60 protein-coding genes and 1 tRNA gene (2 of these 61 running past the window's edge) are annotated in these 54,452 nt (G+C 62.4%); 25 read left to right on the top strand and 36 right to left on the bottom strand.

From position 1 onward, the window contains the following. From hemB to EN824_RS10800, 3 genes are all read left to right on the top strand, one after another. On the top strand, window positions 1-765 hold the 3' portion of the coding sequence (gene hemB / locus EN824_RS10810) for a porphobilinogen synthase (protein WP_127280910.1). Its footprint begins 267 nt before the window's first position; only the last 765 of its 1,032 coding nucleotides appear in the window; its start codon lies off the left edge, out of view; it ends in the stop codon at window positions 763-765. A 262-nt stretch (window positions 766-1,027) separates the two neighbouring features. Continuing rightward, complete coding sequence (locus EN824_RS10805) at window positions 1,028-1,570, top strand: glyoxalase superfamily protein (protein WP_135864016.1); 543 nt, start codon at window positions 1,028-1,030, stop codon at window positions 1,568-1,570. A gap of 189 nt (window positions 1,571-1,759) precedes the next feature. Further along, a complete protein-coding gene (locus EN824_RS10800; protein WP_135864013.1) occupies window positions 1,760-2,407 on the top strand; it encodes a dihydrofolate reductase family protein in 648 nt (215 codons plus the stop codon). Window positions 2,408-2,474: 67 nt separating this feature from the next. Here EN824_RS10800 and ppk2 read toward each other — a convergent pair whose 3' ends face one another. Then, on the bottom strand, window positions 2,475-3,395 hold the full coding sequence (gene ppk2, locus EN824_RS10795; RefSeq protein WP_127280737.1) for a polyphosphate kinase 2: 921 nt from the start codon (window positions 3,393-3,395) through the stop codon (window positions 2,475-2,477). 282 nt (window positions 3,396-3,677) lie between these two features. Between ppk2 and EN824_RS10790 the strand changes: the two genes are divergently transcribed. Continuing rightward, entirely contained in the window at window positions 3,678-4,721 is a 1,044-nt protein-coding gene (locus EN824_RS10790; protein ID WP_135864011.1) for an aldo/keto reductase, read from the top strand. A 24-nt stretch (window positions 4,722-4,745) separates the two neighbouring features. Here EN824_RS10790 and EN824_RS10785 read toward each other — a convergent pair whose 3' ends face one another. Both EN824_RS10785 and EN824_RS10780 read right to left on the bottom strand, forming a co-directional pair. Further along, window positions 4,746-5,717, bottom strand: a complete 972-nt coding sequence (locus EN824_RS10785; protein ID WP_135864009.1) for a glycosyl transferase family 90 — start codon at window positions 5,715-5,717, stop codon at window positions 4,746-4,748. Window positions 5,718-5,854: 137 nt separating this feature from the next. Further along, complete coding sequence (locus tag EN824_RS10780; RefSeq protein ID WP_135864007.1) at window positions 5,855-6,826, bottom strand: glycosyl transferase family 90; 972 nt, start codon at window positions 6,824-6,826, stop codon at window positions 5,855-5,857. A gap of 197 nt (window positions 6,827-7,023) precedes the next feature. On the opposite strand from EN824_RS10780, the gene EN824_RS10775 reads away from it, so the two are divergent. Beyond that, window positions 7,024-7,176 (top strand): hypothetical protein, encoded by a 153-nt coding sequence (locus tag EN824_RS10775; RefSeq protein WP_135864005.1) that lies wholly within the window; start codon window positions 7,024-7,026, stop codon window positions 7,174-7,176. Between the two features lie 60 nt (window positions 7,177-7,236). Here the strand turns inward: EN824_RS10775 and EN824_RS10770 are convergent, their stop codons facing one another. Together EN824_RS10770 and EN824_RS10765 are read right to left on the bottom strand one after the other, a co-directional pair. After that, on the bottom strand, window positions 7,237-7,497 hold the full coding sequence (locus EN824_RS10770) for a DUF982 domain-containing protein (RefSeq protein WP_027146689.1): 261 nt from the start codon (window positions 7,495-7,497) through the stop codon (window positions 7,237-7,239). 101 nt (window positions 7,498-7,598) lie between these two features. Further along, the gene (locus EN824_RS10765; RefSeq protein ID WP_135864003.1) at window positions 7,599-8,264 is read right to left on the bottom strand and encodes a GntR family transcriptional regulator; all 666 of its coding nucleotides are present in this window, start codon (window positions 8,262-8,264) and stop codon (window positions 7,599-7,601) included. 115 nt (window positions 8,265-8,379) lie between these two features. Here EN824_RS10765 and EN824_RS10760 point away from each other — a divergent pair, with 115 nt between their 5' ends. After that, window positions 8,380-9,633, top strand: a complete 1,254-nt coding sequence (locus tag EN824_RS10760; protein WP_135864001.1) for an MFS transporter — start codon at window positions 8,380-8,382, stop codon at window positions 9,631-9,633. A 38-nt stretch (window positions 9,634-9,671) separates the two neighbouring features. Continuing rightward, the gene (locus EN824_RS10755; RefSeq protein ID WP_135863999.1) at window positions 9,672-10,037 is read left to right on the top strand and encodes a DUF423 domain-containing protein; all 366 of its coding nucleotides are present in this window, start codon (window positions 9,672-9,674) and stop codon (window positions 10,035-10,037) included. Between the two features lie 17 nt (window positions 10,038-10,054). Here the strand turns inward: EN824_RS10755 and EN824_RS35180 are convergent, their stop codons facing one another. Beyond that, window positions 10,055-10,201: a hypothetical protein gene (locus tag EN824_RS35180; RefSeq protein ID WP_189343629.1), complete on the bottom strand. Its 147-nt coding sequence runs from the start codon at window positions 10,199-10,201 to the stop codon at window positions 10,055-10,057. 57 nt (window positions 10,202-10,258) lie between these two features. Continuing rightward, window positions 10,259-10,402, bottom strand: a complete 144-nt coding sequence (locus EN824_RS35175; RefSeq protein ID WP_189343628.1) for a hypothetical protein — start codon at window positions 10,400-10,402, stop codon at window positions 10,259-10,261. A 161-nt stretch (window positions 10,403-10,563) separates the two neighbouring features. Here EN824_RS35175 and EN824_RS10750 point away from each other — a divergent pair, with 161 nt between their 5' ends. Continuing rightward, window positions 10,564-11,640, top strand: coding sequence for a substrate-binding domain-containing protein (locus tag EN824_RS10750; RefSeq protein ID WP_135863997.1), 1,077 nt, complete (start codon window positions 10,564-10,566; stop codon window positions 11,638-11,640). Between the two features lie 16 nt (window positions 11,641-11,656). Here EN824_RS10750 and EN824_RS10745 read toward each other — a convergent pair whose 3' ends face one another. Beyond that, the gene (locus EN824_RS10745; protein WP_135863994.1) at window positions 11,657-12,856 is read right to left on the bottom strand and encodes an OpgC family protein; all 1,200 of its coding nucleotides are present in this window, start codon (window positions 12,854-12,856) and stop codon (window positions 11,657-11,659) included. Window positions 12,857-13,056: 200 nt separating this feature from the next. On the opposite strand from EN824_RS10745, the gene EN824_RS10740 reads away from it, so the two are divergent. Then, window positions 13,057-13,728: an alpha/beta hydrolase gene (locus tag EN824_RS10740; protein ID WP_135863992.1), complete on the top strand. Its 672-nt coding sequence runs from the start codon at window positions 13,057-13,059 to the stop codon at window positions 13,726-13,728. Between the two features lie 75 nt (window positions 13,729-13,803). Here EN824_RS10740 and sthA read toward each other — a convergent pair whose 3' ends face one another. Beyond that, window positions 13,804-15,192 carry a Si-specific NAD(P)(+) transhydrogenase gene (gene sthA, locus EN824_RS10735; RefSeq protein WP_127869649.1) on the bottom strand — a complete coding sequence of 463 codons (1,389 nt, stop codon included), beginning with the start codon at window positions 15,190-15,192 and terminating at the stop codon, window positions 13,804-13,806. Window positions 15,193-15,398: 206 nt separating this feature from the next. On the opposite strand from sthA, the gene EN824_RS10730 reads away from it, so the two are divergent. From EN824_RS10730 to EN824_RS10720, 3 genes are all read left to right on the top strand, one after another. After that, window positions 15,399-15,869, top strand: coding sequence for an RDD family protein (locus tag EN824_RS10730; protein WP_127280407.1), 471 nt, complete (start codon window positions 15,399-15,401; stop codon window positions 15,867-15,869). Window positions 15,870-16,009: 140 nt separating this feature from the next. Continuing rightward, complete coding sequence (locus EN824_RS10725; protein ID WP_015318275.1) at window positions 16,010-16,768, top strand: arginyltransferase; 759 nt, start codon at window positions 16,010-16,012, stop codon at window positions 16,766-16,768. A 134-nt stretch (window positions 16,769-16,902) separates the two neighbouring features. Beyond that, window positions 16,903-17,799, top strand: coding sequence for a DMT family transporter (locus EN824_RS10720; protein ID WP_135932231.1), 897 nt, complete (start codon window positions 16,903-16,905; stop codon window positions 17,797-17,799). 9 nt (window positions 17,800-17,808) lie between these two features. On the opposite strand, the gene EN824_RS10715 is transcribed toward EN824_RS10720, so the two are convergent. Both EN824_RS10715 and parC read right to left on the bottom strand, forming a co-directional pair. Then, complete coding sequence (locus EN824_RS10715) at window positions 17,809-19,023, bottom strand: AI-2E family transporter (protein ID WP_127869651.1); 1,215 nt, start codon at window positions 19,021-19,023, stop codon at window positions 17,809-17,811. 118 nt (window positions 19,024-19,141) lie between these two features. Continuing rightward, window positions 19,142-21,394, bottom strand: a complete 2,253-nt coding sequence (gene parC / locus EN824_RS10710) for a DNA topoisomerase IV subunit A (RefSeq protein ID WP_135932230.1) — start codon at window positions 21,392-21,394, stop codon at window positions 19,142-19,144. 331 nt (window positions 21,395-21,725) lie between these two features. On the opposite strand from parC, the gene EN824_RS10705 reads away from it, so the two are divergent. Further along, complete coding sequence (locus EN824_RS10705; RefSeq protein WP_135932229.1) at window positions 21,726-22,916, top strand: hypothetical protein; 1,191 nt, start codon at window positions 21,726-21,728, stop codon at window positions 22,914-22,916. A 234-nt stretch (window positions 22,917-23,150) separates the two neighbouring features. Here the strand turns inward: EN824_RS10705 and aspS are convergent, their stop codons facing one another. Further along, entirely contained in the window at window positions 23,151-24,938 is a 1,788-nt protein-coding gene (gene aspS, locus EN824_RS10700; RefSeq protein WP_189522171.1) for an aspartate--tRNA ligase, read from the bottom strand. A gap of 134 nt (window positions 24,939-25,072) precedes the next feature. After that, window positions 25,073-25,831 carry a DeoR/GlpR family DNA-binding transcription regulator gene (locus EN824_RS10695; protein ID WP_135932227.1) on the bottom strand — a complete coding sequence of 253 codons (759 nt, stop codon included), beginning with the start codon at window positions 25,829-25,831 and terminating at the stop codon, window positions 25,073-25,075. A gap of 118 nt (window positions 25,832-25,949) precedes the next feature. Between EN824_RS10695 and EN824_RS10690 the strand changes: the two genes are divergently transcribed. From EN824_RS10690 to rnd, 3 genes are all read left to right on the top strand, one after another. Continuing rightward, window positions 25,950-27,176 (top strand): MFS transporter, encoded by a 1,227-nt coding sequence (locus EN824_RS10690; protein ID WP_135932226.1) that lies wholly within the window; start codon window positions 25,950-25,952, stop codon window positions 27,174-27,176. A gap of 137 nt (window positions 27,177-27,313) precedes the next feature. Next, the gene (locus EN824_RS10685) at window positions 27,314-28,558 is read left to right on the top strand and encodes an MFS transporter (RefSeq protein ID WP_127279862.1); all 1,245 of its coding nucleotides are present in this window, start codon (window positions 27,314-27,316) and stop codon (window positions 28,556-28,558) included. A 75-nt stretch (window positions 28,559-28,633) separates the two neighbouring features. Next, window positions 28,634-29,785, top strand: a complete 1,152-nt coding sequence (rnd, locus tag EN824_RS10680) for a ribonuclease D (protein WP_127279863.1) — start codon at window positions 28,634-28,636, stop codon at window positions 29,783-29,785. Between the two features lie 53 nt (window positions 29,786-29,838). Here rnd and EN824_RS10675 read toward each other — a convergent pair whose 3' ends face one another. The 3 genes from EN824_RS10675 to guaB are packed head-to-tail and all read right to left on the bottom strand — an operon-like array spanning window position 29,839 to window position 32,360. Further along, window positions 29,839-30,258 carry an MAPEG family protein gene (locus EN824_RS10675; protein WP_127869657.1) on the bottom strand — a complete coding sequence of 140 codons (420 nt, stop codon included), beginning with the start codon at window positions 30,256-30,258 and terminating at the stop codon, window positions 29,839-29,841. 25 nt (window positions 30,259-30,283) lie between these two features. After that, window positions 30,284-30,826, bottom strand: a complete 543-nt coding sequence (locus EN824_RS10670; RefSeq protein WP_167531211.1) for a hypothetical protein — start codon at window positions 30,824-30,826, stop codon at window positions 30,284-30,286. Window positions 30,827-30,857: 31 nt separating this feature from the next. Next, window positions 30,858-32,360, bottom strand: a complete 1,503-nt coding sequence (gene guaB / locus EN824_RS10665) for an IMP dehydrogenase (RefSeq protein ID WP_127279866.1) — start codon at window positions 32,358-32,360, stop codon at window positions 30,858-30,860. Between the two features lie 281 nt (window positions 32,361-32,641). Between guaB and EN824_RS10660 the strand changes: the two genes are divergently transcribed. After that, window positions 32,642-34,063, top strand: coding sequence for an MFS transporter (locus EN824_RS10660; RefSeq protein WP_135883644.1), 1,422 nt, complete (start codon window positions 32,642-32,644; stop codon window positions 34,061-34,063). A 10-nt stretch (window positions 34,064-34,073) separates the two neighbouring features. Here EN824_RS10660 and EN824_RS10655 read toward each other — a convergent pair whose 3' ends face one another. Together EN824_RS10655 and EN824_RS10650 are read right to left on the bottom strand one after the other, a co-directional pair. Beyond that, window positions 34,074-34,871 carry an RlmE family RNA methyltransferase gene (locus EN824_RS10655; protein ID WP_127280524.1) on the bottom strand — a complete coding sequence of 266 codons (798 nt, stop codon included), beginning with the start codon at window positions 34,869-34,871 and terminating at the stop codon, window positions 34,074-34,076. Between the two features lie 25 nt (window positions 34,872-34,896). Continuing rightward, window positions 34,897-36,255: a Ppx/GppA phosphatase family protein gene (locus EN824_RS10650; protein ID WP_127280525.1), complete on the bottom strand. Its 1,359-nt coding sequence runs from the start codon at window positions 36,253-36,255 to the stop codon at window positions 34,897-34,899. Window positions 36,256-36,310: 55 nt separating this feature from the next. On the opposite strand from EN824_RS10650, the gene EN824_RS10645 reads away from it, so the two are divergent. The 3 genes from EN824_RS10645 to EN824_RS10635 all read left to right on the top strand — a co-directional run bounded on the left by EN824_RS10645 (window position 36,311) and on the right by EN824_RS10635 (window position 37,840). Further along, window positions 36,311-36,583: a hypothetical protein gene (locus EN824_RS10645; RefSeq protein ID WP_127280526.1), complete on the top strand. Its 273-nt coding sequence runs from the start codon at window positions 36,311-36,313 to the stop codon at window positions 36,581-36,583. An 88-nt stretch (window positions 36,584-36,671) separates the two neighbouring features. Beyond that, a complete protein-coding gene (locus EN824_RS10640) occupies window positions 36,672-37,604 on the top strand; it encodes a lysylphosphatidylglycerol synthase domain-containing protein (RefSeq protein WP_135915416.1) in 933 nt (310 codons plus the stop codon). Window positions 37,605-37,766: 162 nt separating this feature from the next. Continuing rightward, window positions 37,767-37,840 (top strand) — tRNA-Gln (locus EN824_RS10635). A gap of 244 nt (window positions 37,841-38,084) precedes the next feature. Here the strand turns inward: EN824_RS10635 and EN824_RS10630 are convergent. The 3 genes from EN824_RS10630 to EN824_RS35170 all read right to left on the bottom strand — a co-directional run bounded on the left by EN824_RS10630 (window position 38,085) and on the right by EN824_RS35170 (window position 39,479). Further along, complete coding sequence (locus EN824_RS10630) at window positions 38,085-38,516, bottom strand: hypothetical protein (protein WP_135932225.1); 432 nt, start codon at window positions 38,514-38,516, stop codon at window positions 38,085-38,087. A gap of 89 nt (window positions 38,517-38,605) precedes the next feature. Next, entirely contained in the window at window positions 38,606-39,328 is a 723-nt protein-coding gene (locus tag EN824_RS10625; RefSeq protein WP_135932224.1) for a hypothetical protein, read from the bottom strand. Next, window positions 39,321-39,479, bottom strand: coding sequence for a hypothetical protein (locus tag EN824_RS35170; RefSeq protein ID WP_189522155.1), 159 nt, complete (start codon window positions 39,477-39,479; stop codon window positions 39,321-39,323). Before EN824_RS35170 ends, EN824_RS10625 begins: the two co-directional genes overlap by 8 nt. A gap of 438 nt (window positions 39,480-39,917) precedes the next feature. On the opposite strand from EN824_RS35170, the gene EN824_RS35605 reads away from it, so the two are divergent. Next, window positions 39,918-40,076: a hypothetical protein gene (locus EN824_RS35605; protein ID WP_189603080.1), complete on the top strand. Its 159-nt coding sequence runs from the start codon at window positions 39,918-39,920 to the stop codon at window positions 40,074-40,076. Window positions 40,077-40,123: 47 nt separating this feature from the next. Here the strand turns inward: EN824_RS35605 and EN824_RS10615 are convergent, their stop codons facing one another. From EN824_RS10615 to EN824_RS10550, 14 genes are all read right to left on the bottom strand, one after another. Then, a complete protein-coding gene (locus EN824_RS10615) occupies window positions 40,124-40,489 on the bottom strand; it encodes a hypothetical protein (RefSeq protein ID WP_135932222.1) in 366 nt (121 codons plus the stop codon). Continuing rightward, window positions 40,467-41,393: a hypothetical protein gene (locus tag EN824_RS10610; RefSeq protein ID WP_135932221.1), complete on the bottom strand. Its 927-nt coding sequence runs from the start codon at window positions 41,391-41,393 to the stop codon at window positions 40,467-40,469. The genes EN824_RS10615 and EN824_RS10610 overlap by 23 nt, the downstream gene beginning before the upstream one ends. Window positions 41,394-41,470: 77 nt before the next feature. Beyond that, window positions 41,471-41,821, bottom strand: coding sequence for a hypothetical protein (locus EN824_RS10605; protein ID WP_135932220.1), 351 nt, complete (start codon window positions 41,819-41,821; stop codon window positions 41,471-41,473). After that, a complete protein-coding gene (locus EN824_RS10600) occupies window positions 41,818-44,580 on the bottom strand; it encodes a hypothetical protein (protein ID WP_135932219.1) in 2,763 nt (920 codons plus the stop codon). Before EN824_RS10600 ends, EN824_RS10605 begins: the two co-directional genes overlap by 4 nt. A gap of 2 nt (window positions 44,581-44,582) precedes the next feature. Further along, complete coding sequence (locus EN824_RS10595; protein ID WP_135932218.1) at window positions 44,583-44,933, bottom strand: hypothetical protein; 351 nt, start codon at window positions 44,931-44,933, stop codon at window positions 44,583-44,585. A 103-nt stretch (window positions 44,934-45,036) separates the two neighbouring features. Further along, window positions 45,037-45,651: a hypothetical protein gene (locus EN824_RS10590; RefSeq protein ID WP_135932217.1), complete on the bottom strand. Its 615-nt coding sequence runs from the start codon at window positions 45,649-45,651 to the stop codon at window positions 45,037-45,039. A 407-nt stretch (window positions 45,652-46,058) separates the two neighbouring features. Further along, the gene (locus EN824_RS10585; RefSeq protein ID WP_135932216.1) at window positions 46,059-46,310 is read right to left on the bottom strand and encodes a hypothetical protein; all 252 of its coding nucleotides are present in this window, start codon (window positions 46,308-46,310) and stop codon (window positions 46,059-46,061) included. An 11-nt stretch (window positions 46,311-46,321) separates the two neighbouring features. Beyond that, the gene (locus EN824_RS10580) at window positions 46,322-47,476 is read right to left on the bottom strand and encodes a hypothetical protein (RefSeq protein WP_135932215.1); all 1,155 of its coding nucleotides are present in this window, start codon (window positions 47,474-47,476) and stop codon (window positions 46,322-46,324) included. 88 nt (window positions 47,477-47,564) lie between these two features. Continuing rightward, complete coding sequence (locus EN824_RS10575; RefSeq protein ID WP_135932214.1) at window positions 47,565-48,035, bottom strand: hypothetical protein; 471 nt, start codon at window positions 48,033-48,035, stop codon at window positions 47,565-47,567. A 200-nt stretch (window positions 48,036-48,235) separates the two neighbouring features. Further along, the gene (locus tag EN824_RS10570; protein ID WP_135932213.1) at window positions 48,236-48,742 is read right to left on the bottom strand and encodes a hypothetical protein; all 507 of its coding nucleotides are present in this window, start codon (window positions 48,740-48,742) and stop codon (window positions 48,236-48,238) included. After that, complete coding sequence (locus EN824_RS10565; RefSeq protein WP_135932212.1) at window positions 48,739-49,074, bottom strand: hypothetical protein; 336 nt, start codon at window positions 49,072-49,074, stop codon at window positions 48,739-48,741. The genes EN824_RS10570 and EN824_RS10565 overlap by 4 nt, the downstream gene beginning before the upstream one ends. Then, window positions 49,071-49,250 carry a hypothetical protein gene (locus EN824_RS10560; protein ID WP_135932211.1) on the bottom strand — a complete coding sequence of 60 codons (180 nt, stop codon included), beginning with the start codon at window positions 49,248-49,250 and terminating at the stop codon, window positions 49,071-49,073. The genes EN824_RS10565 and EN824_RS10560 overlap by 4 nt, the downstream gene beginning before the upstream one ends. After that, entirely contained in the window at window positions 49,250-49,435 is a 186-nt protein-coding gene (locus tag EN824_RS10555; protein WP_135932210.1) for a hypothetical protein, read from the bottom strand. Before EN824_RS10555 ends, EN824_RS10560 begins: the two co-directional genes overlap by 1 nt. Further along, entirely contained in the window at window positions 49,435-49,614 is a 180-nt protein-coding gene (locus tag EN824_RS10550) for a helix-turn-helix domain-containing protein (RefSeq protein WP_135932209.1), read from the bottom strand. Before EN824_RS10550 ends, EN824_RS10555 begins: the two co-directional genes overlap by 1 nt. A 156-nt stretch (window positions 49,615-49,770) precedes the next feature. Here EN824_RS10550 and EN824_RS10545 point away from each other — a divergent pair, with 156 nt between their 5' ends. The 4 genes from EN824_RS10545 (at window position 49,771) to EN824_RS10530 (ending at window position 54,062) form a co-directional block, all read left to right on the top strand. After that, window positions 49,771-50,289, top strand: coding sequence for a hypothetical protein (locus EN824_RS10545; RefSeq protein WP_135932208.1), 519 nt, complete (start codon window positions 49,771-49,773; stop codon window positions 50,287-50,289). Beyond that, a complete protein-coding gene (locus tag EN824_RS10540) occupies window positions 50,282-51,421 on the top strand; it encodes a site-specific integrase (RefSeq protein ID WP_135932207.1) in 1,140 nt (379 codons plus the stop codon). Before EN824_RS10545 ends, EN824_RS10540 begins: the two co-directional genes overlap by 8 nt. 204 nt (window positions 51,422-51,625) lie before the next feature. Further along, complete coding sequence (locus tag EN824_RS10535) at window positions 51,626-52,255, top strand: hypothetical protein (RefSeq protein WP_135863970.1); 630 nt, start codon at window positions 51,626-51,628, stop codon at window positions 52,253-52,255. Between the two features lie 121 nt (window positions 52,256-52,376). Continuing rightward, window positions 52,377-54,062 carry a hypothetical protein gene (locus EN824_RS10530; protein WP_135915414.1) on the top strand — a complete coding sequence of 562 codons (1,686 nt, stop codon included), beginning with the start codon at window positions 52,377-52,379 and terminating at the stop codon, window positions 54,060-54,062. A gap of 31 nt (window positions 54,063-54,093) precedes the next feature. On the opposite strand, the gene EN824_RS10525 is transcribed toward EN824_RS10530, so the two are convergent. Then, window positions 54,094-54,452, bottom strand: the 3' portion of a protein-coding gene (locus EN824_RS10525; protein WP_127278656.1) for a hypothetical protein. 43 nt of this gene lie beyond the right edge of the window; the window shows 359 of its 402 coding nt (coding positions 44-402); its start codon lies beyond the right edge, outside the window; the stop codon is at window positions 54,094-54,096.

The raw sequence follows: 54,452 nt of genomic DNA, 5'->3' as shown, positions 1-54,452 counted from the left end.
CCGGCACTAGCCACTTTCCCAAATGTCGATCTCGGCCTGCGCGACCAGACAGGCTCGCACATCCTCGACCCGGAAAACATCATCAACCGCGCCACCCGCGCGATAAAGGACGCGGTGCCCGAGATCGGCATCATCACCGATGCCGCGCTCGACCCGTTCACCAGCCATGGCCATGACGGCATCCTGCGCGACGGCATCATCGTCAATGACGAAACCGTGGAACAGGTCGCGGCGGCTGCCGTCATCCAGGCGGCGGCCGGTGCCGACATCATCGCGCCTTCGGACATGATGGACGGCCGTATCGGCGCCATCCGCGACGCGCTCGACGCCAACGGTTTTCAGGACGTGGCGATCATGTCCTACGCCACCAAATTCGCCTCGGCCTTCTACGGCCCCTATCGCGAGGCGGTCGGCACCGCCGGCCTGCTCAAGGGCGACAAGAAGACCTACTATATCGACCACGCGAATTCGGACGAGGCGGTGCGCGAGGCCGAACAGGACATCGCCGAGGGCGCCGACATGCTGATGGTCAAGCCCGGCCTGCCCTATCTCGACATCATCCGCCGGCTGAAGGACGAATTCCAGATGCCGACCTTCGCCTACCAGGTGTCGGGCGAATATTCGATGATCAAGGCGGCGGGTGCAAATGGCTGGATCGATGGCGAGAAGGCGATGCTGGAATCGCTGCTCGCCTTCAAGCGTGCCGGCTGCGATGGCATCCTGACCTATTTCGCGCCCGAAGTGGCTGTGATGCTGAAGGGCTAGCCCCGACTTCCCGGGCAATGCCTTTCAGTAGGTGTCACCACTCTTTCGATCGGTCGGCGGTTCCTTCGAATTCCCGCTGACAAAAACCGGCAGCTGCAGCTATGATAGTCGCACGGCCGGAGGCGGCCGGCAGCCCGCACCTCGGACAAAGAGGTATGGCGAACGCCTCCAGAGGATGCTCCCTGACCCGTTTCACCGTCGGGCGAAGGCGTCGGCAATGCGGGCACTGACGAAGGCTTCGCCGTGACCCGAGGAAACGGACATGCTTGCCTATCGCGATGCCAAGACCATGGCGAAAGCCATGCGGGAGGCGCTTGCCGCCCGCGACCTGACGATCAGCCACAGTGACGCCCTGGAGATCGTCGCGCGCCAGTTTGGACTGGCGAGCTGGAATATTCTGTCGGCGAAGATCGAAGCGCCGCCTGCCGGCCAAGACAAGATCGTCTTCGAGCGAACCGCGCCGATCGTTCGCATCTTCGACGTCGCCAAGGCGCACGAATTCTACCTAGGCTTCCTCGGCTTCACCGTGGACTGGGAGCACCGCTATGGGGAAAGTTCCCCTCTCTATACCCAAGTCTCGCGTGGCAACCTTGCACTGCACCTGTCCGAACATGCGGGCGACGCGACGCCTGGCGGCAACATGGTCGTTTATATGACAGGCATCCGCGACTTCCACAAAGAGCTTGCCGGCAAGGAGTACCGCTACATGAATCCCGGCCTGGAGCATGAAGACGGCCGGCTGACGGTGGAGGTCATCGACCCGTTCAGCAACCACATCCGCTTCATGGAACTGACGGGCGAATGAGCTGATATCGCGGCGGCCTGGGCGGCCGTCACTGGCCGTCCGGGCCGATCGCTAAAAACAGTCCCGACATCGCCAGGCGGCAAAGGTCCGGATACATACTTTCGATCCGAAAATACCGCTTGCAATTCGCAATCAGTTTGCTAAAAGAAAACCACTTGCAAATTACAACTGGTTATCGAGGAGGTCTTCATGTCAAAACTTCGTGTCAACGCGTTTACCCTCTCGCTCGACGGCTATGGCGCCGGTCCTGATCAGGATCTGCAAAATCCGCTCGGCATCGGCGGAGGATCCTTGCACAAGTGGTTTGTCGACACCCGCACCTTCCGCAAGATGGTGCTCGGACAAGATGGCGGCACCACCGATACCAACGAGGCGTTCGCGGCGCGCAGCTTCGAGAATGTCGGCGCCTGGATCCTGGGCCGCAACATGTTCGGGCCGATCCGCGGAGAATGGCCTGACGACAAGTGGAAGGGCTGGTGGGGCGACAACCCGCCCTACCATGTGCCGGTTTTCGTGCTGACGCACCACAAGCGGGCGTCTATCACCATGGAAGGGGGCACGAATTTCCATTTCGTCACCGACGGCATCCATTCGGCGCTCGAGCAGGCGAGATCGGCGGCTGGCGGCAAGGACGTGCGGGTCGGCGGCGGCGTCGATATGATCCGCCAATATCTCCAGGAGAGGCTGATCGACGAGATGCACCTGGCGATTTCGCCGGTGCTGCTTGGCCGGGGCGAGAACCTTTTTGCCGGCCTCGACATGCCCAAGCTTGGCTACGCGTGCACCGAGCAGGTGGCGACGGCGCTGGCCACGCACGTGGTTATCAATCGGGCTTAAGCTCGGCGCCGCCCCTCATCCGCCTGCCGGCACCTCCCGTATAGTGACGGGGAGAAGGAAGGGTCACTCAATATTTCTCCGGCACGTAAAGCTCGCGCGGCAGGACCTGGCGTTCGTATTCCGGGTTGAAAACGCGCTCCGGCAGCGTGATCTCCTCGTGCGGCACCTCTTCATATGGCAGCTGCTTGAGCAGATGGTCGATGCAGTTCAGGCGTGCCCGCTTCTTGTCGTTGCCCTCGACTATGTACCAGGGCGCTTCGGGAATGTTGGTGCGGGCGAAGGTTTCTTCCTTGGCCTTGGTGTACTGCTCCCAGCGCACCCGCGACTGTAGGTCCATCGGCGACAGTTTCCACTGCTTCATCGGATCGTGGATGCGCATCAGGAAGCGCATCTGCTGTTCCTCATCGGTGATCGAGAACCAGTATTTGACCACCGTGACGCCGGAGCGCACCAGCATGCGCTCGAACTCCGGCACGTCGTGGAAAAACTCCTCGACCTGATCGGGGCTGGCGAAGCCCATCACCCGCTCGACGCCGGAGCGGTTATACCAGGAGCGGTCGAACAGCACGATCTCGCCGCCTGCGGGCAAATGCGGGACATAGCGCTGGAAATACCATTGCGACTTCTCGCGTTCGGTCGGCGCCGGAAGCGCCACGACGCGACAGATACGCGGATTGAGCCGCTGGGTTATGCGCTTGATGACGCCACCCTTGCCGGCGGAATCGCGGCCCTCGAAAATCACCACCAGTTTCTTCTTGTGATAGGCGACCCAGGATTGCAGCTTGATCAATTCGGACTGCAGGGTGATCAAGTCGCGAAAATACTGCATGCGATCGATCGAAGGCGGATGCGAGTTCTTGTAGATCTTGGCGATCTCCATCGACAGCGCCGGTTCCGACAATTCGAGTTCATAATCTTCGTCGAGCGTGTCGGCGAGTTCAGCTTCAAGCCAGTCCTTGGCAGGGGAATTCTGTCTTAGCTCGGTCATATCAACTGCTCCGCTTGCAAGCCTGTCGGTTCCCTGGGGCGTCCCCAAATTGCTGCCAGCGGCCGGGAATGGAAACACCTGAGCCGACTTCAATATAGGCCGGCGGTGACGGTTTTATTGCAGCCCGGGCGCGATTTGCCGCCGGTGCAAATTTCGCGACGCATGATCGATCGGCGTCATCGCATGGCGACAAGCCGACCGAATTGTCCTACAAATCCCCGGTCGCGTTCCAGGCCTGCCCCTTGGCGGCACGCCTCTTCAACAAAATCGTGAGGATCTGACATGGAATACCGCACCCTTGGCCGTTCCGGCCTGAAGGTTTCGACACTGACGCTTGGCACAATGACCTTCGGCGGCGCCGGGCCTTTCGCCGCGGTCGGCAACAGCGATCTCGCCGAAGCAAAGCGGATGATCGACATGTGCATCGACGCCGGCATCAACCTCATCGACACCGCGAATGTCTATTCGAACGGCCTGTCGGAAGAGATCATAGGCGAAGCGCTCGGCGGCAAGCGCAAGAACGACGTGCTGATCGCGTCCAAGGCCCGGATGCGGATCGGCAAGGGCCCGAACGACGAGGGCCTGTCGCGCCATCATCTGATCCGTGAATGCGAGAGAAGCCTGAAGCGATTGAAGACCGATGTCATCGACATCTATTTCGTCCACCAGTGGGACGGCCTCACCCCGCTCGAGGAAACCGTTGCCGCGCTCGACACTTTGGTCAGCCAGGGCAAGGTGCGCTACATCGGCTGCTCCAACTATTCGGGCTGGCAGGTGATGAAGGCGCTTTCCATCAGCGACAGCCGCCACCAGCAACGCTTCGTCACCCAGCAGATCCACTATACGCTGGAAGCGCGCGAGGCCGAGTACGAACTGCTGCCGATCTCGGTCGACCAGGGGCTGGGCGTGCTGGTCTGGAGCCCGCTCGCCGGCGGCCTGCTGTCGGGTAAATACCGCCGCGACAGCCCGACCGCCCGCCAGCTCGCCGGCTGGTCCGAGCCGCCGATCCGCGACGAGGACCGGCTGTGGCGGATCGTCGATGTGCTGGTCGAGATCGGCAGGGATCGTGGTGTTTCGGCGGCACAGGTGGCGCTCGCCTGGCTGCTCGGCCGCCCTGCCGTCTCCTCGCTGGTGATCGGCGCCCGCAATGACGTCCAGCTGAAGGACAATCTCGCGGCCGCCGCCCTGGTGCTAGGCACCGAGGAACGCCAGCGTCTCGACGCCGTAAGCCGGCCGCCCCTGCTCTACCCCTACTGGCATCAGCAACTGACAGCGAAGGATCGCTTCGGCCCCGCCGATCTGGTTCTCGACCGCAGCGATATCTGATCAGCGTCAGGTCGAGAGCGAGGGCTAGCTCTCGATGAACCGCCAGAGTTCGGGATCGGGTTCGATCTGGCCGCCGAGCACGAAATATTTGTAGAGGACGAGCAGGGAGATCGCCTGCTCGTCCCGTTCATTGGAAAATTTGCGGCAGTAGGCATTGGCCGTGGCGATGATGCGCTCCGCCGCGGCCGGATGCCGTTCGAAATAATCTACCTTTTCACGGAGATTGGAGAAGTCCGGGTCGAGCGGCGCATAGTGGACTCCAGCCTCGAGCTGGCTCTCGCCAAACCATGTCTCGTAGGTCGGCGGCGGCATCAGACAGAGCGAGTTGGAGTTCATGATCCATTTGAGGTTGGTCGCCACGTCATTGCCCTCCAACGAGACGATGTAGCGATAGCGCAGGTGCTGGCTGATGCTGAGGAAGGGCTTGCTGTACGCAGCCGGTGCATTGCGCTTGTGCGAACCGACGTCGCAGAACGGCAAGTCGCGCGCGACATCCAGGAACCGTGTCCGGATCGGATTGTTGAGGTCGCCGCGCCAGACCACAGCCGGGCGTTTGTCGGTGAAGACGACGGCGTCGGTGGGCATGTGAAAATGGCGGAACTTATTGAACTTCATGACGACGGCGTTGCCGTTGTCGGCGCGGATCGGCCGGTCCTTGACGAGCGTCGGCAGCTCGGGCACGCCTTTTACGTCGCCGAACTTCAGGTCGATGAGCAGTGACGGATCGAAATAGCGGGCAAATTCCTTCAAGTCGTAATAGTACATGCTCGGTTCAAAAGGCAGCTGGTCGATACGCACGGCATCCGCGCTTGGCGTAAAAGCGTCCTGCAGCTTGTTGTAGTGATTCAGCCGTCGGCGCACGGCCTCATCCGAGAGCCTGGCCTGTTCCAGGCGGCCCGCCAACCGTCGTCGGAAGATCGCCTGGGGTGCGATATCGCGGATCACGTTTCGCGCGTAGTAAAAGACCTTTGCGGTCGTTCGTTTTATGGTGGCCATCGTTCTTTTGATCAGAGATAAACGCGATTAAACAAATGACGGCCGGGACGGTTCCCTCGGCATGATCGCATGATTGGGCCACGCAATCCAGCGCTGCCCGAACACGTGGCAGCCGGCCGAGACGAGGTGCCCGGCAACTAGCCCGTTATGTAGCGCCACACCTCGGCATCAGGTTTGATCTGGCCCGAGAGCACGAAGTATTTGTAGAGCACCAGCAGAGAGATCGCCTGTTCGGTCCGCTCGTCGTCGAATGTCCGGCAATAGGCATTCGCGGCGGCGATGATGCGCTCCGCCTTGGCCGGATTCCGCTCGAAATAGGCCACATGGTCCGCAAGGTTCGAGAAATCCGCCTCGAGCGGCACATAGTGCACATTGGCTTCGAGCTGCCGCTCCGCGAACCATGTCTCATAAGTCGGCGGTGGCATCAGGCAAAGTGACTTCGAGTTCATGATCCATTTGAGGTTGGTCGCTACATCATTGCCTTCGAGCGAGACGATGTAGCGGTAGCGCTGGTGCTGGCTGATGCTGAGAAAAGGCTTGGCGTATTCGGCCGGCGCGTTCGGCTTGTGCGAGCCGGCATCGCAGAACGGCAGGTCGCGCACTGCCTTGAGGAATCTTGTCCTGATCGGGTTGTTGAGATCGCCGCGCCAGACCACGGTCGGCAGCTTGTCGGCGAACGCAATAGCGTCAGCCGGCATCTGGAAGTGACGAAACTTGTCGAGCTTCATGATGACGGCGTTCCGGTCGTCATCGCAGATTGGCCGATCCTTGACGATAGCGGGCACCCTAGGCACGTTCCTGACGTCGCCGAATTCGAGGTCGATGAACAAATCCGGATCGAAATAGCGGGCGAATTCCTTCAGGTCGTAATAGTACATGGTCGGCGTGAACGGCAGCTTGCTGATGCGCTTGGCATTGGCGCTTGGCGCGAAACAATCCTGCAGCTTGTTGTAGTAATTCAGCCTGCGGCGTGCCGCCTCACCGGAAAGCCTCGCCCTTTCGAGCCGGCCGGCCAGCCTTGCGCGAAACAGCGTTTGCGGAGCGACATCGCGCACGACGTTTCTCGCATAATAGAAAACTCTTGCGGCGGTCCGCGAAATTGTGGCCATCGGTCACTTGATCAAAACAAACAGGCAGCTCTCAATTCATTGGCGCCCCGCATTTCCTACATCATTGTGGCGCCCATCTGGCAAGCCCCCGCATCTCTTCCAGCAAGCATCCAGCATTGTCGCTTCAGCTGTTGTGTTTGACGGCTAATGCTCCTAGGCAGGTTCAGGGCCGCAAGGCAGTGATAAAAGGAGCCGATATGGCGCGAGCACCCAACTACGATCAGGAACGCAAGGAGCGTGACCGCCAGAAAGCGGCCAAGAAGGCTGAAAAGCTGGCGGCCAAGGTTGCCGCCCGCGAACGTTCGAAGCCCGAGACCGAGACCGAGACCGAGACCGAAACCGAGGAGTAACGGCATGCGGCCCGCGAATGCGGGCCGTGCCTCAATCCGAATTGTCGGTATCAGCCTATGTCAGGCTGGCGCCTTGTCACTGATGAAAACATCCACCTCCCGCGCCGCGGCGATGAAAGCGCGTCGGGCATTCATCGCCGGCTTGTCGCCGGCGAGTGCGTCGTGGCAGGCCTGCAGCGCCGCACGATGCTTGGCGCTGCGCTTGCCGGGCCAGCTGTTGAGCAGGTAATCGGAAGCTTCCCTTGCCGAACGCAAGAGCTGAGTGCTTCCCGCCGTGACGGACTTGACGGTCACGGGTGTTTCAAACCGATTGTTTTCCATTGCCGCTCTTACGCCATCGGCTTGCTTGAAGCGAGGCCGAAAGTGCGCTTCGCGTCAGATGCGGCCTGTTTTCCGGCGAATGCTGCCCTGCATCGACCGCACTAGGCGGCGACGACGGCAAATCCCCTGGCGCGAAGGCCACGTCGGTCGTTGGCAAGCGACGTCACCAACCGGTTACGGCTGCCGACGATGTGGGCCGACAGCAGCCGCGTGGCTTCATCGGCCTGGCCAAGGCGTGTCGCGGCAAGGATGGCGCGATGTTCGAGCCAGGCACGGCCAAGGGCCGTTTCGTCACGCACTTCCAGCCAGCGGGCGCGCGACAGCCGCGTCATGGCGTCACGAACCGCCCGGAACAGGAATTCGTTGCCGGAGAGCCGCGCCAGCTCGATGTGAAAATCCATGCCGACACGATGCCATTCCTCGCGCGGGGTATTTTCGTCGCAGGAATCGAGCATCGCCTCGATGACATCGATCGCGCTCTTGTCGGCTTGCCCGCACGTCAGCCGCAGCGCGGCGACCTCGACCGCCTCGCGATAGACCGCGATCTGCTCGAGCTCGGCCAGGTTGATGGGCGAGACCGTCCAGCCGCGCCCGTCCCTGCCGACCAGGCCCTCGGTCTCCAGCCGCAGAAGTGCCGCCCTGACCGGCGTGCGCGAGGCGCCGAAACGGCCTTCGATCCAGCGTTCGGTCAGCCGCTCTCCCGGCCCGACCTCGAGAGCCAGGATCATCTCGCGAAGCTGCCGTTCGACATTCTGCATCTGCGACATCGCGCGTCCTTTCCGAAGCCGCATTGACAGCGGCGGGCTTGAAGTTCATGACGGATACCAGATTGGTATCCCAAAATGGTATCCGCAACAAGCGCCGACACCGGGCAGGCAGGACATGACACAGGAAGACACGCGGCAGAGCGGCTACAACATTCACTGGCGGCGCAATCTTGCCGTCTGTTTCGCGGGCTCGTTCAGCACGCTCATCGCCATGACCCTGCTCTTGCCGTTCCTGCCACTCTATGTCGAACAGCTCGGCGCACAGGGTCATGCGGCCATCGTGCAGTGGTCCGGCATCGCCTATGGGGCCACCTTCTTCGCCGCGGCAATGGTCGCGCCGCTGTGGGGACGCCTGGGCGACCGCTACGGCCGCAAGGTGATGCTGGTCCGCGCCTCCTTCGGCATGGCGATCTGCATGTCGCTGACGGGCATGGTCGAGACGGTCTGGCAATTGGTTCTGCTGCGCCTGCTGATCGGCTTCGCCGGCGGCTATTCCTCGGGTTCAACCATATTGGTGGCCATGCAGACGCCGAAGGAGCGCTCCGGCTGGGCGCTTGGCGTCCTGTCGGCGGGTATCACGGCGGGCTCGCTGGTCGGCCCGCTGCTCGGCGGCGTGCTGCCGCCGGTAATCGGCATTCGCGCCACCTTCCTGTTGTCGGGCGGCGTGATCTTCCTCGCCTTCCTGGCGACGACGTTCCTCATCAAGGAGAGCCCGCGCCCAAGGCCGGCCGAGGCCGCGCCGGCGGCAAAGCCGAAAAGCGGCTGGTCTCAGATCCCGGACAAGCGCCCGGTCGTGGCCATGCTGACCACCGGCATGCTGCTCGCCTTCGCCACAATGTCGATCGAGCCGATCATCACCGTCTATGTGCAGCAGCTCATCGAGGACCAGGGCCGGGTGACGCTCGTCGCCGGCGTTGTGATGTCGGCGGCCGCGCTCGGCACCATCCTGTCGGCATCCTGGCTCGGGAAGCTCGCGGACCGGATCGGACACTGGAACGTTGTCGTGGGAGCGCTGGCCGTCTCGGCGCTGCTGCTCATCCCGCAGGCTTTTGTCACCAACAGCTGGCAGCTTATCGGCCTGCGTTTCCTGATGGGCCTGGCGTTGGGCGGTCTCCTGCCCTGCATCACCAGTGTCATCAGGCACAATATCCCCGACGGCGTTGGCGGCAACGTGCTTGGCCTGGCGATCTCGGCGCAGTATGTCGGGCAGGTCGCGGGACCGCTGGCCGGCGGTTTTGTCGGCGGCCATTTCGGCATGCCGTCGGTGTTTCTCGGCACATCGGTGCTGATGGCCCTCGGTGCCGTCTACAACTGGATTGTCCAGTCGCGGCGGACGCGGCATATGGCGCTGGAAGCGGGCAAGCCCTGACGCTTGGCCGACCTGCAAAAAGAAGGAGCACGCCGACCATGAACCTCGCCGATCCAAACGGCAGCCGCCTCCTCGTGCTTGCCGGCGGCCTCGTCGGCGCCGCGGGCGTGGCGCTGTCGGCAGCGGCGGCGCACCGTGGCGGCGCCTTCACCGGCACGGCCGCCTCGTTCCTTCTGATGCATGCGCCGGTGTTTCTCGCCATTGGCCTTGTCGGCGCGAACCGCTGGCTGCGAATGGCCAGCCTGGTCCTGCTCGTCGGTCTCGTGCTTTTCGCGGGCGATCTTCTCGCCCGCGATTTCCTGGGATCGAGACTGTTTCCGATGTCGGCGCCAATCGGCGGCACCTTGCTCATCGTCGGCTGGCTGGCAATAGCAATTTCTGCCCTGGCTCGCCCACGTTCCTGAGATTCAAGCCAGCAGGATCAGCGCCGACGTTCGGGTCGGATCAGCAGATCACGATTGCGCGCGGCCGGCCTCTTCAGACATCTGGACTCTGGCCGCTCGGCGGCGGGCGAGATACCCCAGTAGTTGCGGTAAATGTCTTCGAACAGATGCTGGATGGGGTGCATGTTTTTCTCCTTCCAATTGAATCGATCCAATCGCAAGCACAAAAAGGGCAATGCCGATCAGCTCCGCTTGCGCCCTACGAGGAAGCGCAAGTCGCGAATCCACGGACTGGTTCTGTCGCGGCGCTTCTGGCTGTTTGTCGCCGACCCGATATTCCAGTCGTTGCGGTAGATGTCTTCGAACAGATAGTTGATGGGATGCATCATTCCCTCCGAGGTCAATCAACAGGCTAAATCCGCCAATTTGGATCGATTCAAAGATAGGCCTTTCATTGGCGACGGTCAAGCAAAATTTGAATCGATCCAACGAAAGTGCTAGATGCGGCCCAAGAACGTGCTAAATGCATGTCAGGAGACCCGCGCAAATGGCGTCACTTACCGCAGGCAATCGACGACCCGTCCGGCTGGCCGATATCGCCAAGGCCGCCGGGGTTTCGCACGGCACCGCGTCCAATGTATTCAGCCGGCCCGAGATCGTGCGCGAGGAAGTTCGCGAACGGGTTCGCGCAGCCGCCGAGGCCATGGGGTATGGCGGCCCCGATCCAAAGGGCCGGCTGCTGCGGGCCGGCAAGGTCAACGCCATTGGCGTTGCCACCGCAGAGCCCCTCTCCTACTTCTTCGACGATCCGTTTGCGCGCGTCATGATGGCGGGCATCTCACAGGCTTGCGATGCAACCGGAGCCGGCATCTCACTGGTCTCGGCCGCCAACAACGAACAGCTTGCCTGGAACATCCAGAGCGCGCTGGTCGACGGCTTCATCGTCTTCTGCATCGAGGGCGGTTCGCGCCTGGTGGAACTGGCACGCGAGCGCAAGCTGCCCTTCGTCGCGCTCGACCTCGATTCCGAGGACGGGTCGGTCGCCGCGATCGGTGTCGACAACATCGCCGGCGCCGGCATGGCGGCCCGCCATCTCACCGATCTTGGACATCGCCGCTTCGCCGTCCTTGCGCTGCCCTTCGCCGACGACAGGACGGGCATTGTTTCGGCCGAACAGGTACGGGCCGCTACCTATGCAGGGACGCGCAACCGCCTCACGGGCTATCTCCGGGAGCTTTCGCGGGTTGGCGTCGATATATCCAAAGTGCCCGTCTACGAGACCGCCAACGACGTGGCGAGCACGAAGGCGGGGCTCGAAACCATCTTCGCCTCCGACGCGCCGCCCACCGCCATCCTTGCCATGTCGGACAGAATGGCCCTGGTGGCGCTCGAATGGCTGAGCGCACGCGGGCTCAACGTGCCCGACGATGTTTCCGTCGTCGGGTTCGACGATGTTCCGGAAGCAGCGGTGTCCAAGCCGCCATTGACCACGATCGCCCAGCCGATTGCCGAGATAGGCCGCCTTGCCGTCAGGGCGATCCTGGAGAGCGATGGGCCGGTCAGCAGGCATCAACTGCCGGTCGAACTGATCGTGCGGGGCTCGTCGGGTCCGCCCCGCGCTTGAACCGCCGCCGAACCGCCTATCGGTTGGCTCTTGCCATGGCGGAGAGGCCCAAAGGCGCACGGACCGGCGCGGGATCCTTTTGGGCCGTGCGGGCCTTGGCCGAGCCGCCGATGGTCGACAGCCATTCGAGATAGAAGGCGAGCGCGAACTGCATGGCGATGCCGGCCGATATCAGCAGGCTGTCATAGACGAACCCGCCTGGATTGATCAGCTTCATCACCTGAGCGACCATTGCGATCACCGTGCCGGCGATGAAGACCGGCAGCGATCGTTTGCCCAGTATCGCCAGCGGATGATCAGGGCTGGTGCGGAACAGGCTGGAGAGCGCCGGCAGAGCGACGACGAGGTAGCTGACCGCCAGGATGTGCAGCAGCCGCGGCAGCGACAGGAAGGTCTTGTCGAAGCCGCCGATCACCACCGGCAGGTTGAACCAGGTTATCTGCCCCCAGAGCGGGCTGTGCACCCAGACCAGCGCCGCCAGCACATAGGCGGCGGCCGCGCCGACCAGCCAGCGGTTGACCGGAATGACACCGCCGCGCCTGACATGCAGCATGGCGACAAGGCCGATGTTGAACAGGAACTGCCAGGACAGCGGGTTGAGGAACCAGAAACCGGGCTCGGGATAATTGGGCGGCGCGATCTGCCAGATTCCTGCAACGAGCCACAACGTGCCGGATGCGACAAGGGCCGCGACGGGCCGGTAGCTGACGAACAGGACAAAGGCCGGCGCCATCAAAAGCAGCGCCGCATAGACCGGCAGGATGTTGTTGTAGCCGAGCTGGTGGCCGAGCGTGACGATGCCGACCAGCACTTGCGGCGGGTTCTTCATCAGCGGCTCGATGTTGATCAGCTTCACCAGTTCCGGCCGCTTGGCAAACACCGCCACGGCGCAGAACAGGGCCATCACCACCATCGTCGTGACGATATGGGCGACATAGAGCACGCCCGCCCGCCGCCACATCTTCAAGGTCGCGAGAAGCCGGCCACCCGGGCGGAACTTCGTGCCGTAGGCGAGCGCGACCGAGATGCCGGAAATCAGCACGAATGCCTCGGCCGCGTCCGAGAAACCGAAATTCTTGTAGGTCAGCGCCTCGAAAGCCGTGCCCGGCACATGGTCGATGAAGATCGTGAGCAGGGCCAGCGCGCGCAGTACATCGATACGCGTGTCGCGTTCGGGGATACGCAAATTGCGATCCGGCAAAACAGGGGTAGTCATCGACAAAAGGCCTCAAAGCTGGTTGTTCATGTCCAGCAATGCGACCCCCGACGCACCGCTTCGATTCCTCCCACCGGAGTGTATCGGCGCAGAAACGGGCTGGAATGCGCCTGGTTCGATCAACTTTCGCGGAGCATGAAAATATTGCGTTTTGAAGCCGGCAAATTGAGCGGAACCTCATATAATCAAAGGGATGCGAGATGACCGGCGACAATGTCGACAGCGGCCCGCTAACGCTGGATCTGACCTTTCCGTATCGCCTCCTCCGCCCCGGCGAAAAGAGCCGTGAATGCCTGTTCCTGCTGCATGGATCGGGCGTCGGCGAGACAAGCATGGTGGCGCTGGCGAGACGCTTGGCGCCCGATGCCGTCCTGATCGCGGTGCGTGGCCGTGTCCCCCAGGAGGACGGTTTTCGCTGGTTCGAGCGAATCACGCCGACCACTTTCGACCAGGAAAGCATCCATTTCGAAACCACCGCCTTCGCGGCCTTCGCAAACGAAGCCGTCGCGCGCCATGGGCTTGATCTCGATCACGCGACATTCCTTGGCTATTCGAACGGCGCCAATCTGGTTTCGAGCCTGATGCTGCTCCATCCCGGCATCGTCCGCAGCGCTGCGCTGTTGAGGCCGATGCCCGTGCTCGACGAGGTCCCGGCGACGGACCTTGCGGGAACGCGAACGCTGATCATTGCCGGAGCCGCCGACGAGACCTACGGGTCTTTCGCGCCGGCGCTGGTGACGCTGCTCAGCCGGCACGGCACCGAGATCGACGCCCGGATTGTTCCATCGGGCCACGAAATCGGCGAGCCGGACGCCGCGATCGTCGGGCGATGGCTGCCGGGATCGGCGTGGACGCGCGCGCCATCGCGATAGGCAATCAGGGCAGGCGGTGCTGCCGATGCCATCAGCCGACGTGATGCTGGCTTTGCTCGCCCAGATGGCGGGAGCCTACCCCCTCCCCATCCGGTTCCAGGCATCCAGCCCGGCGATCTTGTAGGCCTCGGCCAGCGTTGGGTAGTTGAAGGTGTTGTTGACGAAGAAGTCGACCGTGCCGCCGAGATTGATCACCGCCTGGCCGATGTGAATGAGTTCGGTGGCGCCCTCGCCGACGATGTGCGCGCCGAGCAGGCGCCGCGTCTCGATCGAGAACAGCAGCTTCAGGAAGCCGGTGTTGACGCCCATGATGTGGCCGCGCGATGTCTCGCGAAAGCGCGCGACGCCGACCTCATAGGCGGCGCCGCTCTCGCGCACTTGCTCCTCGGACTGGCCGACGGTGGAAATCTCCGGCACCGCGTAGATGCCATAGGGGAACGTCTCCGGCGGCGGCGGCAATGACACGCCGAAGGCATGACAGGCAGCCACCCGGCCCTGCTCCATCGAGGTGGAGGCAAGGCTCGGAAAGCCGATGACGTCGCCGGCGGCGTAGATATTGGGCACGCTGGTCTGAAACGTCTGCGGATCGACCTTGATGCGGCCCCTGGAGTCGGCCTCGATGCCGACCACGTCGAGGCCAAGGCTGCCGACATTGCCGGTGCGGCCGGCGGCATAGAGCACGACCTCGGAGCGGATGGTGCGGCCATCGGCCAGCTCCACCTCGGCGGCTTCCGGCTTGGAGCGGATTTCCTTGACCGCGCTGCCCAGCCTTATGGTCATGCCACGGTCGCGCATCTGGTGGATGAAATCGTCGACGATCTCGCGGTCGACAAAATCGAGGATGGAGTTGCGCGGCTCGACCAGCGTCACCGGTACGTCGAGCGCGGAAAAGATCGTGGCGTATTCGACGCCGATGACGCCGGCGCCGATCACCGTCAGCGTGCGCGGCAGCCGGTCGAGTTCGAGCATCTCGTCGCTGTCGAAGACACGGGTCTTGTCGAAGGGCACGTCGCGCGGCCGATGCGGCCTGGTGCCGACGGCGATCAGCGCATTGGCGAAGCCGACTTCGCTATAGTCGCCATTGTCCGATGTCAGGCTGACCTTGTTGGGGCCGAGAAATTTTACCGCCGCGCGCGCACTTTTGACCGTGTTGCGCATGAACTGGTGTTGCAGCACCTCGACCTCGTGGTCGAGCGTCTTGTGCAGGCGCTCGATCAGGTCGCCGACCGAGATGTCCTGCTTGACCCGGTAGCCGCGTCCATAGAAGCCGCGCTCGCGCCAGCCCGAGAGATTGAGCACCGTTTCGCGCAGCGTTTTCGAGGGAATGGTGCCGGTGTGCACCGAGACGCCGCCAAGACGCCGGCCGCGGTCGACCACCAGCACCGATTTGCCGAGTTTGGCCGATTGCACCGCCGCGCGGCGGCCCGAGGGGCCGCTGCCGATGACCAGCATGTCGTAATCCATATGTCCCCGTCCCTCGGCGCCCATTTTGTTGCGCCGCAACAAGCTAACGCCATCCGCGCCGCGAATTCAACCGATTCGGACTGTCGGCCGTCTGGCTCCGCCGTGCGAGCCGGCGAATGGCCCAATCTTGATTCTGCGGCGAGCCTTCACCATTTCATCATCGAGCGGTCCGCACCCTATGTCGGACCCTGTTACGAGGAAATGACATGAACGCTCGCGTTCTCGACGGCGAAATCATCAACACCCGGCTCGACGATGTCAGGGCTTATGAAGGCGTGCGCACAAGGCGCATCCTGGCCTTCGTGCTCGACTATATCATGGTTGCCCTGCTCACCATTCCGTTCGCCATCCTGGTGTTCTTCCTCGGGCTTTTGACCCTCGGTCTTGGCTGGATGCTGTTCGGCGTCCTGGTGCCGGCAGTCGCCATCCTCTACATCTGGAACACGCTGGGCAGCGCCGACCAGGCCACCACGGGCATGAAGATGATGGGCATCCGCCTCGATCGTCTCGACGGCAGGCCGATCGACGGCCTCACCGCGGTCGTCCATTCCGTATTGTTCTGGGCCGGCAACGTCATCCTGTCGCCGCTGGTCCTGCTGGTGACGCTATTCTCGGACCGCAAGCGCACGCTGCACGATCTTTTGCTCGGCACCGTGGTCAGCCGCACCGGCCGCTAAAAACCGGCCCTCAAGAGAAGTCGCAGCCCCTTGAGCGCAAATGTGAAGGTGTTCAGGCAACCACACCTTCACAATCCTGTTGAATTTTTCGCCGCCCGAGCCAAAGGTAGAGCGATTCGAAGGAGTGTTTCCAAGGCTCGATGACGCAGCATCCGACCCAGTCGCCGCAGTTCTTCCTGACCGCGCCGTCGCCGTGCCCCTACCTCGACGGCCAGTTCGAGCGGAAGGTGTTCACACATCTGGTCGGCGACAAGGCCTCGGAAATGAACGACCTGCTTACGCAAGGCGGCTTCCGGCGCTCGCAGAACATCGCCTACAGGCCAGCCTGCGAAACCTGCCGCGCCTGTGTATCCGTGCGCATCCTGGCCCAGGAGTTCACCGCCAGCCGCAACATGAAGCGCGTGCTGCAGCACAATTCCGATCTCGTCGGCGCGATGCACAATGCCGAGCCCTCAACCGAACAATATTCGCTGTTTCGCGGCTATCTCGATGCCCGCCACCGCCGCGGCGGCATGTCCGACATGACAGTGCTCGACTACGCCATGATGGTCGAGGATACGCATGTCGACACCAAGGTGATCGAATACCGGCGGCGCGGGCCCGATACCTTCATCACCGGCAAGGGTCAGGGCGAACTCATCGCGGTGGCGCTCACCGACAAGATGGCCGACGGCCTGTCGATGGTCTATTCCTATTTCAATCCCGATTTCGAAAGCCGCTCACTCGGCACGTTCATGATCCTCGACCATATCGCCCGTGCCAAGGCGATGGGACTGCCCCATGTCTACCTTGGCTACTGGGTCAATGGTTCGCGCAAGATGAACTATAAGATGCGCTTCATGCCGCAGGAGCATCTCGGCCCGAAAGGCTGGGAGCGCTATACAAACGAAGCGGTCTGACGCTGAGTTTTCCCACGATCCACGCTTAAACTGTTTCAAGGCAGGGGATGCTGGTCTTTCAGCCGCTCGGTTGGAGAGAGTGCGCGCTTGCGCCGATCGGCCACCGCCTGCAATTCAATTGCGAAAGTTCCTGCATGTCCTCTCACCACGATCACCAGAAGGGCCTTTTGATAACCGCCATCGGCGGACTGATACTGACTGTCGACATACCGTTGATCCGCCTTGCGGATGGCGGCGCGTGGACGATCCTTTTGCTGCGCACCGGAACCACTTTCATCGCCGCGATGATCATCTGGTCGGTCTGGCGCGCGCTGAGCCGCAATGCACCGCCGCTCATCCCCGGTTGGGACGGGCTGATCGTGGCGATATGCTATGGGCTGACCTCGATCACCTTCGTCACCGCGGTCTACCACACCTCGACCGCCGATCTGGTGTTCATCCTCGCCTTCAACACCGTGTTCGCGGCGCTTCTGTCGTGGATATTCCTGCGGGAAGAACCGCGGACGGTGACCATCGTGGCCATGCTGGTGATGATCCTCGGCGTGCTGGTCATCGTCGGCGGTTCGGTCGGCACCGGCAAGCTGTTCGGCGACTTCATGGCGCTCTGCTCGGCCTTCTTCATCGCGGTCGCCATCACCATCTCGCGCGCCAGCGGCAAGGATATGGGATTCACCTCGCTCATCGGCGTCCTTCTGCCGCTTGGGCTGGCCGCCTTCATGGTGACAGGCGAAGGCTTCCACGTGAACGCGCCATGGTGGATCATCTTCAACGGCGCCGTCATCATGCCGATCTCGTTCTTCTGCCTCGCCGCCGGGCCGAAGTACATTTCAGGACCGGAAGTGGCGATGTTCTACCTGCTCGAAACGGTGCTGGCGCCGATCTGGGTGTGGATGATCTTCGCCGAGACGCCGACCCGCAACAGCCTGATCGGCGGCGGCATACTGATCGTCACGCTGGTCGCCCATTCGCTCTGGCAGCTGCATGATGGACGTAAGCGTCGCGGCGACCTTGCGGTGCATCATCCGGCGTAGGGTTCGAGGTCAGGCGCTGGCTTTCTTCGCGGCGCCTGGTTCGGGCAGGACCTCGATCCGCCGACCGGCCTCGATCTCGGCGGCCGATCCGGCCGCCGTCTCATCGGCCAGTTCCACCTCGCGCAGCCACTCGCGCCAGATCGCGACCAGCAGCGCCATCAGGACCGGACCGATGAACAGGCCGAGAAAACCCATGGTCTTGACGCCGCCGATCAGGCCGAAAAAGGTCGGCAGGAAGGGCAGTTTTATCGGTCCGCCGACGAGCTTCGGCCGCAAGGTCTTGTCGACAATGAACAGCTCGACCGTCCCCCATATGAACAGCGCCAGGCCGGCCATCGGCGAGCCGCTGGCCGCGAGGTAGATCGACACCAGCGTGAAGGACAGCGGCGCCCCGCCGGGGATGAGCGCCATCACGCCGGTCAGCGCGCCCAGCGTCACAGGTGACGGCACCCCGGCCAGCCAGTAGGCGACACCCAGCACCAGGCCCTCGCCGATGGCAATCACGGTCATGCCGGTCACGGTCGAGGAAATGGTCGCCGGCACGACGCGCGAGATCCGCTCCCAGCGGGTCGGCAGGATGCGTTCGCCGAGGCGGTCGATCTGGCCGGCGAAATTCTCGCCATCACGATAGGCGAAAAACAGGGCGATCATCATGAACAGCAGCGTCAGAAAGAGGCTGAAAGCGCTGCCGCCGGCGGCGAGCGCGCCTCGGTAGATGCTGCCGATATTCGCGCCGCTGACCAGCTGGATCAGTTCGCCGATGCCGCCGGGATGGCCGAGATTGGTCGTCCACTGCTCGTTGAGCCACTCACCCACGACAGGCATGGTGGCGATCCAGTGCGGCGTCACCGCACCGTGGCGGTTGGTCTCGATCGCCCAGCCGACCCATTCGCGCACCTCGTTGATGGCATAGGTGCCGGCGAGCGCGATCGGTATGACCAGGAAGGCGAGGATGAACAGGATGGCAAATGTGGCGGCGATGGTGCGGTTGCCGCCAACGCCGACCAGCAGGCGACGGTAGAGCGGCCAGCTGGCGAAGGCGATGACGAGCGCCGCCAGCACCGGGAACAGGAAACCGTGGAAGAAATAGACGCCGGCGGCGACGATCAGCACCAACAACCAGCGCGCCGCCGACAGCGGCGGGATGACAGCCGAACGGAGCGGCGTCGACAGCCCGAACAGGCGCTGCTGCCGTTCCGGTTTCTGGATCTTTGCTTCCTTCAAACGCGCTGTTCTCCCCGACCATCCGGTCAGTTATGCGCCGATATAGTGCAGCAATCGTGACGATAGTCCAAACGGTGTTGGTGAAGCTGCCAATCTCCCCCACGAGGGATCGGCAGCTTCAACCGAACTTCCCAGTCCTCGGGAAACCTTTCGGCACCATACGCCCTGCCGATGCCCTCGCGCCGATCCACTCGGCCAGTTCCTCGCGCGACCGGGTGAAAGTACGGTCGGCTGAATCCTGCCAGGAAAGACCGGTCTCCATCGAGAACGGCTTGAGGTCGAGAAGGCCGCCGTCCTTGTATTTCTGCAGCCGCACACCCTTGCCGCGGCCCATCTCCGGAATTTCCGAGAGCGCGAACACCAGCATCTTGCGGTTCTCGCCGACGATAGCGAGATGATCGCCGACGACCGGCACGCAGCGCTTGGCTTCGTCGGGGGCCTTGACGTTCATCACCTGCTTGCCCTTGCGGGTGTTGGCGACCACCTCTTCCTCCGGAACGATGAAGCCGTTGGCGTCGAACGAGGCGAGCAGCAGCTTGCGTTTGGGATCGTGGACGAAGGCGGTGACGATGTCCTGGTCATTGTCCATGTCGACGATGATGCGGATCGGCTCGCCATGGCCACGGCCGCCCGGCAGCCGGTCGGCGCCGATCGTGTAGAACTTGCCGCCGGTGGTGAAGACCAGCACCTTGTCGGTCGTCTGGGCATGGAAGGCGAGCTTGAGGCTGTCGCCCTCCTTGAAGGTCAGCGTCGAGAGATCGGCCAGATGCCCCTTCATCGCCCGCAGCCAGCCCTTTTCCGAAACCACCACGGTGACCGGCTCGCGCTCGATCATGGCGTGGGCGATGTCGGTCAGGTCGTGCTCTGGCGCATCGGCGAACTGGGTGCGGCGCTTGCCGAGCTCGGTCTCCGGGCCGAATTTGTCGCGAACCTGGGTGACTTCCCACTTGATCGTCGACCACTGCTTGGCGTCGGACGCCAGCAGCGCCTCGATCTGCTTCTTCTCGGCGGTCAGCCCATCGAATTCCTTGCGGATCTCGAATTCCTCAAGCTTGCGCAAAGCGCGCAGCCGCATGTTGAGGATCGCTTCGGCCTGGGTGTCGGTGAGCGACCAGCGGGCCATCATGACCTGTTTGGGCTCATCCTCCTCGCGGATGATCTTGATCACCTCATCGATGTTGAGATAGGCGATCAGGTAGCCGGCGAGGATTTCCAACCGCCTCTCGATCTCGCCGAGGCGATGTTTCGAGCGACGGATGAGGACATCGCGGCGGTGATCCAGCCATTCCTGCAGCACGCCTTTCAGCGAGAGCACATTGGGCACCTTGCCGCGCGACAGCACATTCATGTTGAGCGGGAAACGGCTTTCGAGCTCGGTCAGCTTGAACAGCGATTCCATCAGGATGCCTGGGTCGACGGAACGGCTCTTGGGCACCAGCACGACGCGGATGTCCTCGGCGCTTTCGTCCCTGATATCCTCGAGCAGCGGCAGCTTGCGGGCCATCAACAGCTCGGCGATCTTCTCGATCAGCCGGGCCTTCTGCACGCCATAGGGGATTTCGGTGATGACGATGCTCCAGGTGCCCCTGCCCTGGTCTTCCTGGCTCCACTTCGACCGCACGCGAAAGCCGCCGCGGCCGGTCTCGTAGGCTTCGAGGATGGAAGCGCGGCTGTCGACGATGATGCCGCCGGTCGGGAAATCCGGGCCCTGGACGAAATCCATCAGCTTCGCCACCGGCGCATCGCGATGCTCGATCAGGTGCAGCGCGGCGTCGCAAAGCTCGGCCGCGTTGTGCGGCGGGATCGACGTCGCCATGCCGACCGCGATGCCGGACGAGCCGTTGGCCAAGAGATTGGGGAAGGCACCGGGGAGCACGACCGGCTCCTCGTCCTCTTCATTGTAGGTCGGCCGATAGTCGACCGCGTCCTCGGTGATGCCGGCAAGCAATTCGGTCGCCACGTCGGTCATGCGCGCTTCGGTGTAGCGCATGGCGGCCGCGTTATCGCCGTCGATGTTGCCGAAATTGCCCTGGCCGTCGACCAGGGGGTAGCGCATCGAAAAATCCTGCGCCAGCCGCACCAGCGCATCATAGATCGACTGGTCGCCATGCGGGTGGAACTTGCCCATCACCTCGCCGACGATCCGGGCGCATTTGGCAAAACCCTGGTCGGGATTGAGGCGCAGCAGGCGCATGGCGTGCATGATGCGGCGATGGACCGGCTTCAGCCCGTCACGCACGTCCGGCAGCGCCCGGTGCATGATGGTCGACAGCGCATAGGCCAGATAACGCTCTTCCAGCGCCTTCTTCAGATCGACCGGTTCTATATGATCGCCACCGCCATTGTCAGGCGGCAAAAGCCTTTTTCCCATGGGCTGGGACTAGCCGAGCGGGTGATTCGCGGCAAGAGGCGCGCACCCGACCAATCGATTTGCGCTCGTTTCTGCAACAGGAACCCGCACGGTCGAGCTTGCCGTCCAACATCAATCTGTTACATGCCGCATCTATTGCGAAGCACGCTGGCGGCCCGACCTTCATGCCAAATTCACTGCATTCTCCAATAGCGCTCGGATCGGGTTTGCCTTTCACCGCGATTTTGGACCATTGTGCCGGAACACGCCTTTTTCCCGTCCAGTTCGTCACGGAATGGTGATGGCGCAAAGAATTGAAAAACAATTTCAGGACACTCTCAGGGACCTTGCGATGACAATCAAACGCTCAACTATCCGGAAATTCGCTCTTTCGACTTTCTTGCTCACACTGCCGCTGAATGCGGCCCTTGCCCAGGATGCCGCGGTCGCGGACCGGCTGAAGGCAGCACTCTCCGCACAGGGTGTCGACATCTCCTGGACCGGCGTGACCGGCGACAACACCAGCATGGTGCTGCAGGGCGTGTCGGTGAAACCGGCCGCGGAAAAGGAAGCGCTGGCGATCGGCGACGTCAAGCTCGAGAACGTCACCGAAGCCAATGGCGGCTATGATATCGGCACCGTGTCGACCTCGGCCTTCGAACACACCAAGGACGGCGTCACCCTCGATCTCAGTCCCTTCGTCATCCACGACATGACGGTACCGGCCGACGGCTCCACCAGCCCGCTTGGTTCGCTGATGATGTACAAATCCGCCGAACTGTCGAACATGACGGTCAAGGTCGCCGACAAGACCGCCTTCTCGATGGACGGCCTTGCCATCGAGATCACGCCGCCCGCCGACGGCAAGGCGATGGAATTCACCGCCAATACCGAGAAGTTCACGGCCGATCTCTCGCTGGTCGACGATCCCAAGTCCAAGGAAGTCATCGACGCGCTCGGCTACCAGAACATCTCGGGCAATCTCGAGATGGCCGGCACCTGGCAGCCATCGGACGGCAAGATGGAACTGTCGAAATACGACATCTCCGTCGAGAACGCCGGCACGCTCGGCATGACCTTCGACCTTGGCGGCTACACGATCGACTTCATCAAATCGCTGCAGGAAATGCAGAAGAAGATGGCCGCGCAGCCGGAAGGCGCCGACAATTCAGCGCAAGGCATGGCCATGCTCGGCCTGTTGCAGCAGCTTTCGTTCAACAGCGCCTCGATCCGCTTCGACGACGATTCGCTGACCGGCAAGGTGCTGGACTATGTCGGCAAGCAGCAGGGCATGTCGGCCAAGGACATCGCCAACCAGGCCAAGGCGATCGTGCCGTTCGGCATGGCACAGCTCAACAATCCGGAACTGACGGCTCAGGTGACCGCGGCGGTCAGCAAATATCTCGACGATCCGAAGAGCCTCGAAATCTCGGCCGAGCCGCCGGCATCGGTGCCCTTCGCGCTGATCATGGCGGGCGCCATGTCCAACCCGCTCGATCTGCCGAAGACACTCGGCGTCAGCGTCAAGGCGAACGAGGACTGATTGGAGTTAGCTACCTTCTCCCCGTCATTATACGGGGAGAAGGTGCCGGCAGGCAGATGAGGGGCAGCGCCGCCCCCTGCCAACTGCAATTCGACGCCGATCCGATTGCCTGTCAGAAGGCGTCAACTGCTGAGGCCGTTCGCCAATCGCCTGCGTCCGCGCTGCCCCTCATTGTCCTGCCGGACATTTCTCCCCGTATAGAGACGGGGAGAAACGGCAGTCGCAACGCTGCCGTCAGTCCTTCTTGGTCGGCGCGACGCGTAGCGCCAGTTCGCGAAGCTGCTGCGGAGAGGCTTCCGACGGCGCGTTCATCAACAAATCAAAGGCCTGCTGGTTCATCGGGAACATGGTGATTTCGCGCAGGTTCTTGGCACCGACCAGGAGCATGACGACGCGATCGACACCGGCCGCCATGCCGCCATGCGGCGGCGCGCCATACTGGAAGGCGCGATAGAGGCCGCCAAAGCGTTCCTCGACCGTGGCGCGGTCCAACCCGACCGTCTCGAACGCCTTGACCATGGTTTCGGGCAAATGGTTGCGGATACCGCCGCTGGCGATCTCGAAACCGTTGCAGACCATGTCGTACTGGAACGCCTTGATGCCGAGCAGGTCCTCGCCGTTGAGCGCATCGATGCCACCTTGCGGCATGGAGAACGGATTGTGGGCGAAGTCGATCTTCTTCTCCTCCTCATTCCATTCGAAGAACGGGAAGTCGACGATCCAGCACAATTCGAAGCGTTCGCGATCGACAAGATTGAGTTCCTCGCCGGCACGGGTGCGCGCAGCGCCCGCGAAAGAAACGAACTTCTTCGGATCGCCGGCGACGAAGAAGGCGGCGTCGCCGTCGGCAAGGCCGAGCTGCAGGCGGATCGCTTCCGTGCGTTCCTCGCCGATGTTCTTGGCGAGCGGGCCGGCTCCTTCGAGCTTGTCGCCCTCCTTGCGCCAGAAGATGTAGCCCAGGCCCGGCTGGCCCTCGCCCTGCGCCCAGCTATTCATGCGGTCGCAGAAGGCGCGGCTGCCGCCGGTCTTGGCGGGAATGCCCCAAACCTCCGCCTTCGGGTCGTTGGCCAGGATGTTGGCGAATACCTTGAAGCCGGAATCGCGAAAATGATCGGAGACGGCCTGCATCTCGATCGGGTTGCGCAAATCGGGCTTGTCGGAACCGTATTTGCGCATGGCGACATCATAGGGGATGCGCTGGAACTTCTGCGTCACCGGCTTGCCGTTGGCGAAGGTCTCGAAGACGCCGCGCATCACAGGTTCCATGGTCGACAGCACGTCGTCCTGCTCGACGAAGCTCATTTCGAGGTCGAGCTGGTAGAATTCGCCGGGCAGACGGTCGGCGCGCGGATCCTCGTCGCGGAAGCAGGGCGCGATCTGGAAATAGCGGTCGAAGCCCGACACCATGATCAATTGCTTGTACTGCTGCGGCGCCTGCGGCAGCGCGTAGAAAGTGCCGGGATGGATGCGCGACGGCACCAGGAAGTCGCGCGCACCTTCCGGCGACGACGCAGTGAGGATCGGCGTCGAGAATTCGGTGAAGCCGACCTCGCCCATGCGCTTGCGCATCTCTGCGATGATTTTCGTGCGCGCCACGATGTTCCGATGCAACGTCTCACGGCGCAGATCGAGGAAGCGGTATTTCAGACGGATGTCCTCGGGATAGTCCGGTTCGCCGAACACCGGCAGCGGCAACTCCTTGGCCGCCGACAGCACCTCGATCTCGCGGGCGAAAATCTCGATCTCGCCGGTCGGCAAATTGGCGTTCGTGGTCTCCGGCAGGCGCGCCTTGACCTCGCCGTCGACGCGGATCACCCATTCGCCGCGCACGGTCTCGGCGACCTTGAAGGCAGGCGAATCGGGATCGGCGACGATCTGGGTCAGGCCGTAGTGGTCGCGCAGGTCGATGAAGAGCAGGCCGCCATGGTCGCGCACGCGATGCACCCAGCCCGACAGCCGGACGGAATTGCCGACGTCGCTCTTTCTCAACTGGGCACAGGTATGGCTGCGGTAACGATGCATTGTCATGGATAAAGTCCGGGGTGCTGGGTGGCAGACCGAAGCATTACGGCCCGGCCTCAAAATTTGCGCGAAAAGCGCATGGGAGGCCGGATTTGTCAAGGCAAGCGGTCACACAGGCTCGCGGCTTCGACCGTTCACGCGAAGTGGATTTGGGCGCCCTGACGTTCGAAATCGGCAAGGATGGCAGCGGGCGCGGTCTTCTCGACGACGAGATGGCTGATCATCCCGGCGGCAGCGACGCGATAGGGCGCCGCGGTGGCCAGCTTGTCATTGGTGACGGCAATGAGGATGCCGGCGCTGTTTCCCGCCATGGCCCGCTTCACCTCGGCCTCGGACGAATCGAAGGCGGTCACGCCTCGCGTGGCATCAAGGCCGCAGGATCCCAGGAAAAACAGGTCGGCGCCAAGCTGCGCCACGGCGGCCAGCGTATCGGCGCCGACACAGGTGCCAAGGTCGCGGACATACCTGCCGCCGAGCACGATCAGTTCGACCAAGGGGTGATCCGACAGGACCGAGGCGACGCCAAGCGAATTGGTGGCTACGGTCAGCTCGATGTCGCGCGGGATGGCCCTGGCGATCGCCTCATTGGTCGTGCCGCCATCGATGAACAGGCTTTGTCCAGCGGAGAGCAACGCGACCGCCGCATTTGCCAGACGCGCCTTCTCCTCGATCGCATGGCCGCCTCGCTGGCTGATCGTTGCCGCTGCAAGGGGCGCGGAAGCGACCGCGCCGCCGTAAACGCGACGGCATTCGCCGGCCTTCGCCAGCTCCCTCAGGTCGCGGCGTACGGTGTCTTCCGAAACACCGAAGCGGCTTGCCAGTTCGCCGGCCAGGACACTCCCCTCCGCCGCAAGGCGGTCACGGATGAGCTGGTGCCGTTGATCGGTGAGCATTGCCGAACCTTGTTTTCTTGTTCTGCACGTTCTTGCATGTTTTGCACGTTTATGCAAGAAGTCGACATGTCTGGCTGCTGGACAAGGCAGCCGCCCGTTTTTCATTGAAAGCACCGCGATGAGCTTTGGCCTCAACCTTGCCCCTCAACACCGGGTCTATGCCGGGTTTGCGACCTATTCGTTCGCCATGGGCAACATCTTCCCGCGGCTGCCCGACATCAAGCATGCCATGGGCATCGCGGACGGCACGCTGGGGCTCAGCCTGATCGGGACACCGATCGGCACCCTGACCGCACTGACGCTGGCCACGCCCCTCCTGGAGCGCATCGGCTTTCGCCGCGCGCTGCTCACGCTGGTTCCGCTGCTGGCGCTTCTCTACGCCATCGCCGTACATGCGCCGGAACCCGTCGCACTGTTCCTGATGCTGTTTCCCATCGGCCTGATGATCGGCAGCGTCGAAATCAACCTGAATGTCGAAGCCGACAGGACGGAATTCCAACTCAAACGCCGCATCATGAACCGCGCCCATTCGTTCTGGAGCGCGGGCTTCTTCGGTGCCGGACTGTTCGGCGGCGCGATGGCGCATCTCGGCCTGTCGCCGCAACTCCATCTGGCGCTGGTCGTACCCATAGTGGCTATCTCGATGGCGATTTTTCTCGGCGGCTACGAGCCGGCCCCTGCCCGCTTCGCCGCTACCGGCGACAAGGCGCCCATGTTCGCCCGGCCGACATTGCCGATTCTAGTCCTCGTCGCGGTGACGCTTTCGGCGATGCTGCTGGAAGGCGCCAGCATCGACTGGTCGGCAATCTACATGCGCACCGTGTTCGAATCCGGCCCCTTTGTCGCCGGCTTCACAGTGGCGCTGTTTGCATTCTCGCAGGCGACGACGCGTTTCTTCGCCGACAGCTTCGTCGACCGCCATTCGCCAAGCGGCGTGGCGCGCGTCCTCCTGGCGATGATGGCTGCCGGCGTTTTCCTGGTCTTCTTCTCGCCCGCGCCATTTATCTCGATGCTCGGCTTCGCGCTTCTGGGCGTTGGCAGCAGCGCCATCTTCCCGCTGGCGATTTCGGCCGCCGCTCAGCGAAGCGATCGCCCCGCGGCGATCAACGTAGCGGCATTGTCACAGATCTCCTTCACTGCCTTCCTGCTCGGCCCGCCACTGCTTGGCTTCGTCTCGGACCATTGGGGCATACGCTCGGCCTTCGGCATCGGCATCCCATTCATCATACTCAGCCTGCTGACCGTCGGCTCGCTTGGCACCAGGCCATCTACTTCCGCCACCTCCGCAAGCGCAGGCCCCAGCGGGACGAGGGAGGAGGCATTGGCGCGGGCCAACGAGGCATAGGCGGCTCGCCTACCCGTCCACCGGATGGCTGGCGCGGCCTGCCCAAGGGAGTCGCCCCGCAAGAACTAAGGATTGTCCGCTGGCATTGACGGTCGCTTTGGTTCAAGAAGGGATCACCGATACGTGATCGCCGCTTCATGTCCTCCATCCGCCCGCTGATTCCGCTCCTTCTCGCCGCAGGCATCCTGCTCGGCGGCAATGGGCTGCAGAGCACGCTGATCGCGCTGCGCGGCGCGCAGGAAGGGTTTTCGGCGTCCGACATCGGTCTTATGGGCACCTTCTATTTCGCCGGCTTCCTGCTCGGCTGCCTGGCCATCACCCGCATCATGAAGGCGGTCGGCCATATCAGGGCGTTCTCGGCGCTGGCGGCGATCGCCTCGGTCGGCACCTTGCTCCTGGTACTGGTCCTCGATCCGGTGATGTGGTGCGCGGTGCGCTTTGCCGGCGGCTTCTGTTTCGCCGGATTGTTCACCATCGTCGAAAGCTGGCTGAATTCAGGCGTCACCAACCGCGACCGCGCCCGTGTGCTGGCCATCTACCGGATGGTCGATACCGGATCGGTGACATCAGCCCAGTTCCTGATTCCGGTCTTCGGTGCCGGCGGCTTCAGCATCTTCGCCATCATGTCGATCATGATCACGCTGTCGCTGGTGCCGGTCTCGCTTGGCGACCGTTCCAACCCGACGCCGCCGGAAGAGGTCAAGCTCGATCTGGCACGCGTCTGGCGGATTTCGCCGCTTGGCTGCTTCGGCTGCATCGCCGTCGGCGTCACCAACAGCGCGTTTCGCACCTTGTCGCCGGTCTATGCCGAGCAGATCGGCATGTCGGTCGCCGACGTCGTCACTTTCGTCAGCGTCGGCATTTTCGGCGGCGCGATCATCCAGTATCCACTCGGTTATCTCTCCGACCGCTGGGACCGGCGGCGGGTGCTGCTGATGACGACTTGCTGCGCGATGCTTTCGGCACTGGCGCTGGTGTTCATTGCCGGCAGCAATCCGCTGCTCAACTTCATCGCCGTCTTCATCTTCGGCTGTTTCGCCATGCCGCTCTATTCACTGTCGGCGGCGCATTCCAATGATCGCGCGGATGCCGGCGAGTTCGTGCTGATCAATGCAGCCCTGATGCTGTTCTATTCCTTCGGCGCTATTGGTGGCCCTTTCGCGGCCTCGACGGCGATGCAGTATTTCGGGCCAAGCGCGCTGTTTGTCTTCAGTGCCGTGGTCTACGCGGTGTTCATCGCCGTTATCCTCTACCGCATGCAGGCCCGGTCCGGCGTGCCGGCCGGCAAGCGCAGCCGCTTCACCGCGCTGTTGCGCACCTCGACCATTTTCGCGCGGCTGGCCAGGAGAAATAGTGATCCAGACAGTCCGGAAGGGCCGTGACGGTGGCAGCACAGCTTGACGAAAGCCTTCCCGGCTGAAATCTAGGAAGACCCTACTCCTGCCAAAAGCGATTTGATGCACGTCATCACCACCCAGAAAGAACTCGAGACCGTTCTCGCCGCTTTCGAAAAGTCGGATTTCGTCACCGTCGACACCGAATTCATCCGCGAAACGACCTTCTGGCCAATCCTGTGCCTGATCCAGATGGCAGCGCCCGGCGTGACGGCGCTGATCGATCCGCTGTCATCAGACATCGACCTGGCTCCGTTCTTCAAGTTGATGGCCAACGAGGCGGTGGTCAAAGTCTTCCACGCCGCCCGGCAAGACATCGAAATCATCGTCCATCTCGGCGATCTCGTTCCGCACCCGGTGTTCGACACCCAGGTGGCGGCGATGGTCTGCGGCTTCGGAGACAGCGTTTCCTACGATCAACTCGTGCAGCGCATCACCGGGGCGCGGCTCGACAAGTCGTCGCGCTTCACCGACTGGCGCCATCGGCCGCTGTCCGACAAGCAGCTCGACTATGCGCTGGCCGACGTTACCCATCTGATCGAGGTCTATCAGCACCTCAACGCCGAGCTGGCGCGGGAAAACCGCGCTCACTGGCTGAATGAGGAGATGGACGTCCTGACCTCGCGCGAGACCTACGATCCGCACCCCGAGGATGCCTGGAAGCGGCTGAAGATGCGACTGCGCAAACCACAGGAACTGGCGATCGTGCAGACCGTGGCGGCATGGCGCGAACGCGAGGCGCGCGAGCGCGACGTGCCGCGCGGCCGCGTGCTCAAGGACGACGCGATCTACGAGATCGCGCAACAAGGGCCGCGCGATGCGGCGGCCCTTGCCAAACTCCGTACCACGCCAAAGGGCTGGGAACGCTCCTCGACGGCGACCGCACTGCTCGGCGCGGTCAACACGGCGCTCGCCTTGCCCAAGGAGCAGATGCCGAAACTGCCGAAAAACTTCCAGCCGCCCGAAGGCTCGAATGCGGCCGCGGAACTCTTGAAAGTGCTGCTCAGGATCGTCGCCGAAAAACAGGGCGTGGCCTCGAAAGTATTGGCGTCCAGCGACGATATCGATCGCATCGCCGCCGAGGGCGAGGACGCCGATGTGCCGGCACTGCAGGGATGGCGGCGCGCCGTGTTCGGCGAACAGGCGCTGAAGCTGGTGCGCGGTGAGATCGGCATCAAGTTCGACAAGCGCAAGATAGCCGTGTTCGATCTGTAGAAATCGGCCTCTCTTCTTCCGCCTCGGGAGAAGGGCGCCAACGCCGCTTCTGCTCAAACCACCTGGAGCAGGTGAAGAGCGAACCAGATCCAGCCCAACAGGATAATGACCGCACCGAGAAAGAAAGACCGCCTGCGCAGGCGCAGATCGTTGCTGGTCAGGTGAACCCAGGCGTGGAAGTAGCGCGAGGCGACAAAGATCCACATCAGCGCCAGGGTCAGGTAATTGACGCCGTTGGTGACGTGCAGCGCCAGGCACAGCACGTAGAAAAGAACCGGCAATTCGAACTGGTTGTTGAGATTGGCGGCGACCGTGACGCTGGACGCCGGCTCGGTCGAACGCACTTTGTATTGGCCGGTCTTGGCTTCGCCTGACTTGACCGCACCGTCTCGGCGACGGCCGAGGACGCAGTAGACGATGTAGATCAGCAGCACATGCGCCAGGACCGGCCAGAAGATGGTGGTCTGGTTCATGAAGTGGCCCCTGCCCTTTTCGGCTTCAATTCTGACGTCTTTGGCCCGCCAGCCAGAAAGCGGCAATGACGATGACCGGGAGGGCGAGAAGCGCGAATTTGGTGACGATCAGCGCCGAGGCGAAAGACAGCGAGTCCGGGTTGGCATAGAGGAAATCGGACAGAAGCCGCGCCACGGCGATATTCTGGACATAGTCGGCGAGCGTGTAGGGCAGCACCAGGACCAAGGCGAAGATCGCCTGCATCTGCCCCGGCAGCACGCGGAAAGCCTTCAAGCGCCGGCCAGTTACCACGATCAGGCTGACTAGCGTCAGCGACAACAGCGCAGGAAACAAAAGATCGAAAGTCAGGTAATGCCAGACCAGGATGATCTCGCTGCCGCGCCGGCCAAGCGCCGTCAGCCAGGCCATGCCTTCGTCGGGCGTGAATCCGAAATAGCGCATGTCGAGCGAGGCCAAGCCCCCGCTCAACTGGCGGAAATAGAAGAACTCCATCCCGGTCATGGCGATGAAAACCGCTGCCGAGAGAAAGCAGAGCGCTCCGACATGGCGCGACAGGCGCAGCACCATGGCGGCCAAGTTGCGCCAAAGCCCGGAAGAATCAGGCTCCGCCGGGATAGTTGGGGCTTTCGCGGGTAATCGTGACGTCATGGGCGTGGCTCTCACGAAGTCCGGCGTTGGATATGCGCACAAAGGTGGCGCGGTCGCGGAAATCGGCAAGGTCGCGGCCACCAACATAACCCATAGCGGCTTTCAGCCCGCCTGCAAGCTGGTGCAGCACGCCAGACACAGGTCCTTTGTAGGGAACCTGCCCTTCAATGCCTTCCGGCACCAGTTTCAGCGTGTCGCGCACCTCGGCCTGGAAGTAGCGATCGGCGGAGCCCCGCGCCATTGCGCCGACCGAGCCCATGCCGCGATAGGCCTTGAAGGAGCGGCCCTGGTGCAGATACACCTCGCCCGGACTTTCGTCGGTCCCGGCAAGCAGCGAGCCGATCATGGCGGCGCTGGCGCCGGCGGCGAGTGCCTTGGCGAGATCGCCGGAATATTTGATACCGCCGTCGGCAATCACCGAGGCGCCGGATTTATGCGCCGTCTCGACCGCCGACATGATGGCCGAAAGCTGGGGAACGCCGACCCCGGCCACGATGCGGGTGGTGCAGATGGAGCCCGGACCGATGCCGACCTTGACGGCGTCGGCGCCGGCGTCGATCAGCGCCTGCGTGCCTTCGGCGGTGGCGACGTTGCCGGCCAGGATGCGCACGGAATTGGAAAGCTTCTTGGCCCGCGTCACCGCGTCCAGCACGCGCTGCGAGTGGCCATGCGCGGTGTCGATCACCAAAAGGTCGACGCCCGCCTCGATAAGACGCTCGGCGCGTTCGAAGCCGTCATCGCCGACGCTGGTGGCGGCCGCGGCGCGCAGTCGCCCCTGCGCATCCTTGGTGGCATGCGGGTTGAGCTGCGACTTCTCGATGTCCTTGACGGTGATCAGCCCAACGCAATTGCCCGCCTTGTCGACCACGACCAGCTTCTCGATGCGGTGCTGGTGCAGGAGCCGCTTGGCCTCGTCCTGGTCGACATTCTCCTTGACCGTGATCAGGTTCTCCCGGGTCATCAATTCGTAGACCTTTTGCGCAGGATCGGAAGCGAAGCGCACGTCGCGGTTGGTCAGGATGCCCACCAGCCGGCCGGTCTTGTGGCCGCCGGCGCCGCCATTCTCGACCACCGGAATGCCCGAGATCGAGTAGGTGCGCATCAGTGACAGCGCGTCGGCGAGCGTGGCGTCGGGACCGATGGTGACCGGGTTCACCACCATGCCGGATTCGAATTTCTTGACCTGCCGCACCTGCTCCGCCTGTTCGGCGGGCGAGAAATTGCGGTGGATGACGCCGATGCCGCCGGCCTGCGCCATGGCGATGGCAAGCCTTGCCTCGGTGACCGTGTCCATCGCCGCCGACAGGATCGGCACGTTGAGGTCGATGTCGCCGGCGATGCGGGTGCGGATGTCGGTCTGGCCGGGCATCACTTCGGAATGACCGGGCTGTAAAAGCACGTCGTCAAAGGTCAGCGCCAGTGCGCCGGTGGACGTTTCGATGATTTTTGCCATAGCCAGCCCTTTGAATGCGAAAAAGCGCTGGACCGGAATGGGCAGCGCCGACTCGTTATTCCCTTTCAGGATTGGCGGTGGCTGGTAACACGTCCCGGGACGGATGAAAAGCCGATCATTGCGTTGCACAACAGGATCACGACGAGCCCGGCAACGCCACCCCTGGTTGCGATCGCACAAAAGTGACAGCAAATTAATGCGACATCGGTGTCCAGCCGTGATACCCGCCCTGCGTGCCGGCAAGGTCGGCAACATCTGGAATCAAGCCCGGACGCGTTTTTGTGAACCGCACCATTCCGCTCATACTGGCGGTCGCTCTTTTCATGGAAAACATGGATTCGACCGTCATCGCGACATCGCTGCCGGCGATCGCCATCGACATCCATACCAGCCCGATCGCGCTCAAACTGGCGCTGACCGCCTATCTGGTGTCGCTGGCGATCTTCATTCCGATCAGCGGCTGGATGGCCGACCGCTTCGGCGCCAAGAACATCTTTCGTGCGGCGATCGCGGTGTTCATTGCCGGTTCGGTTGCCTGCGCGCTGTCCGGTTCGCTGCCGGCCTTCGTGGTGTCGCGCTTCCTGCAAGGCATTGGCGGCGCCATGATGACCCCGGTCGGGCGCCTGGTGCTGGTGCGCGCCACGCCCAAGAGCGACCTGGTCGCCGCCATGTCCTGGCTGACCGTTCCAGCACTCGTCGGCCCGCTGGTCGGTCCGCCGATCGGTGGCTTTATCACCACCTATTTTACGTGGCACTGGATCTTCCTGATCAACGTGCCGATCGGCCTGATCGGCATCTGGCTGGCCACACGCTTCCTGCCGGAAACCGAAGCAACCGAGACGCCGCCGCTCGATTTCATCGGCTTCGTGTTGAGCGGGCTTGCCGCATCCGGCGTCGTGTTCGGCCTGTCGGTGGTCAGCCTGCCTTATCTGCCGCCGGCCACCGGCTTCATCACGGTCGCGGTGGGGCTGCTGTCGGGCGCGCTCTACCTGATGCATGCGCGCCGCGCCAGAAATCCGCTGCTGGCGCTTGAGCTGTTCCGCAACCAGGTGTTCCGCTCGTCGGTGCTTGGCGGCAGCCTGTTTCGCATCGGCATCGGAGCGGTGCCGTTCCTGTTGCCGCTGATGTTCCAGATCGGTTTCGGGCTGACCCCATTCCAGTCCGGCATGATCACCTTCGTCTCCGCGATCGGCGCCATCGGCATGAAATTCGTCACCGCGCTGATCTTCCGTGTCGTCGGCTTCCGCCGCGTGCTGATCGCCGGCTCGCTGGTCGCCGCCGCATCGATCGCCATCTACGGCCTCTTCACCCCCGAAACGCCTTACGCGCTGATGCTGGCCATTTTGCTGGTCGGCGGCTTTATCCGTTCGATGTTCTTCACCGGTGTCAACGCACTGTCCTATGCCGAGGTTTCGGCCGAGGATACCAGCAAGGCGACGCCGATCACGGCGGTGTTCCAGCAGCTCTCGATCGCGCTCGGCGTGGCGCTCGCCGGCGGTGTTCTGGAAGTCTCGACCTCGATCCATGGCGGCCCGCTGACGCTGGGCGATTTCCATACCGCCTTCTTCATCGTGGCGGCGGTATCGGCGGCGGCGTCACTGTCGTTCATGCGGCTGGCACCCGATGCCGGCAACGCCGTGTCAGGCCATGGCCGGCTGACGACGCCCAAGACGCTGGAACCGGTGAGATCGCCTGGAGAGTGAAGCGGCCAACTCAGCCGTCTGCGTCCCCCGGCCCTTCGCCATGGCTCCGGGCGCTCGAGCCCTTCGGAACGTCCACTGGACGTTCCGATCCGCCTGACGGCGGACCAGCCTCTCGCCCCTTAAAATCCTTGGCCAAGAGATAAAGCTCCACCGATTCATCGCGCGACGCCGGTGGCTTGACGTGGTGGACGGAGCGGAAATTCTTCTTGAGCATCGAGAGCAGTTCGTTTTCGGCGCCGCCCTGGAAGGTCTTGGCCAGGAAATGGCCGCCGGGCTTCAGGACCGACAGCGCGAAATCGGCCGCCACCTCGCACAGATGCATGGTGCGGATGTGGTCGGTCCGCTTGTGGCCGGTGGTCGGCGCCGCCATGTCGGACAGCACGACATCCGGGTCGCCGCCCAGCGCCTCGGCCAGCTTTTGCGGAGCCTGCGGATCGAGAAAATCCATCAGCAGCACCGGCGCACCGGGCACGGCGTCCATTTCCAGATAATCGATGCCGATGACATGCGGGTTTTCGGCCGTCGATTTCGTGCGCGCGGCCGCGACCTGGCACCAGCCGCCGGGGGCGGCACCCAGGTCGATCACCTTCATGCCGGGCTTCAAGAGATGGTGCTTGTCGTCGATCTCGATCAGCTTGTAGGCCGCGCGGGAACGATAGCCATCGGCTTTCGAGCGTTGGACATAGGGATCGTTGATGTGGCGCTGCAGCCAGCGGCGTGACGATTCCTTCAGGCCGCTTTTCTTCTTGATCCGCGTCTTCAGCACGCGAATGCTCGCCGAACCTGGTTTTTCCGGTTTCTTGGTCATTGCCTGATTTCTTGTTTGAGCATGATCATGCCCTAGCACGCCCATCGTTGCGCCAGACGCCGTCATCGGCCATCAGTTCGCTCAATATGCCTTCGCGCAGGCCACGGTCGGCGACGCGCAGCCGCTCCGACGGCCAGACGGCGCGGATCGCTTCTAGGATCGCACAGCCGGCAAGCACCAGATCGGCGCGGTCGGCGCCGATGCAGGGGTTGGCGCAGCGCTGCTGGAAATCCCAGCCGACCAGTCTCTCCACCATGCGGTCGACGCTGTCGCGGTCCATCCACAGGCCGTCGACCCGCCGGCGGTCGTAGCGCTCGAGATCGAGATGGACGCCGGCCAGCGTCGTCACCGTGCCCGAAGTGCCGAGCAGATGGAAATTCGGGCTGGCCTTGAGATGGCTCAGCCGGTCGCGGCCATCGAAAGTAGCCAGCCTGCCGGCGACGTCGTCGACCATGGCGGTGAAGATCTCGCGCGTCACGGTGCGGCCGCCAAAGCGTTCCGCCAATGACACGACGCCGACCGGCAGCGATGTCCATGAGACGATATGGTTGGCAAGGCGCGGCGAGCGGCGGCCGCTGAGATCGATCAGCGCGATCTCGGAGGAGCCGCCGCCGATGTCGAACAGGACGACGCCTTGCGTGTCGCGCTCGACCAGCGAGCCGCAGCCGGAAACCGCAAGGCGGGCTTCGGTCTGGCGATCGATGATCTCGAGCTTCAGGCCGGCTTCGCGTTCGACGCGATCGAGGAACTCGACGCCGTTTTCGGCGGTGCGGCAGGCTTCGGTGGCGATCAGCCTTGCCTTCCTGATCTTGCGGCCGCGCAATTTGTCACCGCAGACCTTCAGCGCCTCGACCGCGCGGTCCATCGCCGGCTGGCCGAGCCGGCCATTGGCGGTGAGCCCCTCGCCCAGCCTGACGATGCGCGAGAAGGCGTCGATGACGCGGAACTGGCCGTGACGGGTGGGAACGGCGACCAGCAGCCGGCAATTGTTGGTGCCGAGATCCAGCGCCGCGAAAACCGGAAGCTCGTGCACCGGCGGCCTGCGGTTGCCTTGTTCGGGGCGTGGCGCTGGAACGACGGGCGAGATCGCCGCAGCGGCAACAGGCTTCAGGTCGACTGCCGCGGTAGCGGCCTTGCCTTGCAGCGGCGATCGATTGTCCTCGGGGCGCACATCGTCGCGCGCAAAAACCTTGCGCCCGCGCCTTCGCTTGCGCCGTTTCTTGGGCTTGCCTTTCTGGGTTGCGTCGCCCACCTGCCCATTCACGGAGCGAGGCTCCGTCGGGCGGCGTTGCTGCCAACCGGCCGTCCCCGGGCCTGATGACCCCGGAGAAGCGCTGGACGCGCCCACCTCCGGCGCGCCTGCGCCGGTGTCGCGGTCTTCCACTGTCGTTCCTTCCGGCGCCGCGCGAACCGGTGACGGACGCAGCAGGCGCTTTGGCATGTTTCAAGTTGCCGCCAGACTAACAGTGCCGCGCCCGATCACCAAGAGCCGCTTGCCGAATTTTGCCGGCTGGGCGCGCAACCCCGCCTTTTTGCTGCGCTCCGTAATGTACCCGCAAGGCTGGATTGATAACGCGACGCCAGCGGAGACCGCGCCCGTCGAGCCGGTTCCCTCGCCGCTTGCAGGCGTTCTCGCGCCGCGCCCGGTGCAGGCAGGCCTCGCCGGCATCAGGCGCGACAAGTGTTCGCGGTTGAATAGCCGGCTTCAATGAGGCATTTCTGAAATGAATGGGGAATTCGGGGCGCGGTCGGCCTCTCGACAGAAAAGGAAGCGGACAGGCAACGCATGACGGTCGGGCAATGAACTGGAAACGCTATTTCTGGCCGATCGTCGGCATCGGCGCGGTGATTTTCTCGCTGCTGCTGCTCTGGCATGAATTGCGCGGTATCTCGCTCGACGACGTCTGGGACGGGCTGGCGGCCATTCCGGCCCGCGGCTGGATGCTGGCAGGCTTGAGTTCGGTGGTGGCCTATGCCGCGCTCGCCGGCTACGACCACATCGCGCTGCTGCACATCGGCAGGCGCGTGTCCTGGCTGTTCGTGACGCTGTGCTCCTTCACCACCTATGCGCTGTCGCACAATATCGGCGGCTCGGTGTTTTCCGGCGCCGTCATCCGCTACCGCGCCTACGGCACCAGGGGCCTGACCGGCCAGGAGGTCGGCGTGCTGGTGGCGGTCTGCTGGATAACCTTCGTGCTGTCGACGATTCTCGCCGCAGGCCTCGTGCTGGTGTTCGAGCCGCAGATTATCGACCGCTTCTCCGGCATCGCCCATCACGGCCTGTCGGAGGCTGCGGGCATTGCGATGCTGGTCCTCGTCGCGGCCTATATATTCGGCAGCTGGCTGCATCTGCGCCCGCTGAAGATCGGCAGCTTCCAGTTGCACTATCCGGCGCTGCCGATCGTCGCCAGGCAGTTGCTGATCGGCCCGATCGAGTTGCTGGCGGCGGCCGCGATCATCTTCTTCGCCCTGCCCGAGATGCACAATCCCGGTTATTTCGTCGTGCTCGGCGTCTTCCTCGTCTCCTTCTCGGTCGCCCAGATATCGCACGCGCCGGGCGGCCTCGGCGTGTTCGAAGTGGTGTTCTTGGCCGGGCTTTCCGACATGGACCCGGTCGGCGTGCTGGCCGCGCTGCTGGTGTTCCGGCTGTTTTATCTGATCATCCCGCTGTTTCTGGGCCTGGGCATCGTGCTGTTCTTCGAACGCTCGCAATTCAGCCGCAAGGAGAGCTGAGCCCGGAGTTCTCACGCCGCTGGAAAAAGGTGGCGTTTGAAACCGGTGATAAAAGCTGGCGATTGAACCGCGGAGCAGGCTTGACTATTTTCCGCTGGCGGCTACAAGGCAGCGCTCAAGCGGCTCAGCCGTTCGGCCCGCGCGGTCCACGACCGCGCCTGCTGGGGAATAGGTTAACGGTAGACCCACGGACTCTGACTCCGTTAGTCCTGGTTCGAATCCAGGTTCCCCAGCCAACGCTTTAGCAAGCAAAAACAAGCGGTTAGCTTTATCCTCGGCTCCCAATATGTGTTGCAGTCGTTTTCCTGCTTGATTACGCGCAAACCCTTGCAATCTGGGCATGTCCCGCTCCGTCCCTTTCAGTCATTGCAACATGACTGCAACACGGCATGGGCGATTTGTTCTCCCATCGTTCTTCTGGGCAAATGACGTAAAGGAAGGCCCGCCACCGTGTGGCCAACCATGTCCTACATTTAAACCTTATAGGACCGCACGGCCGGCATCACTCAGCGCAACGCCGCCGTTCACCCTGGTGACGAGGCCACGACGCTCCAGCAACGCGAGTGTTCGGGACGGATTTAGGTGGTGCTCCAGCCATTCGGGGCATCGTCGCTTTCGGTCGTGGTGCTCGCCGACATCCCATCTGCGCCGAACTGCTAGCTGCCGTGTCAGCGACATGAGCAACTTCGCTTTGGGATCACCATCAATGGCCATCTGTCTGGTTTTCGCGTCGCGGGCGGCCATGGCCTGGTCAAGCCTCTTCTGCATCTCCTGCAATTCAGGCGACAGCGCGTAGGCCTGTTCCAAAACGGCAGAAATTCGCCAATACGAACTGGTGTCGGCCGCTTCCTTCTCTATCGAGTGGATGGCCTTGAGGAATAGTAGCTGCTTGATGCCGAGTCCGCGTGACATCGCTTAAGTGTAGGACATGGTTTGCGCCTCAGTCGAGGCCCGGCCACCTGAGCAGCCGGGCAGCAAACGTTGGTCAATGTTGGCAAACGTTAGAAGCCCTTCGCAGCCCAATAGTGCGCGCGGGCATCCATCTGGTCAGGATCGGTCGGCTTGATGCCGTGCCAGTTGGCAATGGCGATGGCCGGGCCGACGATCGTCAGGGACGGTTCTTTGCGCCCGCGACCGCGAAGCATCTGCCGGGCCTCGTCGGTGCCGGCTCCGGTAAAGTTGCCGAGAACGCCATAGTCCGGGTTGTCCTCGACGCCTTCCAAGCCCTCTGTGCCGACTCCGGGTTGCCCCATCGTGTTCCCCCAGCCGAGCCAAGGCTCATCATCATCGCGACCATCGTGGGGCTCATCTAAGACATCGCCGCCGTGTTCGTTCTCCTCTTCCGCTTCATCGTGCCGATCGCAATGCAGAACTGATTGGTTCTGGCCCCACCCGAGCGAAGGCTCAGCGTCGCCGCTGTCCTCATAGTCGGTTTCATCCAATTCCCGGTCGTCGTGATGGCTTCCGCGCCCGTGATCCAACGGCATCATGCAGCGCGGACCTCGTTCGCCCCAGCCAAGAGAGGGTTCAAGGTCGGCGCCATCCTCCAGGTCAGGATCTGGCGACAAGTCGTCCAGCATGTCGATAAGCGCCTCGATGGAGCCGGCCAGCGACTTGCGGCTGGTGCGGTCGATCTGGAGGGTAAGCAGTGGTGCAGCGGAAAAGTTTTCCGCTGCAGTGGCGACGTAGGCCTCGGCCTTTTTGGTGAGCTGCAGGTCATCCATGGAGGTCGCCCTCCAGGTTGTCGATTGCGCGGGCTCCTGCGCGGTGTAGGGCGTTGGAGGCCTTCAGGAGCCACAGGGCGAGGCTGGCGCGTCCAAGGCGCGTGCGGAGGCCCACTGCGGCGAGCAGCATGGCTATGGTGATGATGGTCATTGGTCGTTCTCACGGTTCGAACCGGCTTTCTACGGCCGGCGGAAAGTATTCCAGTCAGGAAGACTTTCCATCATCGGTGGCGGACCGAAAGCCGGGGGGTAGAAACCAGCCGTGAGACTGGCGCGACGCTTTTAGGGGTTGCCCCCACTGGACAGAACGGCGCCCCCCGGCCATATTGGTCGGGTCTGGAGCCGCGCCGCCAAGCGCGTCCATTAGGAGAGGAAAACTTTTCCACTCCATTTCATCCGAGCTTTCCCGCCAAGGAAAGCTGTCCCCGCCAAGGGACGATTCGGAGATATCACGGTCCGGGTTTCTACGCCCACGGACACGTTGCTCTTATTCGGTTGATTTTTCAAGCGCGCCCTTGCGGGGGCGAAGCTTTGCGCGCGCCCCTGAAGGGGGATTCACAGATTCGGCGTTTCGATCTATGCTGAAGACATGGAAACGATCTTTGACGATCTCTCCCAAGCCATCAAAGCGCCCCGCACAGACGCGTGGCGCCCCGTCCGCGCCTTCGCCATGGATCTTGCCGGGAAGCTGTTCCTGGGGCTGGCTATTGGCCTTGGCGTCGGCATTGGCATGGCAATCGCCGGCTGAGTGTCGATGTTTGTCTTCGCAGCGGCAAGCGGACATGCTTTCGTCGCTTAGATCGAGGCTGGCGACACCTTCTTGATCGTGCCGAGCGTGTAGGCGGAGGACACGATACCCAGCCAACTGTCATGGAAATTTGTGCCGTCATCAGAATACTGCATGACAAACCATTGAGGCGAGCGCCCTACAGCATCTTTGTTCGGCGCGATGCCAACCTGGTTCAGGATCTTGCTCTGACCTGAGCCAAAATCCATGATGACATCGAACGACTGGCCGTCCCATTGAGCACGGTCTGCTGACAGGTTACCATTCGTGAGGTCGCTAAGTGCGCCGTCTCTAAGTGCGACAGACGTTGACAGGGTCGCCGAACTTATCGCGTTTGCGCCGCCGATGGTTTCATAGACCTCTAGCTCCGACATGCCTGATAAGCTCTCGGCGCGCGTCATGACAGTAAAATTCACCATCCGCCACCATCCGCCACCATCTGTGACTGGTCAGGGGGTTGTCTACGGGTGTGTCACCGATATGCGGGGGAGCGCTTGCGTAGGGGTGAATTTCGGGAAGCGTCACCGTGGCCCAGCGGTTCTTCAGATACCCCTCGATGCGCTTAATGTCATTGTCGGAGGGCACCGCATTGAGGACTATTATCTCCGCCCAATCGGCCCCGCCACGCGAAGTTCCACGGTCAAAATTGATGCTGTCGAATGAACCTGCAGCAGAACCGGCTGTCTTGAGTCCTACGATGTTCCAGGTGCTTTGGCCCGTAAAACCCTGAATGCTGGGATTTACCGTGGTGCCGTTGCGACGTGCTGCCGTATCCCGCCAGTCAGCATCACCGTAGAGGACATTCACGAGGGGGTCAGCCACCAGATAGCCTTCCTGATGTGAAGTCCCGCCACGATGGAATGGGTAGGTTGACCCGGTACTGCCGAACAGGAACCCGCCGCCCTCTAAGCTTGCATTAGTGCCGGTGCCAACCACCGCAAATATCGCTTTGGCCGTGGTGATCGCGCTTGTCCACGACATCTTCCTCCCGCTCGAAACAGGAGGATTGCCCACCGGCCCGCAATCTATGACATTTACTCCGCCCAGCTGTGCCGACGAGGAGTAATTGGGCTTGTTGGTCGCTTCGGTCAGGTGGTTGTTGTTGCCGCTCTTGTCGTTCCAGGCCGAGATCAGGCTGCTCGCGGCGGTGATCGTCGCCAGATCCTTGGCGTCGTGCCAGGCCAGCAGCCCTGTGAGATTTGCTGGCGTCCATGCAGCGGGTGGCGGCACGGCCCCCCGTTGCCATGTCCTTCTGTCATTGAGCATGTGGACGAACATGGGAATTCCTTTTCCTTAAAACGGCCAGGCCAGCGCCAGGACGACGCCAGCGGCCAGGGTGAATGTGAAATAGGCGGTCATGCGGCGTTGTCCGGTTGCTTGCCGCCGGGCACCACGGTCAACAAGGGCTTGGCGTTCTGCAGAAAGCTGACCACGATTGAGCCGGCAAACAACGGCTCTAAGCGCACCCGAACCTGTTCGGCCAAGTCCGGCATGATCTGCTGACTTCCGTCGCCGCGCTTGTTGGCGTCAGTCATGGCGCAGATAATGAAGCCGGTCAGATGCGCCATGGCCGCGTGTGCCGGATCGCATCCGGGTGCGTTCAATTGGTCCATCGATATCTCGCGCACAAAGCCGCGCGTGACGTGCGCTGACCAGTCCGCATTCTCGGCCTCGAATGGGCCGAGTCCTGGGTTCGGGAAGGTCATTTTGGCCTCCGACCGTTCCGCGTCGTGGCCTCTCGCTGCAAGAACTGCTGCAGTCGGGTCAGCGCGACATCACCGATGGTCAAGTCGGAGATCTGTTCCCCGCCCGGCAACTGCAGGACGATAGGTGTGCGCTGGTTGCCTGCGCCCGACGGTGCAACAGACGAAACCAGCCCGCCGCCAGCGTATCTCGGGATCGCCATTGAGCGATTGAAGTTGTCGACGAAGCCGCCAAGCGAGAACCCGCGCAGCGCGTCGAGCGGGATAGCCCCTTGGTTGAGCGCATTGAAGAAGTTGAGGCCGTACTTCCGCACAGCTCGCGCTTGCATGACGAATTCGGTGTCGGACAACCAAGCCAAGATGGAATCGCTCGTCGGACCGCCGGGACCGCTGACGAAGCCGCCGCCGGCAAAGCCACCATGTGAGCCACCGGACTGCGAAGCCGACGAGGAGCCGGCCTGTGCGCGCAACGACGAGGCTGCCGCTGCGGCCTCCCGCAATGCCGACAGGATGCGCGCGATCGCGGACTCGATCTGACTGGCGAGGCTGGTGACAATGCCTTGCAGGCCCGTAAAGCCGCCTTGCAGCAGTGCCCGGATGCCGTTGAGGATGGCAGAGAACTTGCCCGGCAGCGTTGTGAACGGCGCGACGATGGCCTCTGCGGCGGCCTGTGCGGCACCAGCATCGAGGTTGCCGAGCGAACTGTTGAACCCACTGGCGGCTTCCTGTGCGGCCGGTGCGATCTGGGAAATGCTGTCGGTTATCTCGTTCGATACTCCATCCACAGCGCCGCTCGTTTCGTCAACGCTCGACTTCAGTCCGTCAACGGCTGTCTTGCCGTCAGCCGCCGCCTTGGCAACGCCGTTGACGACATCAAAAACCTGTTTCGTGAGCTTGTCGCCGCCGCCTCGGATGACCGTGATCGTCTGGCCCAACGCCTCAACCTTGGCCTTCGTCGTGTCGGCAGCGGCTCCCGCATTGGTGAGTCCCGCGTTGGCATCGGTGCCAAGAGCCTGGAAGCCGGCACCAGCCTGGCGCGCCTGGAAGGCGGCATCGGTGATCTTGCCGGTGAGCAGATCGAGGAAGTCGGCCGACGGCTTGATCTTCTCCTGCAAACCGGTGGCCTTGTCGGTCAAGTGCACAAAGGCATCCGCTGCGGCGTTGAGTTCAGGATTGGCGGCGCCGATTTTCTTGATCGCGGCGAGATAGGCTTCGAGGCTCCCACCGCCGGCGAAGTCCCGAAGGGCTTGGCTGAAGGGGTTTTCCTTGGCTGGCGCGGCGGCCAGATCGCGCAAGCGCTTGATCTCGGCTTCGAATGCCGGCACCAAGTCTTGCAAGGCCGCACGCTGCTGAATGATCAGCCCGTTGCGGATCTCATCCGTCATGTTCTTGACCGCGTTGCCAGCCCGCCCGTAGGCGTCCTTAACGCCCTCGACCAAGCCCTCGTGACGCTGGAGTGCTGCCGTAGCCTGGTCTGTGCGCGTCGCCCAAAGCAGGATGCCGCTGCCGATGAGGGTGATTGCCGCGATCCAAGGATTTGCCCTGGCCAGGCCGAACAGCAAGACAACGGCATCCTTCGCCGCGATGACGGCAGAGTAGAGCGCCTTGAAGCCGCCCGTGATCTGCCCGGCAATGAGAACCAGCCCAATCGCATCGCCAGATAGATGGGTGCCGAAGATTCCATTGAGGGCCGTTGCCGTCAGGTCGAGCCCTGCCCGCAACTTATCGATAGCGGCCAAGACGATTGTGGAAGCCTGGACCATCGACTGCCCGAAGGCGATAGCACCATCCCGCCATTCCAAGACCCACTTGTTGGACACGTCCGCGTCATTGCCGGTCAGGGCGTTGACGAAATCGAGCATGAGGGGAAGAGCCTTGGTGGCGATGTCTTGGGCAAAGCCTTGGATGGCGGGCCGAAGCTGCTTGATCCGTTCCGTCAACGCCGTGGCGGCCTGAGTGATCGCAGGCGCAAACAGCAGACCAAGCTGAAGTTTCACGCCGCCGGCTGCAGCAGACACGCTGTCGAGCGCGTCGCCCAGATTGTCGCCGATCTTGGCCTGGGCATCAGTCAGTGTGACGCCGAGCGCCTTGGCCTCTGCGCCAAGATCGATGAGGCCCTTCTTGCCTTCGTTGAGAAACGGCAGCAACTTCGCGCCGCTCTTTCCGAATAGCTGAATTGCCAGGGCCGATTTCAATGCACCGTCTGGTAGTTTGGAGAAAGCGTCGGCGAGGTCGAGCAGGACGGCGTCCGGGGTGCGCAAATTGCCCGCCGAATCGCGGATGGAAACGCCGAGTTTCTTGAACAACTCGAGTGCCGACTTCGAACCATTGGCAGCCGCACCAAGCGTCTTGTTCAGGCGAGCCATGCCGGCGTCGAGGTCAGCCTGTTCAAGGTTCGACATCTTCGCGGCAAAGGCGAGCTCGGTATAGGCTTGGGTCGTGACGCCTGCGCTTTGCGCCGCCTTGCCAGCCTGATCAGCCGCCTCTCCAGACGACGAAGCCAGTTCGAGGATTGCCGCGCCAGCACCGCCCGCTGCTGCGGCTACGCCCGCCCCCAGAAGCGCCAGATTGCGGCCGAACGCGACAAGATCGCCGCTGGCGCGCTTCAGCGACGCCGAGAACTGCGTGAATTGCGCGCCGGCGGCAGCCTTCTGGATCTGATTGAAGGCCTTTTCGCCGGCATCGCCGAGCGCCTTCAACTGATCTTCGATCGCCTTGCCACCTTCCAAAGCAATCCTTTGGACGATCGGTTTACTGGCCATGGTCACAGCGCTCCGCTGTTAAGCTTTGCGTTCGTTTTGGCGATCGCATCGGCCCACTTGTTGGCCTTCGGCATCGCTGCGATTTCGGCGTTGATGGCGTCGATCTCGGGCTGCAACTCCTGCACGGTAGGAGCCGGGCGGCTGCCCGCATAGGCGCCTATATAGCGCGGGGTATGCGAGACCTCCCGTTCCTTGGCATGGGCGCACAGCGTTGCCGCCAGGGACTCGTCAGAGAAGCGGCTGCGCAAGGCGACAACGTTCTCTTTCTGGCTGTCCGACAGCTTGATGAAACAGTCATGGATGCGGGTCGCGCCGAAGAATGCGATGGCGTCGTCCTCGTCGCGGAAACTCACGCTGGAAACGTCCGTAGCGTCGAGCGCTTGGCGCCAGTGCGCCGGGCAATTGGCAGGGGTCATCGTGTTTGTACCTTTCCTTCAAATTCCATGAAGCTGATCATCAGGGCTGCACCGACCAGCACGCCGACATCGTGCGCTCAGCCCATTCTGCGCCGCCTGACAGGCCCTCGACGTCGTCGCTTGTCCATTGCCCGCCCATGCCATTGTCACCAACGCGATCGACGAAGGCTTGCACCTCGGCGGACCAGTGTTGAATGGGCTTGGCGGGAAGCGGGATGCGATAATCATGAATGCGCGCCCGGTTGATATCTTGATGCACCGCGCACGCCAGCGTCGCGGTAAGGTCTTCCAGTGCCAACACCGCGCGCGCCTGGTTCATCTCATCGGCGCCGAGAATCTCCATCGCCTCGCGCATGAGGGATGGCCACGCCAACACCATGACACTAAGGGCTGCGAGCACTTGGGGATCATAGCCATTCCCGCTCTGCGCCCTCCAAAGCGAAGCCTTCCGAACAGCGCGATCTGACCTGCCGCCATGTCCGCCCTGAATGTTGCTGTCCCGTCGCCGAGCCGTGTCGGCAGTTTGCCGGTCGACCATTCTTTTGCCGTCGGTCGTCGTCACCGTCGGAATGCGACCCTTGGCAATCGCACGGCTCACCGTCGACGGCGAGACGCCGATAGCGTGGGCATATTCAGTTGGGGACATGAGGGTCATTTTCAGCAACTCGCATTTGCATGGATTTGCGTCGCAACGCCTTGTGGCGCAACGAATCTTCGTGATTGCGCTTGTTCATGCACAAACTTTGCAGGTCTGTAGCTAGGGACACGAAGCGCCCTGCCGACCCTCATCCGTCGTACGGCTCGCCAAGGACCCGCGAGTTCGGTGCGACCGGGATGTGCCGCGTCTTCAGCACGCACCCGGTCGCGACGCATAGCCGCGTGAAAGGAAGCAACGCACGGCCGCGCCTTTCGTGGGATCAACACTGCCAGGAAAACAGCATCGAGCCCTTGCTGGTCGGACGGCCCCGCAGCCTCGGCCAGCAATTGAGTTGAACCGGCCGACACGATGGCCGCCCGGTTCGTTGTTGCGTGAAGGATCTTCCTCATGCTCACGTAAACCTGTCAGATGCCTAGCTCAGCCACCGCCGCGCGGATGGTGATGCGAGTCTTGGCCATGCGGAGAAGTGTGCTCGGCGGAGCGCCTGCTGCGATGCAGACTTCGATGAGGTCGCATGCAGTCTTCCACACTTTGTCGCGCGCAACGTGCTCGCCGCCTTCGAAGGCTTTGGCGTTGCGCGCCTTAATGTCCCGATCCAACCTCTCAAGATCGCCGAGGCGGAGGTCGAGGGCGTCCAGTTTCTGGAGCAGCGTCATGGTCGATATCCTCAGTTGTTCGAAACTACGATGCCGAGAACGGCGGCCGAGTCAGCATCGATACGACGCTCGACCAATTGCCCGTTGGCCTCTGCCATCTCGATCAGCGCTTCCTCTTCGCGCTCCAGGCTCTGGAGGGTGGCGTTGATCTGAAACTCGGCAGCGGTGCGGTCCTTGTCGCTGATGCCGGCGCCGGTGTCGGCTGCATCGATCTCGGCGTTGATCGCCTTGATCAGTTGATCCTTGCAGACCCATGCGACGAGAGAGAGCGCCCGACGGGCATCCTTGCTCAGATCCCCATTGAACGAATCGAAGGGAGATCCTGCCCTGCTGTTGAGGCGCATGAAGCCGATGCCCTCGCCGTGGTCGAGCAGACTGAGCACCGAAGGTTTGCCATCGTTGGCGAGCAGTTCGATGTGTTCCCGCGCCTTGGCCTTGGCCGCCTGTGCAGTGATGGGCTTTGCCTGGAGGTCATTCAAATCGGCCAGCAGTGAAGCGCGTTCATTGCGAGTGCGCTCGATCGCCTCGGATGCGGTCTCGCCCTTGCGCAGCTTCGGCACGATGCCGTCGAATTCGGTGATCCTGGTGCCCGGCCGGAGCGAGAGCAGGAACCGTTCCAGGTTGTTATCGATCAATGCGCCGAGCGTCTGTGCGCGTCTGGCCTTGTGGGTGTTCTGTGCCTCCAGGCGGGCCAATTCCTCGTCGAGCCGGGCGAGTTTCGCCTTATCCTGGTCGATCGCCGCCAGTGCAGCCTTGCCTTCAGGAGGAAGTTCAACGCCATGGTGGCGATGAGCTATGAAAAGGTTGCTCAGGTGGAAATCATGCTCGCGCTTGCTGGCGACGGTCCAGAAGTTCAACCGTTCCATCCTTTTTTCGTGGATGCGCTCGAACATCGGCGCGGCGAGGTCTTGAGCCGCGATCTTAGCTTCCCGCAAGCGTAGCAACTTGGCCTTGGCTTCGGCCGGCAGGCGGTCGGCGAGGTCGGAACCATCGTCGACATGGACCCACGCGAACCCGTCGGCGGATTCGTAGTTGACGTTTGATGTCTCGCCGTTCGTTCGGCTAATTGCCGCATCCCAGCCTGCTGCGGCCTTGGCAGAGGTGCGCCTGTCGAGCGCGGCGAAATCTGTTCTGGCGTCGTAGATACCTGAGTTGCGAAACGTCATTTGGGCGGCTCTTTCTCCGGCTGGGTGATTTTGATCTTTCCCGAATCTATCAGGGTTGATTCGAGCTCTTCCGGCTGAAATGCCGATTTCAGCCTGCAAGGATTTCCGCCAGATAGGCGCGGGAGAGCACCCGGCCGCCGGAGAGACGGAGCACCTGCCACATGAGGGCTTCCAGGCTGGTCGGGTTTGCCGGGCATTCCTGGTGGAGGCGAAGCTGCGGCCAGCGCCAGTTGGCGAACTGCTCAAGCTCGTCGAGCATGGCGTCGAGCACGTTGCCGCCATCGACATCCTCGGAGAGGGATGAGGCCAGGGCGCGGATCGCGTCATCTCGATCGATGATCCTCAAGGCCTTCCATGGTGGCGTGGCGCCCTTGCCGTCGGCGGTGACGCCGAGCAGGAAGTCGAGTGATGAGCCGTCGATAAGGTGGCGGTCGAAAGCTTCCTGCAAGGGAATGGCGTCGGCAGGATCGATCGGCCGGCCGTCACGGGCACATGCAGCGATGCGACGCAGCCGAGCAGCGGGCTCGGCGATCGGAGCGAGGAGCGCGGGGGACGTCATTCGCCCCTCCGGCACTCAAAAATATTTCGCGCAATTCCTTTCTGTGGAAATATGCAGGGAAGGATCTCCCAGCCTCTTTTTCCCAAGCGAACCTCTAAAATCTCTCTTTCGGTTTTTCGTATGGGTATGGTTTCAATCTCCGTTTCGGTCTCCGTCTCCGTCTCCGTATATCGATAGTCCTCTGATACCCTATCCATGGCCTATGCTCCTCTTCGCATAAGGCCGGTGGAAAGCAGGCGGTTTGAGACGTTTGCGGGCGTCGAGCGATCGGCAGCTTTTTCAGCTTCGCCAGCCTCATAGGCAGCTTGCCCTAGTTCAGTGGCCGCAAAGTCAGCGCTTACCTTCTCGCGAAGCATATCGCTTTCGATCTTGTCGATCTGGCTCTGGATGGCCTTGGCGTACTTCCATGAGCCCTTGGAGTTGTGCTTGAACCACCGCTCGATATAGATCTCGTCATCGTCGACGATGATGAGCCCAGCGGTCTCCAGCGCCGCCAGATGCCTTTGGTATTTGTCCAAGGGCCAACTCGGCCCAAGGTCTGCACATGCATAGCCTGGCTTGATCTGAGAACAGCCGCAGCTGGTTTGATGCGGGCCAGTCAGGAGATAGATGAACAGCGCGCGGCCGCTATCATCGAGATCCAGGAAGCGCCTGGAGCTATGAAGCACCGGCGCCACCATGGTGAAGTTGCGGGTGTTGCCGCTCATGTGACGGCCTCGCATTTCAGCCGCTTATGTTCCCGCCGGTGATGCAGCCGGCAGAGCCAGTCAACATCCATGGGGCGATCATAATCCGGGTGATGCGCCTCGGCATCGAGGGCGCCGCATTCCCTGCATGGCAACTGGATGATCAGGCCGCGATTGAGGGCGGAACGGAGCGCTTGCTGTGCCCAGATAGCCTTGGGGTTTGCCAGCTTCCATTTCGTTTGCGGACTGATGCCGCCTTTGGTATTCTCGCCGGTATCGATTGCTGCCAAGCTATTCGACATTTCCAGCGAGCCGACCTTTGCCGAGGTCGGCTTTCGCTTTTGAATGCTCATGTTCTGAAGCCCTCCGCCTTGAGGAGAGCCAGCACCTTTTCCGTCTCGTGGTGGTCGAGGCGAAACCTGTCCATAAGCAAGTAATACGGTGTGCGGCCCTGTTGCCGGCCCTGCGATGTAGCGCAGACCAAAAACCATCGGGCCTTGGCGATGAATTCGGGAGTGATCTCGACCATCAGAGCGCCCTCGCATAACGGAGGGCCTGGGCGCGTCGAACCGCTTCACATGCCTGCAGGGCGTTGAGACCGAAGCGCTCTCTGATTTCAGGGATCGTGGCGAGACCAGTACGCTCACGCGGGCCGGCAACGTATTCGGCCGCCTGACGGATCATTTCATCGGGTTGGAGGTCGATCTGCTCCATCAGGCCGCCTCCCCGCTCAGCATTTTGTCCAGCGCAGCGCGCGGCACGAGGATCCGCTTGCCGATCTTGATCGTGGGGATTTCCCCCCTGTGCGCTGCCTCGTAGCCGGCGTTCCGGCCGATGCCCAAAGCCTTCGCAGCCTCGGCAATCGTGACGGTCTGGCGAGTGACTTCAACCATTCCAGTCTCCTTTGCGGTGCCAGCCGGGACCATCCCGAACCATTAGTGCACCAATGCACTAATTAATATCGGACGGGGTTTACAATCGTCAAGTGCACACTTACACTACACACAGGGATTAAGCGGAATGGTCCGCGACCATCGGGGATATTGAGAATGCTCACCTATGCCGCTGCCGAAGCCGTGCTCGCCGGAATGTACGGGCTGGGCTCAGAGATTCAGGGGAAGGCCTTCCGCGCCAGGCTGAAGCACCTCAAGCGCCTCGGCGTGCCGCTCGGCTCAAGTCCGGGTCGAGGCACGAAAATCTGGTATCACGATGAGCAGCTGTTCCAGTGGGCGTTCTGCCTTGAACTGGCCGAGTTCGGCGTCGATCCCACCATGGTGGTGTCATTCATCCGCTCATCGTGGGACGACATTTTCGAGCACTTCAAGGAAGCTCGACGTCGGTCGCAGGGCGCGTCCGAACTGTGCTTCTACGCAGAGCCACGTTTCATGGCTTCTCAGGTCTCCGGCGAGGGAAAGCCGTTCGATTATCAGTGGCTGGATGCCGGAAAAATCCGAATCGCCGGTGCCCGCAGATGCCTTGTGATCAACCTGTCCGCGATGGTCCGCGAGATGGATATCCTGCGCGTTCGCGCTGACAGCACGAAAGAGCGGAGTGACCTCAATGGCTAAGGTTCGCAAGCGCACCCTACCCTCTGGCGAAGTTCGCTGGCTGGCCGACTATTTTGACGCTGGCGGCAATCGCCGCGCCAAACAGTTCGACAAGCGCAAGGATGCCGACGCCTATCTCGTCAAGGTACGGCGCGATCTGCAGCTGGGAGTGCACGTCGCCGATAGCGCCTCGATCACGATCAAAGAGGCCGCGAAGCTTTGGCTGGAAAGATGCGACGCCGAAGGCTTGGAGCGTTCAACGCGCGACGCCTACGCCCAACACGTCAACATACACATAGTCCCGCTGATAGGCGCCAGGAAGCTCTCACAGTTCAACACGCCCCACGTCCACGCCTTTGCGGATGAACTGGCGAAAGATCGATCGCCGGCGATGGTCAAGCGCGTCGTGCGCTCCCTCGGGGCAATCTTCGTTGAAGCGAGGCGGCGGGGCTTGGCGGCCACCAATCCGGTGTCGGATGCCAAGGTGAAGGCCAACGATCGCCGCAAGCTGAAAAGGCCGGAGATCCCCACCAAGGCCGAACTGCGGACCATCCTCACAGCTATCCAAGGCAAGCACCGCCCGCTGATCGTCACTGCCCTGTTCAGTGGCCTGCGCGCCTCCGAACTGCGCGGCCTCCGCTGGAGCGCCGTCGACCTGAAGCGCGGCGTTCTTACCGTGAAAGGCAGAGTGGATGCATGGGGCGATTTCGGGCTGCCGAAGACGTCGGCCGGCGAGCGAGACGTCCCACTGGCGCCGATGGCGATCAATGCCCTTAAGCAACAGCGGCTCTCGATTGCGAATGGTCCCGATGGTCTGGTGTTCCCTTCCGACGAGGGGACGCCGCTCGACCACCACAACATTTTGGCTCGTGTCTGGACGCCGCTCTTGGTCGGTGCCGACCTGTTTAAGCTGCACCCCACAAGGCTCGACGCCGACGGCAATCCGCTCAAAATTGCCAAGTACAATTTCCATGCCCTGCGGCACGCAGCGGCGAGCCTGTTCATCGAACAGAAGCTCTCGCCGAAGCGCGTCCAGGCCATCATGGGGCATAGCTCGATCACGGTGACGTTCGACACCTATGGCCATCTTTTCGAGGACGACGCGGCAGATCAGACGGCTGTCGCGGAGATCGAGGCCCGTCTGCTTTCATGAGGCACATGCAACACGACTGCAACACAAGGCCGATTTTGTGAGCAAAAACAACGGAGAAAACTGTCTCTGACTCCGTTAGTCCTGGTTCGAATCCAGGTTCCCCAGCCAAAAACTCTGCGACAAGAACAATGACTTGCAGGGAAATTTGGCCTGTTTCATTTCGCGTTCCCATGCTCCTTCAGGCTCGCCGCATAAGGCAGCGCCATGCCCACCGATAACCAGTACATTCTCGAAAGCATCCGACAGGGATGCGTGATGCTCTCCGAGGACGAGTTCGTCATCGACAGGCTGGTGAAGTATGTCGGCAACGGGCGGGTCCGGTGGCACGTCGAATTTCGTGGACATCGAATCGAGCTGACGACCGGCCAGCTCAAGAAGCAGCCTACGTTCCGAAGGAAGATGCTCGAACAGGCCAGCGTGCTGCCGCCTCAGCGCACCGGGGCCAACTACAGGCGATGGGCTGTCGATCTGCGGAAGAACGCCATCGAGCTTCCCTGGCGGGACAGACCGGTCGATGCCGGTTTCGCTATCGACAGGCTTGTCAGCCATGGGGGCGACCGCTGGACTGTCGAATACCAAGGCAAGGCAATCAAGTTCACGACGACCAAGCTGCGCAGGCAAACCAGTTTCCGCAAGAGGATGCTGCTCAAGGCCAAGGTGCTGCCGCCCCAGATGGATCCGGTTGCCTACCGGAAGTGGGCGGACTGGTTGATTCAAAACGCCACGGAGGCTGCACCGCAGGCCGGCGATGCCGTGATGACCGAGAAAAGTTGGCTTGACGACCTGCCGGAGCTCGCCGGCTGGCAAAGCGACGCGCCACCCGAAAGCGACTAACGGGCGCCGGTCAGATCGATGGCCTCATTGCGTTTGCCATGCCTACCGGTTCCGGCACACATTCATGGCGAAGAATCTGGCCAGGGCTAGGCTCGCGGCCGAGCAGTTTGAATGAGACCACATGGACCGCTTCAATCTTGGCGCCTACCGCCGCCCCATCTCTACCCGCTCGGCAGAAACCCAGCGCTGGTTCGATATTGGCCTGAACTGGTGCTACGGCTTCAACCACGAAGAAGGCATCAAGTGCTTTGAGAAGGCTCTGGAGACCGATCCGGACTGCCCGATGGTTCATTGGGGCATCGCCTATGCGGCTGGGCCTTTCTACAATCTGACCTGGAAGGAGCATGGCGAGGCCGAGGCTGACAGCGCGACGAAGCGTTGTTTCGAGCACGTCCAGCTCGCGCGCTCCAATGCGGCGTCAGCCAGCGAGGTCGAAAGGCAACTGATCGAGGCACTGGCCTGCCGCTTCCAGAAGCCGCACCGGGTAAGCCCCCAGGAATTCGAGCAGTGGGACGATGCCTATGCCGCTGCGATGCGGCGGGTCCATGAAAACTTTCCCGACGACCATGACGTCATGGCGCTGTTCGTCGAGGCGCTGATGATGCGCACGGTGCGGCGGCTCTGGAACCTCAAGACCGGTGCACCGGCGCCAAATTCAGACGTGATCGAGGCGCTGGAGGTTTGCGAGCGGTCAATCCGGCTCGCAGACGAGGCCGGTATCGCGCAGCACCCGGCGATCGTCCATCTGCACATTCATCTCCTGGAAATGTCCACCATGCCGGAACGCGGCATGCGCTCAGCCGATCTGCTCGGCGAGATGTGCCCCGATGCCGGACACATGAACCACATGCCGGGGCATATCTATGTGCTGTGCGGCGAATATGAAAAAGCCAAGCTTGCCAGCGAAAAGGCGGTTGGGGCCAACGACCTCTATCTCGCCTATGCCGGCGAGCCGACCTACTATCTGCTCGGCTGCTGTCACGATCTGCACCTGATGATGTTCACCTGCATGTTGTCAGGCCAGTACCAGCCGGCACTGTGGGCTGCCGACAAGGTGCGCAGCCTGGTGACGCGTGACGTGGTCGCCATCCAGGACCGGCCCAAACTCACCCAGACCGTGGAAGGCTATCATGCGATGAAATCGCACGTGTTGGTGCGCTTCGGTCGGTGGCAGGAGATCATCGATGAACCAAGGGTCGCCGAGCCCGGCCTCTATGTGCTGACGGCGGCCATGCAGCACTACGCCAGGGGCGTCGCGCATGCGACGTTGAGGCGATTCGCCGAAGCCGAGCGCGAGCGCGAACTGTTTCACCAGCACCTCGAAGGCATTGCACCCGAGCGGCGTTTCCTCAGCAACCCGACCCGCGCCTCGCTCGCCGTCGGTGCCGCCTTGCTCGACGGCGAGCTTGCCTACCATCAGGGCCGGCACGAGGAGGCCTATGGCCATCTCAGGCACGCGGTCGAGCTGGATGACAATCTTTCCTACACCGAGCCGTGGGCGTGGATGCACCCGCCGCGCCATGCGCTTGCGGCGCTGCTTCTCGACCAGGGGCATGCGGCGGAAGCCGAGCAGGTTTATCGCGACGATCTCGGCCTGAGCGCCACGGTGCAGCGCTGTGCCCAGCACCCGGACAATGTCTGGGCGCTGCACGGTCTGGTGGAATGTTTGAGCCGGCGTGGCGAGACCGAAGAACTGCCGGCACTGCAGGCAAGGCTTGCCACGGCGATGGCAAAGGCGGATGTGCCGATCAGCTCGTCCTGCCTGTGCCGGACGAGCGTGCAATCGGCACTCAGCTGTTGTCATTGAGCCTACGCCCTTTCAGGGCAGTTCATTTCCATCATGGAATGCTGAAGGGCACCGAATCCTCAACCGTTCCGTCGATGGCCAAATCAACACGATAGGTGCCCGCCGGCCATCCCGCCGTGGGTTTGGTGAGCTGAGAATCAGCCTGATTGTTCGCTCCGACGTCGAGATCGACCTTGTCGATAGTATAGTTTTCCGGTGCGACGCCGTGGGAATCAACCGAGACCCAGGAAAATGTGATTTTCGATGTGGGCGCGATATCCACCAAGTCAGCCGACACGTAAATCACCGGTGTGTCGACGGGGAAGCTGCTCTGAGGTGTAGCGCCGTCCTTCGTCGCGGAAAGGATGATGTTGGCGAAGCCGGCCGCCTGGGCCGGCATACCGAAGCTGA

It is taken from the genome of Mesorhizobium sp. M8A.F.Ca.ET.181.01.1.1 (genome assembly GCF_004792025.1).
In the GTDB taxonomy this organism is placed as follows: Bacteria; Pseudomonadota; Alphaproteobacteria; order Rhizobiales; family Rhizobiaceae; genus Mesorhizobium.
Note: the sequence above shows the minus strand (reverse complement) of the source record. Positions and strands in the feature narration are given on the sequence as shown.

Bases quoted from the DNA above. Each gene is read 5' to 3' on its own strand.
- EN824_RS10535 (WP_135863970.1), top strand. From the start codon at position 51,626: ATGCCCACCGATAACCAGTACATTCTCGAAAGCATCCGACAGGGATGC.
- EN824_RS10755 (WP_135863999.1), top strand. From the start codon at position 9,672: ATGAACCTCGCCGATCCAAACGGCAGCCGCCTCCTCGTGCTTGCCGGC.
- EN824_RS10765 (WP_135864003.1), bottom strand. From the start codon at position 8,264: ATGTCGCAGATGCAGAATGTCGAACGGCAGCTTCGCGAGATGATCCTG.
- EN824_RS10750 (WP_135863997.1), top strand. From the start codon at position 10,564: ATGGCGTCACTTACCGCAGGCAATCGACGACCCGTCCGGCTGGCCGAT.
- ppk2 (WP_127280737.1), bottom strand. From the start codon at position 3,395: ATGACCGAGCTAAGACAGAATTCCCCTGCCAAGGACTGGCTTGAAGCT.
- EN824_RS10760 (WP_135864001.1), top strand. From the start codon at position 8,380: ATGACACAGGAAGACACGCGGCAGAGCGGCTACAACATTCACTGGCGG.
- EN824_RS35180 (WP_189343629.1), bottom strand. From the start codon at position 10,201: ATGCACCCCATCCAGCATCTGTTCGAAGACATTTACCGCAACTACTGG.
- EN824_RS10785 (WP_135864009.1), bottom strand. From the start codon at position 5,717: ATGGCCACCATAAAACGAACGACCGCAAAGGTCTTTTACTACGCGCGA.
- EN824_RS10645 (WP_127280526.1), top strand. From the start codon at position 36,311: ATGTTTCAAGTTGCCGCCAGACTAACAGTGCCGCGCCCGATCACCAAG.
- EN824_RS10740 (WP_135863992.1), top strand. From the start codon at position 13,057: ATGACCGGCGACAATGTCGACAGCGGCCCGCTAACGCTGGATCTGACC.
- EN824_RS10540 (WP_135932207.1), top strand. From the start codon at position 50,282: ATGGCTAAGGTTCGCAAGCGCACCCTACCCTCTGGCGAAGTTCGCTGG.
- EN824_RS10570 (WP_135932213.1), bottom strand. From the start codon at position 48,742: ATGAGCGGCAACACCCGCAACTTCACCATGGTGGCGCCGGTGCTTCAT.
- EN824_RS10655 (WP_127280524.1), bottom strand. From the start codon at position 34,871: ATGACCAAGAAACCGGAAAAACCAGGTTCGGCGAGCATTCGCGTGCTG.
- parC (WP_135932230.1), bottom strand. From the start codon at position 21,394: ATGGGAAAAAGGCTTTTGCCGCCTGACAATGGCGGTGGCGATCATATA.
- EN824_RS10690 (WP_135932226.1), top strand. From the start codon at position 25,950: ATGAGCTTTGGCCTCAACCTTGCCCCTCAACACCGGGTCTATGCCGGG.
- EN824_RS10805 (WP_135864016.1), top strand. From the start codon at position 1,028: ATGCTTGCCTATCGCGATGCCAAGACCATGGCGAAAGCCATGCGGGAG.
- EN824_RS10745 (WP_135863994.1), bottom strand. From the start codon at position 12,856: ATGACTACCCCTGTTTTGCCGGATCGCAATTTGCGTATCCCCGAACGC.
- EN824_RS10720 (WP_135932231.1), top strand. From the start codon at position 16,903: ATGTCCTCTCACCACGATCACCAGAAGGGCCTTTTGATAACCGCCATC.
- EN824_RS10640 (WP_135915416.1), top strand. From the start codon at position 36,672: ATGAACTGGAAACGCTATTTCTGGCCGATCGTCGGCATCGGCGCGGTG.
- EN824_RS10575 (WP_135932214.1), bottom strand. From the start codon at position 48,035: ATGACGTCCCCCGCGCTCCTCGCTCCGATCGCCGAGCCCGCTGCTCGG.
- EN824_RS10790 (WP_135864011.1), top strand. From the start codon at position 3,678: ATGGAATACCGCACCCTTGGCCGTTCCGGCCTGAAGGTTTCGACACTG.
- sthA (WP_127869649.1), bottom strand. From the start codon at position 15,192: ATGGATTACGACATGCTGGTCATCGGCAGCGGCCCCTCGGGCCGCCGC.
- EN824_RS35605 (WP_189603080.1), top strand. From the start codon at position 39,918: ATGGAAACGATCTTTGACGATCTCTCCCAAGCCATCAAAGCGCCCCGC.
- EN824_RS10675 (WP_127869657.1), bottom strand. From the start codon at position 30,258: ATGAACCAGACCACCATCTTCTGGCCGGTCCTGGCGCATGTGCTGCTG.
- EN824_RS10615 (WP_135932222.1), bottom strand. From the start codon at position 40,489: ATGTCGGAGCTAGAGGTCTATGAAACCATCGGCGGCGCAAACGCGATA.
- EN824_RS10730 (WP_127280407.1), top strand. From the start codon at position 15,399: ATGAACGCTCGCGTTCTCGACGGCGAAATCATCAACACCCGGCTCGAC.
- EN824_RS10685 (WP_127279862.1), top strand. From the start codon at position 27,314: ATGTCCTCCATCCGCCCGCTGATTCCGCTCCTTCTCGCCGCAGGCATC.
- EN824_RS10565 (WP_135932212.1), bottom strand. From the start codon at position 49,074: ATGAGCATTCAAAAGCGAAAGCCGACCTCGGCAAAGGTCGGCTCGCTG.
- EN824_RS35175 (WP_189343628.1), bottom strand. From the start codon at position 10,402: ATGCATCCCATCAACTATCTGTTCGAAGACATCTACCGCAACGACTGG.
- EN824_RS10605 (WP_135932220.1), bottom strand. From the start codon at position 41,821: ATGACCTTCCCGAACCCAGGACTCGGCCCATTCGAGGCCGAGAATGCG.
- EN824_RS10600 (WP_135932219.1), bottom strand. From the start codon at position 44,580: ATGGCCAGTAAACCGATCGTCCAAAGGATTGCTTTGGAAGGTGGCAAG.
- EN824_RS10630 (WP_135932225.1), bottom strand. From the start codon at position 38,516: ATGTCACGCGGACTCGGCATCAAGCAGCTACTATTCCTCAAGGCCATC.
- EN824_RS10775 (WP_135864005.1), top strand. From the start codon at position 7,024: ATGGCGCGAGCACCCAACTACGATCAGGAACGCAAGGAGCGTGACCGC.
- rnd (WP_127279863.1), top strand. From the start codon at position 28,634: ATGCACGTCATCACCACCCAGAAAGAACTCGAGACCGTTCTCGCCGCT.
- EN824_RS10560 (WP_135932211.1), bottom strand. From the start codon at position 49,250: ATGGTCGAGATCACTCCCGAATTCATCGCCAAGGCCCGATGGTTTTTG.
- EN824_RS10590 (WP_135932217.1), bottom strand. From the start codon at position 45,651: ATGACCCTCATGTCCCCAACTGAATATGCCCACGCTATCGGCGTCTCG.
- aspS (WP_189522171.1), bottom strand. From the start codon at position 24,938: ATGCATCGTTACCGCAGCCATACCTGTGCCCAGTTGAGAAAGAGCGAC.
- EN824_RS35170 (WP_189522155.1), bottom strand. From the start codon at position 39,479: ATGACCATCATCACCATAGCCATGCTGCTCGCCGCAGTGGGCCTCCGC.
- EN824_RS10530 (WP_135915414.1), top strand. From the start codon at position 52,377: ATGGACCGCTTCAATCTTGGCGCCTACCGCCGCCCCATCTCTACCCGC.
- EN824_RS10800 (WP_135864013.1), top strand. From the start codon at position 1,760: ATGTCAAAACTTCGTGTCAACGCGTTTACCCTCTCGCTCGACGGCTAT.
- EN824_RS10580 (WP_135932215.1), bottom strand. From the start codon at position 47,476: ATGACGTTTCGCAACTCAGGTATCTACGACGCCAGAACAGATTTCGCC.
- guaB (WP_127279866.1), bottom strand. From the start codon at position 32,360: ATGGCAAAAATCATCGAAACGTCCACCGGCGCACTGGCGCTGACCTTT.
- EN824_RS10555 (WP_135932210.1), bottom strand. From the start codon at position 49,435: ATGGAGCAGATCGACCTCCAACCCGATGAAATGATCCGTCAGGCGGCC.
- EN824_RS10670 (WP_167531211.1), bottom strand. From the start codon at position 30,826: ATGGTGCTGCGCCTGTCGCGCCATGTCGGAGCGCTCTGCTTTCTCTCG.
- EN824_RS10610 (WP_135932221.1), bottom strand. From the start codon at position 41,393: ATGTTCGTCCACATGCTCAATGACAGAAGGACATGGCAACGGGGGGCC.
- EN824_RS10780 (WP_135864007.1), bottom strand. From the start codon at position 6,826: ATGGCCACAATTTCGCGGACCGCCGCAAGAGTTTTCTATTATGCGAGA.
- EN824_RS10725 (WP_015318275.1), top strand. From the start codon at position 16,010: ATGACGCAGCATCCGACCCAGTCGCCGCAGTTCTTCCTGACCGCGCCG.
- EN824_RS10695 (WP_135932227.1), bottom strand. From the start codon at position 25,831: ATGCTCACCGATCAACGGCACCAGCTCATCCGTGACCGCCTTGCGGCG.
- EN824_RS10705 (WP_135932229.1), top strand. From the start codon at position 21,726: ATGACAATCAAACGCTCAACTATCCGGAAATTCGCTCTTTCGACTTTC.
- EN824_RS10770 (WP_027146689.1), bottom strand. From the start codon at position 7,497: ATGGAAAACAATCGGTTTGAAACACCCGTGACCGTCAAGTCCGTCACG.
- EN824_RS10545 (WP_135932208.1), top strand. From the start codon at position 49,771: ATGCTCACCTATGCCGCTGCCGAAGCCGTGCTCGCCGGAATGTACGGG.
- EN824_RS10550 (WP_135932209.1), bottom strand. From the start codon at position 49,614: ATGGTTGAAGTCACTCGCCAGACCGTCACGATTGCCGAGGCTGCGAAG.
- EN824_RS10625 (WP_135932224.1), bottom strand. From the start codon at position 39,328: ATGGATGACCTGCAGCTCACCAAAAAGGCCGAGGCCTACGTCGCCACT.
- EN824_RS10585 (WP_135932216.1), bottom strand. From the start codon at position 46,310: ATGACGCTGCTCCAGAAACTGGACGCCCTCGACCTCCGCCTCGGCGAT.